The organism is Streptomyces sp. WMMB303, from assembly GCF_029351045.1.
In the GTDB taxonomy this organism is placed as follows: domain Bacteria; phylum Actinomycetota; class Actinomycetes; order Streptomycetales; family Streptomycetaceae; genus Streptomyces.
Map to the genome: position 1 here is coordinate 5,403,358 of NZ_JARKIN010000001.1, position 57,671 is coordinate 5,461,028.

At 76.5% G+C, this 57,671-nt stretch carries 9 protein-coding genes and 1 pseudogene (2 of these 10 only partly in view); 2 read left to right on the forward strand and 8 right to left on the reverse strand.

Annotated features, from left to right (window positions below):
• The 7 genes from P2424_RS23620 to P2424_RS23655 form a co-directional block, all read right to left on the reverse strand.
• Positions 1-3,930, reverse strand: the 5' portion of a protein-coding gene (locus P2424_RS23620) for a beta-ketoacyl synthase N-terminal-like domain-containing protein (protein ID WP_276477736.1). Its footprint begins 261 nt before the window's first position; only the first 3,930 of its 4,191 coding nucleotides appear in the window; the start codon lies at positions 3,928-3,930; its stop codon lies beyond the left edge, outside the window.
• Positions 3,927-28,631, reverse strand: a complete 24,705-nt coding sequence (locus P2424_RS23625) for a non-ribosomal peptide synthetase (RefSeq protein WP_276477737.1) — start codon at positions 28,629-28,631, stop codon at positions 3,927-3,929. The genes P2424_RS23620 and P2424_RS23625 overlap by 4 nt, the downstream gene beginning before the upstream one ends.
• Positions 28,628-43,606: an SDR family NAD(P)-dependent oxidoreductase gene (locus tag P2424_RS23630; protein WP_346660113.1), complete on the reverse strand. Its 14,979-nt coding sequence runs from the start codon at positions 43,604-43,606 to the stop codon at positions 28,628-28,630. Before P2424_RS23630 ends, P2424_RS23625 begins: the two co-directional genes overlap by 4 nt.
• A complete protein-coding gene (locus tag P2424_RS23640) occupies positions 43,596-51,020 on the reverse strand; it encodes a type I polyketide synthase (protein WP_276477738.1) in 7,425 nt (2,474 codons plus the stop codon). Before P2424_RS23640 ends, P2424_RS23630 begins: the two co-directional genes overlap by 11 nt.
• Positions 51,017-52,336 (reverse strand): nitric oxide synthase oxygenase, encoded by a 1,320-nt coding sequence (locus P2424_RS23645; RefSeq protein WP_276477739.1) that lies wholly within the window; start codon positions 52,334-52,336, stop codon positions 51,017-51,019. Before P2424_RS23645 ends, P2424_RS23640 begins: the two co-directional genes overlap by 4 nt.
• Positions 52,337-52,420: 84 nt before the next feature.
• Positions 52,421-53,638: a cytochrome P450 gene (locus P2424_RS23650; RefSeq protein ID WP_276477740.1), complete on the reverse strand. Its 1,218-nt coding sequence runs from the start codon at positions 53,636-53,638 to the stop codon at positions 52,421-52,423.
• 75 nt (positions 53,639-53,713) lie between these two features.
• Positions 53,714-55,288 carry a LuxR C-terminal-related transcriptional regulator gene (locus P2424_RS23655; RefSeq protein ID WP_276477741.1) on the reverse strand — a complete coding sequence of 525 codons (1,575 nt, stop codon included), beginning with the start codon at positions 55,286-55,288 and terminating at the stop codon, positions 53,714-53,716.
• A gap of 348 nt (positions 55,289-55,636) precedes the next feature.
• Here P2424_RS23655 and P2424_RS23660 point away from each other — a divergent pair.
• Together P2424_RS23660 and P2424_RS23665 are read left to right on the forward strand one after the other, a co-directional pair.
• Positions 55,637-56,455 (forward strand): annotated as a pseudogene (locus P2424_RS23660) (metallophosphoesterase); the annotation flags it as partial.
• Between the two features lie 165 nt (positions 56,456-56,620).
• Complete coding sequence (locus P2424_RS23665; RefSeq protein WP_276479098.1) at positions 56,621-57,277, forward strand: 4'-phosphopantetheinyl transferase superfamily protein; 657 nt, start codon at positions 56,621-56,623, stop codon at positions 57,275-57,277.
• A gap of 20 nt (positions 57,278-57,297) precedes the next feature.
• Here P2424_RS23665 and P2424_RS23670 read toward each other — a convergent pair whose 3' ends face one another.
• A protein-coding gene (locus tag P2424_RS23670) for a glycosyltransferase family 2 protein (RefSeq protein WP_276477742.1) crosses the window boundary here: on the reverse strand, positions 57,298-57,671 show its final stretch. Its footprint extends 1,351 nt past the window's final position; only the last 374 of its 1,725 coding nucleotides appear in the window; its start codon lies beyond the right edge, outside the window; it ends in the stop codon at positions 57,298-57,300.

Consider the following 57,671-nt stretch of genomic DNA (forward strand, 5'->3'; position numbering starts at 1 on the left):
GTCGAGCACGAACCCGGCGTCGGCGAGCTGGTCGGCCCACTGTTCCGGGGTCGGGAGCCGGATGCCCAGCCCCGGGTCGGTCCGCTCGCTGCCGACGGCCAGGAAGTCGGCCAGCAGCAGCCTGCCGCCCTCCGGCAGCGCGGCGGCGATCCGGGCCAGGTACGCGGCCTTGTCGGCGACCAGGTGGCTGCCCTCGATGTCCAGCGCCACCTCGTGCGTGGTCGCGGGGTCGGTGTGCGCGACGGTGACCCTCGTGTCGAGGCCGTACTCCTTGGCCGTCCGGGCCGCGGCCTCGGCCTGCGCCGGGTCGGCGGTGCGGAGGTGCACGCGCAGGGCGCGGTGGCGGGCCGCGAGGCGCAGTCCGGCGGCGCCCTGTGCGCCGTGCAGGTCGAACAGTCCGCCGACCCGGTCGAGGTCTTCGCCGCGGAGCAGCACGTCGAGCAGTTCGGCCTGGTGCTCGCGCACCAGTCGGGTGTCGTCGGGGTCGGCCTCCGGGTGGAGCAGCACCCGGCTGGCGGAGAACCCGATCTCGCGGGCCGGGAACGGCGCGGCCCAGGCCGGTTCGGCGGGCCACTCGGGTATCGGCTCGGCGGGCGGTGCCGGGGCGCCGCCGGCTGTCGGGGCGACGCCGGCCGGGGTACCGGGGAGCGCGCCGGCGTCGACCGGGAAGTCCGCCGCCAGGCTCTCGGCCACCTCCGCCACACAACCGAACTCGAACAACAACGTCCGCGACGCATCCGGAAACACCTCGGCGATCCGGTGATTCACCCGCGTACGCACCACCGAATCAATCCCGAACGCATCCCACGACCGCCACGGATCCACCTCCCCCACCGCGACCCCGGCCTCTTCCCCCACCACACCCGACAACCAACCCACCACATCGCCCCCACCAGACACCGGAGCACCCACAACCCCCGACGGCACCCCAGCCGACTCCACCGCCGACTCCACCGCCACCACCCCCGCACCACCGGGGAGCGCGCCGGCGTCGACCGGGAAGTCCGCCGCGAGACTCTCGGCCACCTCCGCCACACAACCGAACTCGAACAACAACGTCCGCGACGCATCCGGAAACACCTCGGCGATCCGGTGATTCACCCGCGTACGCACCACCGAATCAATCCCGAACGCATCCCACGACCGCCACGGATCCACCTCCCCCACCGCGACCCCGGCCTCTTCCCCCACCACACCCGACAACCAACCCACCACATCGCCCCCACCAGACACCGGAGCACCCACAACCCCCGACGGCACCCCAGCCGACTCCACCGCCGACTCCACCGCCACCACCCCCGCACCACCGGGGAGCGGCTCTCCCGGAGCCGCGTCCGCGTCGAGCAGGGCGGTCCGGCAGTCGGCGGGGAAGTCCGTGGTCAGCAGGTCGGCAACCTCGTCGATGGTGGGGAACTCGAACAACAGGGTCCGGGACGCGGCCGGGAACCGCTGGGCGAGGTACTGGTTCACCCGGGTCCGGACCACCGAGTCCACGCCGAACGCGTCGAACCGCTCCCAGCGGTCGACAGCCGCCGGGTCGACACCCACCTCCTCGGCGATCACCCGGGTCAGCCACAGCGCCACGTCCTCACGCAGCCCACCGGGCCCGGCAGCGGCCGACGGCACGATGTCCGCCGGTGCGTATGCCGTCCCGGCGGGGGCGGCGGGGGGCACCGGAGCCGCAGGGGCCGCCGTCGCAGATGCCGGCGCCGCCGGGACTGACGGCTCGGCAGGAGCCACGGTCGCGGCGGGAGCGACCGGCTCAGCGGGAGCGACCGGCTCAGCGGGAGCGACCGACGCGGCTGGGGCCGGCGCCGGGGCGGTCCGGGGCTCGGCGGCCGGCCGCGGCGCGGGGCCCGGCTGCCCGGCGGGCTGCGGGCGTGCGGCGGCCGTCGCGGCGGACGGGCGGGGGGCCAGCCGGTCCCTGCCGTGCCGGGTGCGCGCGAACGGATAACCGGGAAGCGAGACCCGGCGGCCGTCGGTGGCGGGCCAGGAGACCTCGGCGCCCCGGCACCAGGCCGCGGCCAGCTCCGCCTGGGTGCCGCCGGTCGCGCGGGGCGCCCCGGTGCGGGCCCGGCCGACTGCCGTTTCGGCAGTGGGGCGGCCGGCCGCGAGCGCCCGGAGCGCCGCCACCAGTTCGGGCACCGAACCGGCCACCACGACGGCCCGCTCGTCCAGCGCCGCGCGCCCCTGCTGAAGGGTGGCCGCCACGTCGGCGAGCGTCGGCGCCGCCCACACCGGCTGCCCCTCGTCCGGCCGGGCGGCCGGGGCCAGCGAGGCGACCAGGCTGTCCACGGACGGCGACTCGTAGAGCGTGTCGACGGTCACCTGACGGCCGGTCTGCCGGGCCAGCAGATTGGCCAGTTGGGCGAGCTGATGGGGCTCGGCGCCGTGGTCCTCCAGATTCCGGTCGCCGCGCAGGCCGCCGGGGTCGATTCCCAGCAGGTCGGCGATGAGCCGACGGAGGGTGTCCTGGCCGCTCTCCGCGCCTGTCGTGCGGACCCGTTCGAGATGGTCGGCCAGTTCCGCGGCCAGTACGCCGAGCCGCTCGCGGTCGCGGGCCGAGAGCGGTACCGCCACCGGGCCCGGTGCGCGGACCCCGGCCGCCGGACGCGGTGCGGGCTGGTACTCCTCCACCACCAGGTGCGCGTTGGTGCCGCTGTGTCCCATCGAGTTGACCGCCGCGAGCCGCGGCGCGCCGGGGGTCGCGGGCCACGGCCTGCCGACGGCGTCGACGGTGATGCCCGAACCGTCCAGCTTGATCATCGGATTGAGGGTGCGGAAGGTGGGCATGCCGGGGAAGCGCTCGTTGCGCATGCTCAGCAGCACCTTCACCAGACCGATGGCGCCCGCGGCCGCGCCGGTGTGGCCGACGTTCGCCTTGGCGCTGCCGAGCACGCACCCGTCCGGGTTCGGCCGCTGCCTGCTGAACGCGCGGGCCAGCGCTCCGGCCTCCACCGGGTCGCCGAGCACGGTGCCGGTGCCGTGCGCCTCGACGTATCCGACCCGGGAGGTGTCGATGCCGTGCCGCCGGTACACCGTCTCGACCAGCTTCTCCTGGGCCGGCCCGTTCGGCGCGGTGAGTCCGTTGCTGGCGCCGTCGTGGTTGACGCCGGTGGCGCGGATGACGCCGCGGATGTCGTCGCCCGCCGCTTCGGCGTCGGCGAGCCGCTTGAGCACGAGCACCGCCACCCCCTCGGCGAAGACGGTGCCGTTGGCGGAGTTGTCGAAGGTGCGGCACTCACCGGACGGCGAGAGCACCCCCATGTCCGCGAGCAGGTTCAGCGAACTCTGGTCCAGGCCCACGTTGGCGCCGCCCGCCAGCGCGATCCCGCAGTCGCCGGCCAGCAGGCTGCGGCAGGCCATGTGGAGGGCGACCACGGACGAGGAACAGGCGGTGTTGACGACCAGCGCCGGGCCGTGCCAGTCGAGGAAGTAGGAGAGCCGGGCCGCGACCAGCGCGTCGGAGGCGCCGGTGAACGACTCGTGCAGATACCCGGCGGGCTCGGCGCCCACGAACATCCCGGTGTCGGAGCCGTAGAGCGAGAACGGGTCGATGCCCGCGTCCTCGACGGCGTGCCACGCCTCCTGCAGCAGCAGCCGCTGATGCAGGTTCATGGAATCGGCCTCCCGCGGGTCGATCCCGAAGAACTCCGGGTCGAAGCAGTCCCGGTCGGCGATCACCCCGCCCCAGCGGTAGCCCCGGGCACCCTCGCCGAGGATCTCCGCGGGCAGTTCGCCGACGCTCTTGCGCCCCGCGGCCAGATTCTCCCAGAACGTGCGGATGTCGTCGGCCCCGGGGAACCTGCCCGCCATCCCGACCACCGCGATGTCCAGTGCGGAGGTCGGGGCGGGCGGGGGCTCCGCTGCGGCGGCCGGGCCGGCGGTGAGGTAGCGATCCACGACGGATCGGAACTCGGTACTCGTCATCGCTGCCCTCCGGAGGCGTTGTCGACAAGATCGGTGAGGTGGTCGGTCAACCGGTCGATGGTGGTGTGGTCGTAGAGGAGCGCGGCGTCCAGTTCGAGGCCCAGCTCCTCGCCGAGCTCGGAGACGAAGGACATCCCGGTGATCGAGTCGACGCCGAGTTCCGCGAACGCGCGGCGGGACGACAGCTCCTCGGGCGGCACGCGCAGTGCCCGGGCGAGCCGCCGAGTGGTCAGCGACCTGATCCGGTCCCGGTCGACGCCCTCCGTGGGCGGCTCCTGATCCCGGCCCTGCCCCTCGCCTGCGGCCGCCGCCCCGAGGCCGGCGGCGGGCTCCGGCGGCGTCCGCGCAGGCAGCGGCTGGGATGCGGGGGCGGAGGGGGGGTCCGCGGACTCCCGGGCCGCGGCGGCGTCGGCGGTCTCCGTCGGCCCCGGCCCGGGTGCCGGTGCGGCCCCGCCGGGGCGCAGGCCGACGGTCTGGGTGGCGCCGCCCGAGGTCAGCAGCCGCACGGCCGCGTCGAAGCAGGCCGCGCCCTCCTCGTCGCCGAGGAAGCCGACCCCGGGGTGCTCGGCGGCCGCCTCGCCGAACGAGGAGGCCCAGGCGCCCCAGTTGAGCACCCCGACCGGGAACGGTGCCGCCACAGCGATGGCCCGCGCGAACGCGTCCGCGAACGTGATGCCCGCCGCGTACGCCGGGTGGGTTCCGGCGCCGCCGAACGCGAACGCCTGTGCCGAGGAGAAGAAGCACAGGAAGTCCAGCGGCTCGTCCACCAGCGCGCCCGCCACATGCACGGCGCCCCGGGCCTTCACCTCGTAGTGGTGGCGGAACTCGGCGTCGTCGAGCGCGGTCACCTCCCGGGCCTGCTCGGTGATGGTCGAAGCGCCCGCGAACACGACGCCGTGCAGGGCGCCCAGAGCCTCCTTGGCCTCGGCGACCGCGGCCCGCACCTGCTCGGGGCGCGTCACATCGGCGCGCAGGTACGCGGGGGCGCGGTCCCCGACGGTCGCGGCGTCGAGCGCCGCGCGGACCGCCGCGTCGTCTCCCGGCCTGCGGCCCACCCAGGCGACCCGGGCTCCGTAGTGCTCGTGCAGGTGCCGGGTGACGGCTTGGCCGACCACCCCCGCACCGCCGATCACCAGATAAGCACCGCCCGTCCGCAGCCCCGGCTCGCCACCGGGCGGTTCGACCTCGTCGAACCGCTGCCGGTAGCGCCTCCCCTCGCGCAGCAGCGTCAGTTCGCCCGCCGGGCTGGCCGGTTCGGCGATCAACGCCGCGGCCAGCGCGGGCAGATCGGTCTCCCGTGCGGAGACGTCCACGTTGCGCACCGCGTACCGGCGGCGCTGCTGGGCCAGGAAGTAGGCGAGCCCGGTCAGTCCGGCGCCGGTGGCGTTGGCCGCGCGCCCGTCGGTGCCGTGCGTGTCGTGGGTGGTGAGGTGGCAGTCGATCCGCTCACCGCCGTCCCGCTCGGCCAGGGCCCCCAGCAGCCGCAGGGCGAGCAGTTGGACGTCCGCGTCGACCCGGGCGTGCGGGTCCTCGGCACCGACGACGAGGTGTACCCGGTCCACCGGGCCCACATCGGCGAGGACGGTGCGGAAGGCAGCGGGGTCGCCGGGCGAGACCGTGCGCAGCGAACCCGTGGCGACCGTGCTCGCGCCCGTCGTCACCGACACCACGGTGGCCCCGGCGGCGCGGTGGTGGGCGCCGACGGCCTCGGCCAGGGCACCGGCCCCGGACTCGACGACCAGCACCCGGCCCCCGGCGGCCGCCGGTGAGGGGGCCGGGGAGCGCTCCTCCCAGCTCGGCACCCGCAGCATCCCCCGGGACGGCGCGGTGAGCGCGCCGGCCGCGCCGTACGCCTCAGGTCCCTGGCTCCGCTTCGGCTCGTGCGGCTGCCCTGCGGAGCCGGCTGCGGTCTTTGCCGGGACCGCCGTGTCCGCGGCGGGCCCGTCGGCGCCGGAGACCTCCGCACCTCGGCCCGCGGCGCCCTGCGCGCCGGGGCGGTCCGGCGCGGGCGCGGCGGAGTGGTCGGTGAACCAGTAGCGGTCCTGCGCGAACGGGTAGCCGGGCAGGCTGACCCGGCGGCCGCGGGCGGCGCCCGGCCGGTCCGTCCAGTCGACGGCGGCGCCCTCCACCCACCGTTCGGCGAGCGGGCGCAGCGCCCTCTCCGTACCGTGCACCCGGACCGCGTCGTCGGCGAGGAAGTCGCCGAGGGCCCGGACGAGTCCGGCCAGGTCGGGCACGGCGAACGCGGCACGCTCGGCCAGCTCCACCCGGCCGTGCTGCAGCGTGTGGGCCACGTCGGCGAGCGCGAGGTCCCCGACGCCCGCCGGCACCAGGGCCGCGGCCTCGGCGACGGTGTGCCCGGCGGTGAGCCGGGGCGGTCGGCCCGAGGGCAGCAGTTCGGCCAGCGACCGGGCGACCTGGGTGACCTCGGCGGCCGTGATGCCGTACTCGTGCCACGGCTGCCGGGGGTCGAGGTCGGCCGGGTCGGTTCCCAGCACCCGGGCGAGCCGGGCGGTGACCTCGCGGGCCGGGTCGGCGGCGCCGCCCCGCAGCCGGTCCAGCAGCCGCGCGGCGACCGCCCGCAGCGCCGGTACCGTCCGGGCGGACAGCGGCACCACCACGGGCCCCGGGGCCGCGGTGGCCGCCGCGGCCTCCCGCGGGCCGGTGTACTCCTCCAGGACCACGTGCGCGTTGGCGCCGGTCGCGCCGAACGAGCTGACCCCGGCACGGCGCGGCCCGCCGTCCGGCACCGTCCACTCCTCGGCCGCGTACTGGATGCGGAACGGGGAACTGTCCAGCTCCAGCAGCGGATTGGCCGGATCGGCGTGCAGTGTCGGTGCCAGCGTGCGGTGGTGGAGCTGCAGCACCGCCTTGGTGAGCCCGGAGATGCCCGCGGCGCCCTCCGCGTGGCCGATGTTGGACTTCACCGAACCCAGCGCACACGACTCGGGCTTCGCCGCGTCCCCGAAGGCGGTCGCCAGGGCGCGCAGTTCGATCGGGTCGCCGAGTGAGGTACCGGTGCCGTGGGCCTCCAGCACCCCGATGGTGGCCGGGTCGGTGCCCGCGTCCGCCAGCGCCTCGGTGAGCACCGCGGACTGCGCGGGCGGGCTGGGCACGCTGAACCCGCCCGCCGCGCCGCCGTGGTTGACGGCGCTGCCGCGGACGACCGCATAGATGTGATCGCCGTCGCGTTCGGCCGCCGAGAGCGGTTTGAGGACGACGGCGCCCACCCCTTCGGCGGACACGTAGCCGTCGCCCCCCTCTCCGAAGGAACGGCAGCGGCCGTCGGTCGCGTGCATGTTGACCAGCCCGTAGCCGACGTATTTGGCCGGGTGCAGGGACAGGTTCACGCCGCCGGCCACCGCCACCGCGCACTCGCCGTCCCGCAGGCTGCGCACGGCCATGTGCACGGCCGTCAGCGAGGAGGAGCACAGGGTGTCCACGGCGACGCTGGGGCCGTGGAAGTCGCAGAAGAACGACACCCGGTTCGCGATCTGGCCCTGGCTCAGCCCCAGCGGCACCGGGTCGCCGCCGCGTGCGGCGTGCTCGACGCCCAGCAGCGGATAGTCCTTGTGCATCACTCCGGCGAACACTCCGCCGCGACGGCGGCCGCCGGGACCGGTCGGCGGGCACAGCGACTGCGGGGTGTGCCCGGCGTCCTCGATCGCCGCCCAGCAGGTCTGCAGGAACAGCCGCTCCTGCGGGTCCAGTACGGCGGCCTCGGCGGCGGAGATACGGAACAGCGCCGCGTCGAAGGCGTCCACGTCCTCCAGGAAGCCGCCCCAGGTGGAGAGCGGGCGGCCGGAGGCGCTGCGCAGGTGGGCGAACTCGCGGTGGTCCCAGCGGTCGCCCGGCACCTCGACGACGCTGTCCACCCCGCCGAGCAGGTTGGTCCAGAACCCGTCGAGGTCGGCCGCGCCCGGGTAGCGCCCGGCCATGCCGATCACGGCCACCGGCTCGGCCCGGCCCGGCCCGGCCGCGTCGGACCCTGCGACGGGCGCTTCGGACTGCCGCGGAACGGCGACCGCCCGGCCCGGCTCGGGCGCGGGGCCCACCGGTGTGCCGGTCGACTCCACGCGGCGCCGGTCCAGGGCGGGCCGCGGCAGCGGGGTGCGGCTGCCCCGGTCCCCGGCCCAGGCGGCCATGACCACGTGCGCGTTGGTGCCGCCGTCGCCGAAGCTGTTGAGCGCCGCGACCCGCGGCCCCGGCCACGGCGCCTGCTCGCGGTCGAAGCGGAACGGCGAGGCGTCGAGGTCGAAGTGCTCCGGCGGCTGCTGGCCGCTCAGGTACGGCACCCGCCGCCCGCGCTCCAGCATCAGGGCGACCTTGATGAATCCGGCGATGCCCTCGGCGCACTGGGGGTGGCCGATGTTGGGCTTGACCGAGCCCAGCGCGCACTCGGCCGCTGATCCGGAGCGGTACACCTGCCGGACGGCCTTGAGTTCGATCAGGTCGGTCACCGGCGAGCCCGAGGCGTTGGCCTCCAGGTAGCCGATCTCCTCGGGGCGGTGGCCGCTGGCGGCCAGGGCGCGGGAGAGGACCTGCTCCTGGGTCGCGAGGTTCGGGGTGGCAGGACCGGCGGTGCGGCCGTCGTTGTTGACGGCGATGCCCTTGACGACGGCCATGATCCGGTCGCCGTCCGCACGGGCCGCGGCCAGTGGCTTCACCACCACGACGCCCGCGCCCTCGGCGGGGACGAACCCTCCGGCGCGCCGGTCGAAGGCGTGGAACTCCGGTTCGGCGGTGAGCAGCCCGCGCTGCTCGAACACCTGGTGCGCGGCGGCGCCTTCGATGAGCGTGACGCCGCCGACCACCGCCGCCTCGGCCTCCCCGGCGCGCAGCGCCTGCGCGGCCAGGTTGAGCGCCACCAGCGCCGACGAGCACGCGGTGTCCACCACGACGCTGGGTCCGCGCAGGTCGAAGTGGCGGGAGAGGTTGGCCGCCAGGTAGTTCTGCCCCAGCACCACCGGGTTCCGGCTGGCCAGCACCCGGTCCCGGGCGGGCAGCCGCGCGGTGCGGCCGCCGATGTAGACGCCGATCTCCCGGCCCCTGAGCTCCTCGGTGCGGTATCCGGCCGCGCACCAGGCGAACAGCGTCTCCTCCAGGAGCAGCAGGGACTGCGGGTCCATGGCCGCCGCGTCCGCGTCACCGATGCGGAAGTATCCGGGGTCCAGTTCACGGTCGGCGTCGGCCAGCAGTCCCGCGTGGAAGCCGCCGCCCTCACCGGGCCAGCGGTCCTCGGGCACCCGCGCGATGGCCGAGCGGCCCTCGGCCAGCAGCCGCCAGTACGCCTCCGGGTCGGAGGCGCCGGGGAACCGGCAGGACAGCCCGATCACGGCCAGGTCGCCGTCGCGTATGCCGTTCTCCGCGGCCGGGTGGCCGGGGGCTTCCGAGCGTTCCGCGGGACGGGGGGTTCCGCTCCCCGGCGTCCCGGCCGGCGTCCCGCCGTCCGGGACGGGGCCCGGGGCCGCGCCGCCCGGCTCGGGGGCGGGGGCCTCATTCGGGGCGGTCGCCTCGGGCCCGGCCGGGCCGAACGCGGTGCGTGCGGTCTCGGGGTGGTGTTCGGTCAGCCAGGCGGCGAACTCGGCCGCGGTGGGGTGCTCGATCAGCACGGAGGGGTCCAGTTCGACGCCGAGCCGTGTGGAGGCGGTGCGGGTGAGCTCGACCAGCGTGATCGAGTCCGTGCCGTAGTCGTGGACGGGCGTATCGGGGTCGAGTCGGTCGCGGTCGAACTCCAGCTGCTCGGCGATCAGATCGAGCAGCCATCCGGCGGCGGCCGACCGGTCGGGGCCGCCCGGCTGCCCGGCCTCCTCGGTGCGGGCGGTCGCAGCCGCCCGGGGTGGTGCGGCCGCTGCCGGCGCCGCGGACGGTGCCGGCGCCCCGGCGGCGCCGGAGACGGTGCCGGTCTCCTTCCCGGGCACCGTGCCCAGTTGGTCGACCGGGCGGTCGTCGGCGGGGACCACGGGCAGTACGACGGGTCCGGTACTGCCGGATACCACCAGGTCGAGCACCCGCAGACCGTCCTGCGCGGGCAACGGTGCCAGTCCGGCGGCCCGGTAGGCGGGCCCGGTGCCCGCCGCGCCCATGCCGATCCCGTCCCAACTGGGCCACTGCACGCTGACCACCGGCACCGCCGCGCCCTTCCGGGCGAGGTCGTCGAGGTGGGTGTTGGCCATGGCGTAGTCGCTCTGGCCCACGGCCAGCGCGGGCAGCGCGGAGGCCACCGAGGAGAACAGCACGACGAATCGCACCGGCTGCCCGGCGACCGCGCCCAGCACCGCCTCGGCGCCCTCGGCCTTGGGCGCGAGCACCCGGCGGACGCTCGCCGGGGTCTTGCGGGCGAAGGAGAGGGTGTCCTCGTCCACCGTGCCGGCCGCGTGCAGCACACCGCCCACCGGGCCGCTCTCGCGCAGCAGTTCGGCCAGCGCCGCCTCGGCGCCGGGTTCGCCCAGCGCCACGGCGGCGGTCCGGACCCGGGCACCGGTCGCGGCGAGGTCGAGCAGCCCGCGCAGCTTGCTGCCGAGCGCGTCGTCCTGCCGGGCCCGCTCGGCCCACCGGGCCCGCTCCGGGAGTTCCTCGCGGCCCACCAGCAGCAGGTCGCGCACCCCCCAGGCGGTCACCGCGTGCCGGGCCGCGGCCAGGCCCACGCCCCGGGTGCCGCCGGTCACCAGCAGCACCTCGTCCGGGCCGAAGACCGGCGGCGCCGGGGTGCCGGGCGGAGCGTGCTCGCGCAGCACCGGCGCCTGCCGGTCGCCGCCGCGGTACCGCACCCGGCCCGGCCCCTCGGCGGCCGGCAGTTCGGCCAGTACGCGGGCGGCGGCTGCCCCTTCCGGTTCGGCCGGGTCGAGTTCGAGGTGGGTGGCGCGCAGCCGGCGCAGCTCGTGCCCGAGCATGCCGTACAGCCCGGCCACCCGGGAGGCGTGCGGACCGGCCCTGCCGGGGCCGCGGGTGACGCCGAGCACGCGGCGCGCACCGGCGCAGGCGCGCTGCAACCACGGCAGCCAGGTCTCCAGATGGTCGCCGGGGTCGCCCTCCGGGGAGCATCCGGTCAGGTCGACGACGGTGTCCGCCGCGGCCTGGGCCCCGGCGAGCCCCGTCACGTCCTGCCCGGTCACGTCCTGCCCGGTCACGTCCAGCGCGGTCACGTCCAGCGCGGTCACGTCCAGCGCGGTGGCGCCGGGCAGTTCCCGCAGCAGGTGGTCGGCCAGCGCCGCGGTGCCGGGAGTGGTCAGTACGGCGATCCGGCCCGGGTCGGCGGCGGCCGGGCCGGGCGCCGGTACGGGTGCGGGCTGCCAGTCCTGGGTCAGCAGCCGCACCGGGGACTCCTCGGCTGCTCCCGCCGTCGCCACGACGACCTCGGCGAACGCCTCGTCACGCGCCGTGGGCCGGGCGATGCCGCCGAATCCGTGCTCGTGCAGCAACCGCTGCCAGCCGTCCGCGGTCAGCAGCGGCGCGCCGGGGATGCGCAGCTCCTCGTCGTGGTGGAGCCACCATCCGTCGAGCAGTCCGAAGGTCAGGGTGAGCAGCGCGGACTTGCGGGTCACCTCGTTGATCACCAGCAGTCCGCCGGGCCGCAGCGCCCCGGCCAGGTTGGCGGTGACGGTGCGCAGATCGCCCGTGGCGTGCAGCACGTTCGAGGCGAGGACGACGTCGAACCTGCCGCCCGCCAGTTTCTCCCCGGCTCCCGGCTCCTCCACGTTCCAGCGGCCGTAGCGCAGATAGTCACGGCCGGGGCCGAACCGGTCCTCGGCCTTGCTCAGGAACGCCGGTGACAGGTCGGTGAACCAGTACTCCTCCGGTCCGCCGACCGCGTCCAGTTCGGGGAGCACGACGGCGGTGGTTCCGCCGGTGCCGGCGCCGATCTCGGCCACCCGCACCGGGCCGGCGCTGTCCCGGACGAACGCGGCGACGGTCTCGGCGACGGTACGGTTCAGTCCGTCGGCGATGGCGTTGCCCTGGTAGGCGGCCGTCATCCGGTCCAGCGAACCGCCGGGGAAGAGGATCTCGGTGACCGGCCGGACTCCGGTGAGGACGGCGGGCAGTTCGGCGACGCAGTCCTCGACGAGCGCGAGCTGCGCCTGCCAGTATGGGTCGGCTGCCAGTCGGGACCGCAGCCGCGCCCACTCCGGGTCGGCCGCCGGGTCGGCGGCGCGGCGGCCGGCGTCGCGCAGGGCGACCGGGTCGGCGTCGTCGGTGAATCCGGCGGCCGCCAGCAGCCGCAGCGCCTCCTCCAGCCACCGGTGGTACTTCTCGAGGACCGCGTACCGGGAGGCGAGCCCGGCCCGGGGCTCGGGCCCGTCCGCGAACAGGCCGAGTTCCCGCAGCCGCACCAGTACTTCGCGGGCCACCCACCGGTCGGCGTCGTCGGGCGTCAGCCCGGCCGCCCAGTCGGGGGCCGCGGTAGCGGACGCCGCCGGTACGGCGGGCGCGTCGGCGGCGGGCGGGCGGGGAGCCGCCCCGTCGAACACGTGCGGGTAGCGGGGCGCGAGGTGTGCCGCGAGGGCGCGGACGGTCGTGTACTCGAACAGCAAGGTCGGCGGCTGGCTCTCGCCGACGAGCTCCCCGACGGCGGCGACGAGTTCGAGGACCTGCGCCGACTCGATGCCGAGATCGAAGTATCCGGACCGGACGTCGAGGGACTCGGGTTCGCGGCCGAGCCGGGCCGCGAACACCCCGCGCAGCAGCGCCTCGTCGGCGCTCGCCGACGCGGGCGCGTCCGGCGCGGCGGGGGGCGCGGGGCGCCGGTCCGCACGGTCGACCAGCTTGCTGGACAGCCCGCTGATCTCGGCCACCTGGCGGCCGAGCGCGTCGTAGAGCTGCACGTCGAGGGTGACCAGCTCCGGTCCGCGGCGCACGGCGGCGGTGTCGATCCGGGCGAAGCAGCGCGCGGGCAGCGGTCCGCCGGCGCGGAACGCGGCCACGTGCACCGGCAGATAGGGGCCGGGCCCGTCGGTCATCAGCAGGCCCGGTGCCACGGCGCTCGCCAGCAGCAGCGCCGGGTCGAAGTCGGGTACCCGGCCCCGCCCCGCCACGCGGGGCGCGACGAGTTCGGCGACCAGGGCGTCCGGGCACTCCCAGATCTCGCCCTCGGCGCGCGCGGCACCGGTGTAGACCTGGCCCGCTTCCTCGTCGGCGGCGTAGACCTCGGCCAGCGGCAGCCGCCGGGTGGCCGCCGCCCGCGCCGCCGGCACGTCGAGCGTCCCGGTGAGCGCCGCCGTCTCCACGGCCACCTCCGCGGTGGCGTAGCCGCCGGTCCCGTCGGCGACGGTGACGCTCCAGCGGCGGCCGTCTCCCCCGGGTACGCCCTCGACGGTCAGCCGCACCGGACGGTCGTCGGTGACCTCCAGCGGGCGGAGCGCCGTCAGGTCGGACATCCGCAGCGTGCCCGCCGGGTGTCCGTGTGCGGCGAACACCTCGTGGATGAGGTCCACGTACCCGAGCGCGGGCATCAGCGCCCGGCCGTCGACGCGGTGCCCGGCGATGCAGGGCGTATCCGTGGTCAGCACCGTCTCGCCGCGCAGTACCCCACCGGACCGGCCGTGCTCCTCGGCGGGCACCTGCGCGGACCCGCCGGGGGCGGGCCCGGCCGCGGGCGGCGCCGAGGCCGTCGGCCCGGACGCGGTGTCCGTCGTCCCGGGCTCGGCGGATGCGGCCTCCGCGGGGCCGGTGGTACGGCGCGGACCCGCCAGGTCCTCGGCGGCCTCCGGCAGCCAGCAGCGGTCCCGCTCGAACGGGTAGCCCGGCAGCGGGACCGGGGCGGGCGGGCGGGCGCCCCAGGCGGCCCGCCAGTCCACCGCGGCGCCGTGCACCCAGGCGGCGGGGTCGGCCTCGGCCGTGCGCTTGCGGTCCGCCACGCCCGTGGCCAGCGGGTGCGAGCCGTCGAGGTGGCCGCGCAGCGCCCGCACCAGCGCGGCGGTGCCGGTGAACTCGGCGGTGAGCCGGTGCGGCAGGTGCTCCCGGCCGACCTGCAGCGTGTACGCCAGCGCCGCCGGGTCGGTGCCGCGGCCGGCCCCGTCCAGGAAGTCGGCCAGCCTGCGCACGGACTCGGCCAGCCGCTCCGCGCTCCGCGCCGAGAGCACCGCCCGGTACGGCGGGCGCTGCACGGGTGCGGGACGTTCGGCGGGCACGTACTCCTGGAGGACGACGTGGGCGTTGCTGCCGCCCGCGCCGAACGCGCTGACGCCGGCGAGCCGGGGCAGGTCCCGGCCGTCCGGTCCGGTGCGCGCGGGCCAGTCGGCCTGCTCGCGCTGCACCCGGAACGGGGTGCCCGCGAAGTCGATGTCGGGGTTCGGCGGGTCGGAGTGCAGCGAGGGCACCAGGGTGCGGTGCCGGAGCTGGAGCAGCACCTTGGTCACCGCGGCGATCCCGGCGGCCGACTCGGCGTGCCCGATGTTGGACTTGACCGAGCCGATCGGGACGGTACGCGCCGCGGCCGCGGCGTCGTCCGCGAAGGCCCGGGACAGCCCGTTGATCTCGATGGGGTCGCCGAGCGAGGTACCGGTGCCGTGCGCCTCCAGGTAGTCGAGCTCGGAGGGCCGCACCCCGGCCCGGGCCAGCGCCTCGGAGACGAGCGTGCCCTGCGCCCGCGGGTTGGGCACGCTGTAGCCCTTGCTCGCGCCGCCGTGGTTGACGGCCGAGCCGCGGACGACGGCCAGGATCCGGTCCCCGTCGGCCTCCGCGGCGGACAGCCGCTTGAGCAGCACGGCCCCGGCCCCGTCGGCCGGGACGAAGCCGTCGCCGCCGTCGCCGAAGCTGCGGCAGGCGCCGGAGGGCGCGAGGAAGCCGCTGCGGGACAGCTGGAGGTACTTCACCGGGTGGCTGGTGATGTTGACCCCGCCCGCGATGGCGATGTCGCAGTCCCCGGTGCGGATGGCCTGGCAGCCGAGGTGGATGGAGGCGAGCGACGACGAGCACATGGTGTCCACCGCGATGCTCGGCCCGTCGAGTCCGTAGAAGTAGGAGACCCGGTTGGCCACCGCGGCGTACGAGGAGGAGGTGGCGGCTCCCCCGCGGTGCAGCGCCGCGTCCACGCCGTAGAGCTGGTAGTGGCCGTACATCATGCCGACGAACACGCCGGTGCGCACGGCCGCCAGGTCGGCCCGGGTGCGGCCGGCGTCCTCCAGCAGATGCCAGACGGTCTCCAGGAAGATCCGCTCCTGCGGGTCGAGATGCCGGGCCTCGACCGGGGACATCCGGAAGAACATCGGGTCGAACTTGTCGATGTCACGGAGGAATCCGCCGGTGCGGGTCGCGGTGCGGCCCGGCGTTCCGGGCTCGGGGTCGTACCAGCGATCGTGGTCCCAGCGGTCGGCGGGCACGTTCTCGACGCAGTCGCGGCCCGCGCGCAGGTTCTCCCAGAACTCCCACAGGTCATCGGCCTGCGGGTAGCGCCCGGCCACTCCGATGATCGCGATGTCCTCGTCCGCACGCGCGCCGGTGTCCTCCGTGGCCGCGGGTGCGGCTGCGGCTGCGGCTGCGGCGTGATCCGCCGTGCCGATGGGCGCGTTCGCAACCGCCGTGGCCGCGGGGGGCTCGGACGTCGCCGTGGCCGCGGGGGCCGGTGCCGCCCGGTCGTCGCCGAGGGCAGCGGCCAGCGCGCCGGCGTGCTCCGCGGCGAAGTGGTCGGCCAGTTCGCCCAGGGTGACGTACTCGAAGAACAGCGTCTTGGACAGCGGCCCGAAGTGCTTCTCCAGAGCGGTGGTGGCGCTCATCACGATCAGCGAGTCGACACCGTAGCTGTCGAAGTCCTCCTCCGGATCGATGTCGTCCGCGGGCATCCGGAGCTGCTCGGCCAGCAGACCGGCGAGGAACGCGCGGGCCCGCGCCCGCAGCCCGTCGGATCCGGCCGCGGACTGCGCGGCCCCGCCGGTTTCTCCGTCCGGGGAGACGGCACGGCCCGCGGAGGCGGCTGCGTCCGCGGGTACCGCCGCGTCCGCCCGCTCCGTCCCGGGGCGCGGCGCCGCGGTGCCGCCGAGAGCGGCGGCGATCCGGTCGGCGTCGCCGGGGGCCAGCAGGACCGAGGGCGCCGCACCGGCCAGGGCCCGCTCCAGGGCCGCCATCGCGGGACCGGTGCGCACGGGGCGCATGCCGAACAGGTCGGCCATGGCGGTGACGACGGCGGGCTCGGCCGCCACTCCGCCGTCGGTCCACAGCGGCCACTGCACCGACAGGCTCGCTCCGGACCGTTCACCGGCCGCCGCGCGTTCGGCGCGGCGGGCCGCGAGCCGGTCCAGATAGCCGCTGGCGGTGGCATGGTCGGCCTGGCCGACGTTGCCGAACGCGGCGGCCGTCGAGGAGTAGGCCAGGAAGTAGCGCAGCGGGTCGTGCCGGGTGGCCTGGTCCAGCCAGGCGGCGCCCAGCACTTTGGGCCGCAGCACGGCGTCGGCCTCGGCGCGGCTCTTCCGCAGCAGGAAGGAGTCGTGCAGGGCGCCGGCCAGATGGGCGACGCCCACCAGTTCGCCCGCCTCCCGGGCCTGCGCGACCGCACCGCGGACGCCGTCGCGGGTGGCGAGGTCGGCGCGGACGAACCGGACGTCGGCGCCGGTGCCGCGCAGCCGGTCGAGCACGGCGGGCTCGGGCGCGGTACGGCCGGCCAGCAGCACGGTGGCCGCCGGGTCCCGTTCGACCAGCCGGGCGGCGAAGGCCAGTCCGAGGGCCCCGGTGCCGCCGGTGACCAGGTGGACGCCCGGACCGCCGGTGAGCGCCCCGGGGCCCGCCGGGAGTTCGACGGGCTCCCAGCCGCGGACCAGCCGTGCCCCGGGCTCCACCAGGACCTCGGCGGGCCCGGCCTGGGTCAGCTCGGCGCTCAGCACGGCCGCGGGGTCCAGACCCGCGTGGCCGATGACGCGCATCGCCAGGTCCGGATGCTCCCAGCCCAGCGAGCGGGCGAAGCCGGCCATGGCGCCGTGGAGTTCGGGGTGGTCGGCGTCGCTGTCGTACAGGTACAGCCAGCGGGCGCTCCCCCGGCGCGCCGCGACCCAGGCGGCCGCCGTCTCCCGGGCCAGGTGGAAGCCGTCGTCCAGTGCGTCCTCCAGGTCCGCGCGGCCGGGCGGTGTCTGCACCAGGGTGAGCGGCGCGGGCGCGTGGGCCAGCCGTGCGACCAGCGCGGCGACGGATTCGCCCGGGCGGCGGGTGACCACCTCGGCCGGGGCCGCGGCGGCGGCGAGCCCGACGGGGGCCTCGCCGAGGAAGACCACGGTGCCCGGGGCCGGCACGGACTCCTCGACGGCGGGCGTCCAGACGGGGACGAAGGCGTGCGGCGCCTCGGCACCGGCGTCGGAGGTCCGGCCGCCGCCGGAGCCCCGGCCGGCGCCCGGGGTGCGGGCGCGCAGCGCGAAGCCGTCGACCCGGCACACCACCCGGCCGCCCTCGTCGGTCAGCGTCAGGTCGAACACCTGCACTCCGGCGGCCGAGCGCACCCGGACGGCGTGCACCAGGCAGCGGTCGGGCAGCGCGTCGAGCAGCCGTATCTCCTCCACGGAGAAGGGCAGATAGGGCACCGGGCGCCCGTCCTCGCCGCGGGCCGCCGCGGTGTCCACGATCCAGCCGACGACCTGGAGCGCGCCGTCCAGGAGCGCGGGCTCGAAGCGGTAGGCGGCGGTGTCGGTGCGCCGGGGCGCGGGCAGCTCCAGAGTGGCCAGCGCCTCGTCGGAGGAGTGCCGCACCTCCTGGACCGCGCGCAGGCTCGGCCCGTAGTCGAACCCGAGTGCCGCGACCCGGTCGTAGCACTCCTGGCGGGTGCGCACGGTGCCGCAGCGGGCCCGTACGGCGGTCACGTCCAGCCCGGCCTGCGGCGCCGCCGGGTCGCCGGAGCGCAGCACACCCCCGGCGTGCCGTACCGTGCCGCCCACCGGCACGTCCCCGTTCCCGTCGCCGTTCCCGTCGCCGTTCCGGTCGCCGTTCCCGTCCTCGGTGGAGACGACCTCGAACGGCACGTCCCCTTCGTGCGCCCCGCCGGCGTCCAGCCTCACCCGCAGCCGCAGTCCGTCCGGCCCCGGGCGCACGGGGCTGCCCCACACCAGGCCGCCGATGGTGTGCACCGGTCCCCGGCCGGAGAGTTCGCCCGCCAGCCGGGCCAGCTCCAGGTGGACGACGCCCGGCAGCACGGGCTCTCCTGCGACCTGGTGGTCGGCGAGGTAGAAGGCGTCCGGCAGCAGGTGCTTCTCGTAGGCCGGACCCTCCTCGGTGGAGACGTCCGTGTCCAGCAGGGTCGGGTGCAGCGGCGCGGGCTGCGCCGCCGGGCGCGCCCCCGGCGCGGGTGCCGCGGCGCCCGCCCAGTGCCGGACGCGCTCGAACGGATATGTGGGCAGCGGCACGCGCCGTCCCCCTTCCGCACAGATCAGCTCGGCCGGGCCGGCTTCGACCCAGCGGCGGGCACGGTCCAACAGGGTCCCGGCGGCGGGGTCGGAGGGTGCGGCCGCAGCGGCCGGCACCGCCCGCCTGCCGCGCTTGCGGGCGCGGCCCCGTACCAGGCCCGCACACTCCTCGCCGTCGGCGAGGGCCCGCAGCGCCCCGATCAGCTCCGCGCGGTTCCCGGCCACGGCCACGGCGCGCTCGGCCATCTCCTCGCGTCCGGTCAGCAGGGTGTACGCGACGTCGAGCAGCCGCACGTCCGCGGCCTCCGGGCGCTCCAGGTACGCGGCGAGCGCGCGGGCCCGGTCGGCGAGCGCTGCCGCGGTGCGCGCCGACAGCGGGAACGCCAGTGGTCCGGCGGGGTCGGGCGCGGGCGCGTGGCGTGGGGCCGGTTCCTGGAGGACGAGGTGCGCGTTGGCGCCGCCCACACCGAACGAGCTGAGTCCGGCGATCCGCGGCCGCCCGGCCCGCCGCGGCCACGGTGTCGGTGCGTCGAGCACCCGGAACGGCCCGCCGTCCAGCTCCAGATACGGGTTGCGCTCCGTGTAGTGCAGGTTGCCGGGGAGCAGTTCGTGCCGCATGCCCAGGACGACCTTGAACAGCCCGGCCATGCCCGCCGCGGTCTCCAGGTGGCCGATGTTCGACTTGACCGAGCCGATACCGCAGTACGGCTCGGCCGGCAGCGGTGCGCCGCGCCGCCGGGCGAGCTCCGCGAACGCCGCCCGCATGCCCGACACCTCGACGGGGTCGCCCAGTTCGGTGCCCGTGCCGTGCGCCTCCAGGTAGTCCACCTCTGCGGGGTCGACACCGGCGGCGGTGTAGGCGTCCACCAGCAGGGCGCTCTGCGCCTCGGTGTTGGGGGCGGTCAGCGAGGAGCTCAGTCCGCCGTGGTTGGTCGCGATGCCCCTGAGCACGGCGTGCACGACATCTGCGCGACGCTCGGCCTCGGCGCGGTCGCGCAGCACGACCACGCCGACACCCTCGCCGCGCACATAGCCGTCGGCGCCGCTGTCGAAGGTCTTGCAGCGGCCGTCCTCGCTGAGCATCCGGCCGTCGGCCATCGCGGGGTACACCTCGGGCGACAGCAGCAGGTTCACCCCGCCCGCGACGGCCAGGTCGCAGGCGCCGGTCCGCAGCGCGGCGGCGGCCTGCGCGAGGGCGGTCAGCGACGAGGAGCACGCCGTGTCGACGGCCACGCTGGGGCCGCGGAAGTCGAAGAAGTAGGAGACCCGGTTGGGCACCAGGGACTGGGCCACGCCGGTCCCCGCGTGTCCTTCGAGGTGCCGTCCGCCGTCCCGCTGGAGCTGCGCGTACTCAACGCCGGAGACGCCGATGAACACGCCGACCCGGGTGCCGGCGAGATCGGAGGGCCGCAGTCCGGCGTCCTCCAGCGCGGTCCACACCGCCTCCAGCACCAGCCGCTGCTGCGGGTCCATGAGTTCGGCCTCGCGCGGTGAGATGCCGAAGAACGCCGCGTCGAACCGGTCGACGTCGTCGAGGTATCCGCCCCAGCGGGCGGCCCGGCCGGTCCGCTCGCCGTGTGCGCGGCCCAGCGCGCGCCAGTCCCACCGCTCGGCGGGGGTCTCGCTGATCAGGTCGTCCCCGGCGGCCAGGTGCCGCCAGAACGCGTCCAGGTCGGGCGAGCCGGGCAGCCGCCCGGCCATGCCGATCACCGCGGTCTCCACCGCCGGGGGCGTGTCCGGCGCCGAGGCCTCGGAGGGCTCCGCCGGGTGCCGCGCGGGCTGTTCGGGCCCGGCCGCGGCGAAGACCTCGGGGTGGGTCTCCAGCAGGTGCGCGGCGGCGGCCCGCGGGGTCGGGTGGGTGAAGAACGCGGGCGGCGCCAGCTCCACCCCCCAGGTGCGCCGGATGCGGACGCTCAGCTCGGTCAGCCGCACCGAGTCCACGCCGAGCGCACCGAACCGGTCGGTGACCTCCACCTCGTCGGCGGGGACGCCGAGCAGTTCGGCGACGAGGTCCGCGAGCTGCCCGGCGAGCGTCTCGACGGCCGCGGCCGGGGCGCCGTCGTCCACCGGGGCGGGGGACGACGGGGCGGGGGGCGACGGGGCGGACGGTGCCGCGGGGTCCTGCCGCGCCCTGGAAGGCCGGGGCAGCGCGGCCAGTCGGCCGCGGTCGAGCTTGTCGTTGGCGGTTCTGGGCAGCTCGGCCAGTTCGATGAGGTCGTCGGGGACCATGTAGTCCGGCAGCCGGAGGCCCAGGTCGGCGCGTTCGGGGCGCGGCCCGCCGGTCGCCGGGGTGTAGAAGCAGCGCAGTACCGCGGCCCCCGCCCCGGTCCGGGCCAGGACGACGGCCGCGTCGGCCACCCCCGGCAGCTCCCGCGCCGCCTGCTCGATCTCGCCGGGCTCGACGCGGTGGCCGCGGATCTTGAGCTGGGCGTCGATCCGCCCGAGGTACTCCAGCGCCCCGTCGGCGGTGCGCCGCACCAGGTCGCCGGTGCGGTAGAGCAGCGGCGCGGTCTCCGGGTCGACCGGGTTGGCCACGAACCGCTCGGCGGTCAGCTCCGGCCGGCCCAGGTAGCCGGCTGCCAGCCCGTCGCCGCCGATGTGCAGTTCGGCGGGGACTCCGGCGGGCACCGCACGCCCCGCGCCGTCCAGCAGCTGGAGGACCGTGTTGGCGACGGGCCGGCCCAGGGTGATCGGTTCGCCGTCCCGGACCCGGGCCACCGAGGACCAGATGGTGGTCTCGGTGGGGCCGTAGAGGTTCCACACCTCGGCGGTGCGGGCCAGCAGTGCGCGGGCCGTCTCCCGGTCGAGCGCCTCGCCGCCGCAGAACGCGCGCAGTCCGGGGCTGCCGTTCCACCCCGCGGCCACCAGCATCCGCCAGGTCGCCGGGGTCGCCTGCATGACCGTCGCACCGCCGGCTTCCAGCGTCCGGCGGAGGGCCAGGCCGTCCCGGGCGACAGCCGACGGCGCGATCTCCACGCTGCTGCCGGTGACCAGCGGCAGGAAGAGTTCCAGGGCCGCGATGTCGAAGGAGACGGTGGTGACGGCCAGGATCCGGTCGCGGTCGGTGAAGCCGGGCTCGTGCCGCATCGACCACAGCAGGTTGACCAGCGCCCGGTGCCCGACCCGCACTCCCTTGGGGCGCCCGGTGGAGCCGGAGGTGTAGATGACGTACGCGTCGTCGTCGGGGCCGGGGCCCGCGTCGGGCGCCGCCGCGGCGGACGGGTCGTGCGGGTCGTGCGGGTCGTGCGGGTGGGAGTCGAGCCGCAGCACGGGCGCGTCGATGCCGTCGGCCGCCTCGCTCGTTCCCCGCTGGGCGACGACCAGCCGGACGGCCGCGTCGTCGGTCATGTGCCGCAGCCGCTCGGCCGGGTAGCCGGGGTCCAGCGGGACGTAGGCGGCACCGGAGGCCAGTACTCCGAGCAGCGCGGCCACCAGGTCGGGGCCCCGGTCCAGGAGGACGGCGACGGTGTCGCCGCGCCGCACCCCGCGGGCGCGCAGCCGGGCCGCCAGTACCGACGCGCGGGTGTGCAGTTCGCGGTAGCCGACCTCTTCCCCCTGGCCGACCACGGCGGTCCGGTCGGGGTGCAGTTCGGCCTGCTCGGCGACCAGGTCGACCACCGTGCGTCCGTGCGGATAGTCGCGCCGGGCAGCGCGCTGTTCGGCGGCGGCCAGCTCCCGTTCCGCGGCGGTGCGCGGATCCAGGTCCGCGAGCCGGCGGCCGGGATCGGCCAGGCACCCGGCCAGCAGGGTGCGGAACCGCTCGGCGAAGCCGTCCACCGTGGCCCGGTCGAAGAGCTGCGGGTCGTACTTGAGCGTGAGTTTGCAGCCGTCGGCCGACTGCACCACGTCCGCGGTCAGTTCGAACTCGCCCTCCTGGTGGACGCCGTCCACCAGCCCGCGCACCAGGGCGGGTCCGGAGCGCTCGGCGAGCCAGTTCTGGAAGTAGAACGCGGTGCTGACCAGCGGCCCGCCGTGGTCCTCGGCGATCCGGATGAACGGATGGTCACCGTGCTCGACTGCGTCCAGCGCCTCGGCCCGCACCTGGCGCAGCAGGGTGCCGAAGGTGTCCTGCGGGCCGGGCTCCACGGTGACCGGGACGAGGTTGACGAAGTAGCCGACGGTACCCGCGAACCGCCCCTCGGGCCGCCCGGCGACCGGGGTGCCGACGGTGATCCGGCGCTGTTCGACGTGCCGGTCGAGCAGGGCGATCCAGGCGGTGAACAGCACCGCGAACAGCGACACTCCCGCCTCGGCCGAGTACCGCTCGGCAGCCGCGATCAGCTCCGCGTCCAACTGGTGCTCGGTGGAGGCCCCGTCCAGGGAAGGGGCCTCCGTACGCGGCCGGTCGGTCGGCAGCCGCAGCAGCTCGGCTCCCGCCGTCCGCTCGCGCCAGAACTCCCGCAGCCGGTCACCGCGCGGTCCGGCCAGCATGCCGCGCTGCCAGTCCGCGAAATCGGCGTAGTCGGCCGCCGGTTGCGGCTGCGGGACGGGGCGGCCGTCGCGCAGGGCCAGATAGGCGTCCGTGAGCTCGTCGAGCAGGACGGCTATGGAAGTTCCGTCGAACACCGCGTGGTGCAGGGTGAGCAGCAGCGCGTGCCGCCCGTCGGGGACGGTGTGCACCTCGGCCCGCAGCAGCGGCCCCTCGCTCAGATCGAACGGCTCCCGCACCCGGGCGCGCAGCCGCCGGGCCGGCGCGTCCGCCTCGGCGGCCGGTACCCGCTCGTGGCTGAAGGCGAACTCGGCCTCCGGGCGCACGACCTGCACCGGGGTGCCGTCCTCGTCCGCGAGCACGGTGCGCAGCGCGGGGTGCCGCGCCACCAGGATCTCCAGCGCCTCGCGCAGTGCCGCCAGGTCGGTGTCGGCGTCCAGCCACACCGCCACGGGCAGGTTGTAGGCCGCGTTGCCGGGCGCGGTCTGCTCGATCACCCACAGCGCCCGCTGTCCCTCGGACACGGCGCGCCGCTCCTCGCCGCCGCGGGGCGCGGCGGCGGGAGCGGGTGCGGAGCCGGGTGCGGCCGGCGGTTCCTGGTCCGGTGCCGGTGCGGATGCCGCGGACGAGGCCGGTACGGGGACTGGTGCCGGTGCCGGCTCCGGAACCGCCGTCGGCTCCGGGGTCGCGGCGCCGGACGACTCGGCGGAGGCGCCGCAGGGCGGGGCTCCGGCGGGCAGGACGCCCGCCTCGGACAGGTGCGCCGCCAGGCGGCGCAGGGTGGTGTGCTCCAGGATGTCGACCAGCCGCACCTCGGCGCCGTAGGTCTCGGCGATCCCGGTGACGACCTGCATCCCGGTGAGGGAGTCGAAGCCGTATTCGGCGAGCGGACGGTCCGCGTCGATGTGCTCGTCCAGCTTGAGCCGGCCCTCCACCAGAGCCCGCAGGCCGGCGGGCACCTCGTCGGTGCGGGCGGCCGCGGGGTTCCGCCTGGGCCGGGCCGGTGCCGATCGGGAGATCTGCCCGGTACCCGCCTCGGCGACCAGCACGGTCTGCCCGAGGTCCGGGCTGCCGGAGGCGGCGGCCACTTCGGCGAATCCGGCCTCGCGCAGCAGCCGGGTCCAGGTGGCGGGCTCGGCCAGCGGCGAGTCGGGGATCCGCACCCCGCTGTCGCGGAACGACCACCAGCCGTCCAGCACACCGCCCGCGACGGTGACCGAACCGCGGGGCTCGGTCAGTTCGTTGAGCACGAGCCACCCGCCGGGGCGCAGCAGCGAGCGCACCGAGCGGAGCGTCTCGGCCAGGTCGGGCGTGGCGTGTAGGACGTTGGTCGCCACGACCACGTCGTGGCCGCCCGGGGCGAAGCCCTGCTCTGCGGCGTCGGCGCGCAGGTCCAGCAGGCGGAAGCGCAGGTGCGGACGGTGCGCGCCGAACCGGGTGCGGCCGTGCTCCAGGAACCGCGGTGAGACGTCGGTGTAGACGTAGTCGACCCGGGCGGCCTCGGCGTCCAGCGCGGGCAGCACCCGCTCGGTGGTCGCGCCGGTCCCGGCGCCCAGTTCGACGACGGACACCTTCTCGCCCGGCGCCAGGTGCGGCATCCGGGCGCGCAGCCGCTCGGCGACCGCGTCCCGCACCAGGTCGTTGTAGTGGTCGGTGAGCGGGTTGCCCTGGTAGAAGCCGACGGCCAGGTCGAGCGAGGCGTCGGGGAAGAGGATCTCGGTCGCGTTGGCCCGGCCGCGCAGCACCTCGGGGTAGGCGGCGAGGAACCGCTGGACCGGCAGGATCGTGGAGGCGACCTCGGGGTGCTCGGCGCGCAGCCGGTCGAGCGCGGCGTCGATCCCGGCGCTGTCCCAGGCGTCCGCCGTGGCGCCGAAGGCGGGCAGCGCCCGCACCGAGGAGCCGTCCGCGGCCAGATAGCCGGCCCGCACCAGCAGGGTGAGCAGCGCGTCGGTCTGCCGGGCGTGCGCGGGCACGATGCCGAGCCGCTCCGCCAGCTCGGCGCGATCGACCGGCTCGTCGGTGCCGAACGCGCCCATCCGGCGCAGCGCGACGACCAGACCGCGGGCGACGAGGGGTTCCAGCGCGGCGTAGGCGGCGCGCACCCGGTCGACACCGGCGCGGTTCCGTGGTGCGGCATCGAGCAGCCCTCGGACGGCCGCGAGTCCGCCGTCCCCGGCCACCGGGGCGGCCGGGGTGCCGGTGCCGGACCGCGCTCCGGTGGCGGCCGGACGCGGGATTCCGCCCGGGGCTTCCGCCCGGTCCGCGAGGCCCGCGGCCGCCGCCGGGCCGGCGCCGTCCGCGGCGTACCCGCTGCCCGCCGGGCCCGCCGTCCCCGCGGAGTGCACCGCGTCCGCGGTCTCCGCGGTGTCCGCCAGCGCGGCCAGCGCCGCCGGTTCCGCGCGGATCACCATGACCTGCGGCTCGGAGCCGGCCAGTACGCCGGCGAGTTCCGCGAGACCCTCGTCCGGGGCGAGTTCGCCGATGCCCAGCGCACGGAAGATCGCGGGCAGTCCGGCCCGGGCCCCGGAGCCGACCGCGCCCCAGTAACCCCAGTTGACGACCCGCACCGGGTAGCCGCGGGTGGCGTCCAGGTACCGGCCCAGCGCGTCCTGGCAGGCCGAGGCCGCGGTGTAGCCGCTGTTGCCGGAGCTGGAGCCGAACGAGCCGGTGGAGGAGAACAGTACGAGGAAGTCAGGGTCGGCGGCGGCGGCCGCCGCGTCGAGGGCGAGGGTGCCGTCGGCCTTGGCGGCGAGCGCGGAGCGGAACTCCGCGCGGGTGAGTTCGGCCATCGGCCGGTCGTCGAAGGTCATCGCGAGGTGGAACACCCCGTGCACGGCGCCGAACCGCTCCCTGGCCCGGTCGAACGCGGCGGCCACCGCCGCGGGGTCGCAGACGTCGGCGCGCCACTGCACCACCTCGCCGCCGTGCCGCCGGGCCCGCTCCCGCTCCGCGTGGTGCGCGGGGCCGGGTTCGGTGCGGCCGAGCACGACGACGGTGGCCCGGAAGCGCTCGGTGAGGTGCCGGGTGAGCAGGGTGCCGATGCCGCCGGTCCCCCCGGCGAGCACGTACACGCCGCCCTCCCGGTAGGGCGGCGCGGCGGTGCCGGAGGCCGGGACCAGGGTGCGTGTGTACCGGTGTCCGGCGCGTACCGCGACGGCCCGGCCCTTGGGATGCGGGGGCTCCGCCAGGACCGCGGCGGCCCGCTCGGCGACCGGATCGAGGCGGCCGACGTCCACGCACACCACCCGGGTGTCCGGGAACTCGGCGGAGGCGACCTGGGCCAGCCCGTGCAGCGCCGCTCCCATCGGGTTGTCGGCGGGGCCGCCGTCGACGGCGTGCACGTCCGAGGTGACCACCCGCAGCTCGCGCGCCCGCACCCGGGTCAGTACGTCGAACAGCGAGGCCGCGCCCTGCTCCAGGTCGGCGGCCCCGGGCGGTTCGGCGCCGCCGCGCACCCCACCGAGATGGATCACGGTCCCGGCCCGGTCCGGCAGCCGGTCGAGCGCCGGGCCGAGCGGGTCCGACTGGTCGAGCCAGAGGAGCCTCACGTCCCCGGCCGCCACCGCGAGGGCCGCGGCGAGGTCCCGCGCCGCCTCGGTGGCCAGCACCAGGACGGGCCCCTCGGGCGGCGCGGCGGCGGGCACCGGGCCCGCGGGCTGCCAGCGCGGCACGAACCGGCCGAGCTGGTCGCGCTGTTCCGCGGTGGGCCCGTCGGCAGCGGACGGCTCGGCTGCGGCCGCCGGGCCGGTTGCGGGGCGCCCCGACGCCGGGGGGAGGGCGGGTATCCAGCAGCGCTTGCGGGCGAACGGGTAGGTGGGCAGCGCGATCCGGCGGGGTGCCCGGCATCCCTCCGCGGGGCCGGGCAGCCGACTCCAGTCCACGGTCGCGCCGCGGGCCCACCGCGCGCCCAGCGCGGCCAGGTCGGCGTCCCGCAGCGCCCGTTCCAGCTCGGCGTCGTCCCCGGCGCCCGGTCCGGCGGCTGCGTCCTCCGCACCGCGCGGGGCTGCGGCCCGGTCGCCGGACCAGTGCGGGCAGGCGGGCTCCCGGCCCTCGGCGGCCGCGCGCAGCGCCCGGTACAGCGCTCCGGTGTCGGCGACCAGGAGGGCCAGCCGGACATCCATCGGGGTGCGGCCGACCCGCAGGGTGTGGGCGAGGTCGGCGAGGTCGGCGCCGGTGCGCGGCAGTTCGTCCGCGTGCCGCGCGGCCTGCGCGGCCAGCGCGGCGACGGTGCCGTCCGCGGGTGGCGCGGCGGGCAGCGGCAGCCGGTCGGCCAGCAGGCGGCGCAGCCGCGGCCATTCGGCCGCGGTCAGCCCCAGGTCGCGCAGTTCGGCGCCGGGGTCGATGTCCTCGGAGGCGACACCGAGCACCTCGGCCACCGCGGCCGCGCAGGTGCGTTCGGCCGCGCCGTTGACGGGGTGCGGCTCGCCGTCGTCGAGGAAGTCGGCGAGCCGGCCCGCGTGCTGCCGCAGCTGCTCGCCGGTACGCGCGGAGACCACCACGAGCTGCGGGGCACGGTCCGGGCGTTCGGCGGTCGGCGCACCGGCTGCGGCGGTCGGCTCCGGCACGTATTCGGCCACGACGAGGTGCGCGTTGGCGCCGCCCCCGCCGAAGGAGCTGATCCCGGCCACCCGGGGCCGGGCGACGCCGTCGACGACCGGGGAGGGCCACGGCTGCGCCTCGCGGGGGATGTGGAAGGGGGTGCCCCGCAGGTCGATCTCCGGGTTGAGCGGTTCGGCGTGCGGCGACGGTGCCAGGGTGCGGTGCCGGAACTGCAGCAGCACCTTGGTGAGCGCGGCGATGCCCGCGGCCGACTCCAGGTGGCCGATGGTGGACTTGACCGAGCCGAGTGCGCAGCTTCCCGCGGGCAGCCCGCCGAAGACCTCGCGCAGTCCGGCGACCTCCAGCGGGTCGCCGAGCGGAGTGCCGGTGCCGTGCGCCTCCAGGCAGCCGACCTCGGCCGGGTCCACCCCGGCCCGGCGCAGTGCCTCGGCGATCACCGCGGCCTGGCTGCCGGGGTCGGGGACGGTGTAACCGCTGGTGCGGCCCCCGGCGTTGAGCGCGCTGCCGCGGATCACGCCGAGCACCCGGTCGCCGTCGGCGACCGCGGCGGCCAGCGGTTTGAGCAGCACGGCGCCGACGCCCTCCCCGTCGACGAAGCCGTCCGCACCGGCCCCGAAGGCGCGGTTGTGCCGTCCGGGGGAGATCATCCGCCGGTCGGAGAGGTGCCACAGGTGGGAGGGGTGCAGGATCAGGTTGACGCCGCCCGCGAGGGCGAGCGCCGATTCGCCGCTGCGCAGGCTCTGCACGGCGAGATGGAGTGCGGTCAGTGACGAGGAGCAGGCGGTGTCCACGGTCATGCTGGGGCCGTGCAGGTCGAGTGTGTAGGACACCCGGTTGGCCACCGACCAGTGGTTGGAGCGTGCGTGGGTGAACACGCCCCGGGCCTCCGCCTCGCCCCCGATCCACTCGTAGTCGTTGTTCATCACCCCGGCGAACACACCGACCGGGCCGCCGTCCCCCAGGGACCGCGGTGGGTAGCCGGCGTCCTCGGCGGCGGCCCAGGCGGTCTCCAGGAACAGCCGCTCCTGGGGGTCCATCTCCTCCGCGTCGCTCGGCGAGATCTGGAACAGCAGCGGGTCGAAGGCGTCGACGTCGTCGAGGAATCCCGCCCACTTGCTGTAGCTGCGGCCGGGCCCGCCCGCCGGGTCGTAGTGGTCGGCCGCGGACCACCGGTCGGCGGGGACCTCGCGTACGCAGTCCCGTCCGGCGCGCAGGTTGCGCCAGAACCGGCCGGGGTCGTCGGCCAGCGGGTAGCGGCCCGCGACGCCGATGATCGCGATCTCGGGCGCGGGCGCGGCGGCGAGGCCGAGGTCGGCGAGGATCCGCGCGAGCAGTTCGCGGCGGTCGGCCGGGGCCTGTCCGGTGACGGGGCGGCCGGGCTCGGACGGCGCTGTCATGCGGTATCGCCCTTCTCGTCGGTCGTGGTGGCGAGAGCGCCCAGGAGCGTGAGCATCCGGTCGACCTCGGCGTCGGAGAGTCGGTCAACGGCGGCCCGCAGCGGGCCCGCCGGTGCGGGGGCCGGTGCGGGTTCGGCGGTGTGCGCGGCCGGGGGCGGTACGGCGGCTGCTTCGGCCGGTGCGGGCCGCGGCACTGCCGGGGCCGGCGCTGCGGCCGCCGGGCCGGCCGCGCGGGAGTGCAGGTGGTCCGCGAGCCGCCGGATCGTCGTCCGCTCGAACAGCAGCGTCGCGGGCAGCGATCCGTGGTCGGCCTCCAGCGCCTTGGTGAGTTCCAGGGCCACCAGGGAGTCGACTCCCAGGTCGGCGAAGGCCGCGTCGGGTGCGAGCCGGTCGGGCGGCAGTTCCAGTACGCGGGCGAAGACCGCGGTCACCTGCCGCTCGGTCGCCTCCCGTGAGGTGCCGGCCGGTGCGGCGGACGTCTCGGCGTGGCCCGGTCCGGCGTGTTCCGCCGCTCCGGCCTGCTGCCGCGGCCCGGCCTGCTCCGGTGCTCCGGTGTGTCCCGGTGCTCCGGTGTGCTGCGCGGATCCGGTCGGCGGGGCCGGGCGGGTGCGCAGCCCGTCGGCGCGGCCGACGAGCAGGCGCTGGTCGGCGGGTTCGTCGGGCAGCGCCAGTTCGGCGGCGGGCGCGAACCCGGCCGCGCCCAGCGCGTCCAGCCAGCGGGGCGCGCTGAGCACGGGCGCGGCGGGCAGCCGCAGCGCGGTGTCCTCGGGCAGCCACCAGCCGCTGGTCAGACCGAAGACGAGGGTCAGATAGGCGGCGGGCCGGACACCCTCGTCGACCACGAGCAGACCGCCGGGCGCCAGCAGGTCCTTGACGTGCTCGAGGGTCGTCCCGATCCGCCGCGTCGCGTGCAGCACATTGGCGGCCAGCACGATGTCGTAGCCCGCCTCGTCGCCGAACCCCTGCTCGGCGGGCGGGCGTTCGATGTCGAGGACGCGGAACGCGGTGCCCTCGTGGTCGCCGAACGCGCGACGGCCGTGGCGGACGAAGGCGGACGACAGGTCGGTGAAGGTGTAGTGCACCCGGTCGCCGAACGGTGCCAGCGCGGCCAGTGCGGCCCGCGTGGTGGCGCCGGTGCCCGCGCCGACCTCCAGGACGCGGACGGGACCTGCCGCCCGGTCCCGGGGCGCGGTGCGGACCGCTTCGGCCAGCAGCAGGCCCAGCAACTCGTTGTACTGCTCCATGACGGGGTCCGCCTGGTAGAAGCGGGAGACCAGGTCGGAGGACCCGTCGGGGAAGAGCACGTCGACCCCGTCGCGGCGGCCGGTGAGCACGTCGGGCAGCGCCCGCAGGCAGCGCACCAGCAGTTCGGCGGCGGGCCGCGCGCCGGGGTGGTCGGCCACCAGCGCGGCGGCGGCCCGGTCGGGGTCGGCGCAGGCCGCGGCGACTTCCTCGGTCTGCGCCTGCGCGGTGCCCTCGAACAGGCCGCCGGTCAGTCGGGCGAGGCCCGCCGCGGTCAGCATCTCCAGGGCTGCGTCGAACAGCGCGCGGTGCCCGGGTACCACGCCCAGCCGGCCGGCGAGCGTGTGCCGGTCCTCCGGGTGCCCGGGGTCGAGGCGGGCGCCGAGGTCCCGCAGCGCACCGGCCAGCAGGCGGGCCGCCAGCGTGTCGAGTGCCCGGTCGGCGCGCAGATGCGCCGCGGCCCGCCCGGCCCGGGCCGGGTCGGAGGCCACCTGGGGCACGGGCAGCGGGGCCGCCTCGGCGTGCCCGATCTGCCGCACGCCAGGGCCGGGCTCGGCCCCGATCCCCGCCAGTACCCGCTGCTCGGCCTTGCTGGCCACCACCTGCGGCAGTGAACCGCCCGCGATCAGCTCCAGCGCCCGCATGCCCTCCGCGGCACCGATCGGGGTGACGCCGGAGGCCGACAGCCGCTCCAGGGCGCGCTGCCGGTCCCGGTCGCCGCCGTCGTGCCAGAAACCCCAGTTGACCACCCGCACCGGGAAGCGCGCGGTGCGGCCGAAGGCCAGCGCGTACGCGTCCTGGTAGCCGCTGCCGGCCGCGTATCCGGCCTGGCCCTGGTTCCCGCCGAAGGAGATGCCCGAGGAGTGGAAGAGCGCCAGGTCCAGCGGCTCGTCGGCGATCGCGTCGCACAGCACCCGGGTGCCCTCGGTCTTGACGCGCAGCGCGGCACCGAAGCGCTCCGCGTCCAGCTCCCCGAAGGGGGTGGTGACCAGCACCATGGCGGCGTCGAGCACCCCGTGCAGGGCACCGAACCGCCGCTTGGCCTCGGCCACGGCGGCGGCCGTCTGCGCGGGGTCGGTGAGGTCGGCGCTCAGGTACACCGCTTCGCCGCCGGCCTGTGCGATCCGCTCCAACTGCGCCCGCCTGCGGTCGTCGAGCGGACCGCGGCCGACCAGCACGAGGCGGGCCGCGTAGCGGCCGGCCAGGTGCAGGGCGGTGTCGAAGCCGACGGTGCCGAGCCCGCCCACCAGCAGATACACCCCGCGGTCGCGGAACGCGGGCCGTTCGGGCGCGGTCAGCCGGGCCCTGCGCAGCCTGCGCGTCCAGCGGACCCCGTCCCGCAACAGCACCTGGCGCGCACGCGGCGCGCACGGTTCGGCGACGATCGCCGCCGCCACCCGGTCCGGTGCGGCCACCGCCTCGGTGCCGCGCACGTCCAGCAGCGCGGTCCCCAGCTCGCCGAACTCGCTGTCCACGGTCATCGCCAGCCCGGCCAGGCCCGCGGCGCCGGGCCGGGCCACGTCCCGTTCGCCCAGCGGGCAGACGTCCCCGGTGATCACCTTCAGCCGCAGCGGCCCCGCCAGCAGGCCACGGTCGTGCAGGTGGGCGAGCAGCTCGTAGAGCGCCAGCACCGACTCGTCCCGCCGGTCGTCGGGGCCGGTCACCGGGCCGAGGAAGTAGACCAGTCCCCGGTGCGCGTCCGGCAGTCCGCAGAATTCCGCGGCCGACTCGCCCGGTGCGCGGCGCAGCACCTGGGCGCCCGGGTGCGCGGCGGCGATCCGGTCGGCGAGCGCGGTGTCGGCCGCCCCGGCGACGATCAGCACCGGCTGCTCGTCCGCCGGGCCCTGCTCCGCCGGGTGCCGCGCCGCCGGATCCTGCGGCACCGGGGGCGCCACCGTCCAGGACGGCACGTGCAGGAAGTCGGGTCCGGCCGCGGCGCGGGTACGCAGCACCAGCCCGGTGACGGTCAGGCAGACGGTGCCCTCGTCGTCGAACACGGTGACGTCGCACCTCCCGTCGCGCACCGCTCCGTGCACGTGGCAGGAGTGCGGCAGCGGCCGGTGGACGGTCACCCGGTCGGCGGCGAACGGCATCGGCGGCGCGTCCTCGGTGGCCACCACCGCGGCCAGTACGTGCAGCGCCGCGTCCAGGAGCCCGGGGTGCACGGCGTACCCGGGTGGGGCCGGCGCCTCGGCGCGCAGGTGGGCCAGGACTTCGCCGTCGCCCGTACGGACGGACTCGGCGAGCCGGAAGAACGGCCCGTAGCGCAGCCCGTCCCGGCGCAGCCGCGCGTACAGCCCCGCCGGGTCCACCGCGGTGGCGCACCGGGCGGTGAGCGCCGCGCGGTCGACCCGGGCCGGCTCGGGGGAGGGCTCGGTGCGCAGTACGCCGCGGGAGCGGACGCCGTCCCCTTCGCGCAGTTCGTAGGCGATCCCGTCGTCCGCGGGCCCGGTCGACAGCTCCAGCCGCGCGGCCCGGTCGCCGACCACCACGGGCGCCTGCCAGCGCACCGCGGTCACCGCGAACGCGGTCCGGCCCGGCGCGAGGGCGTGTGCGGCCAGGGCGAGATGCGCGGCGCCGGGCAGTACCCGCTCCCCCGCCACCTCGTGCTCGGCGACGACCGGTTCGGTGGGCGGTACCACGAGCGGCGGCACCTCCGCGGCGGCGCGGGGTGCGGCGGCGCGGGGCGCAGTCGTGGTCAGCCAGTGGCGCTCGGGCTCGAAGGGGTAGGTCGGCAGCGACACGGTGCGCGGCGGCACCGGACCGGTGGGCAGCACCGACCAGTCCAGGTCGGCGCCGGAGGCCCACAGCCGCGCCAGCCGCTCGCTGTGCCCCTCGCGCAGCAGCCCCCGGACGAACTCCGCACCGGCCTCGGTGCCGGCCAGCACGTCCCCGAGGGCGTGCGGCGCGTCCGCGTCACCGGTGAAGACACCCTCCGGCCGCTCTCCCGCGGCGAACGCGCGCAGCAGCGCCGCGGCCCGTTCGGTGTCCCGGGCGGTGAGCGCCAGCCGGTGGCGCATCGCGGTCCGGCCGGCGGTCAGGGTGTGGGCCACGTCCGCGAGCGGAGGCGGGTCGCCGGCGGACAGCGCGGCTGCCAGCCGCCCGGCGTACACGCGCAGCCGGTCCTCGGTGAGCGCGGAGAGCACCAGCACCTCGGGGTGGTCGCGCGGCGTGGGCGGCACCCGCTCGTCGCGGTACTCCTCGACGACCAGGTGCGCGTTGGTGCCGCCCGCGCCGAAGGAGCTGATCCCCGCGCGCCGCGGCCGGTCCGGTGCGGTCCGCGGCCAGGCGGCCGGCTCCTGCTGCACGGCGAACACCGACCTGGTGAAGTCGATGTTCGGGTTGGTGGTGGCCGAGTGCAGCGAGGGCGCCAGGGCCCGGTGCCGCAGTTGCAGTACCACCTTGGTGAGCGCCGCGATACCCGCCGCGCCCTCCAGGTGGCCGACGTTGGACTTGACCGAGCCGAGGGCGCGGCTGCCGACGGCCAGGCCGCGCCCGGCGACGGCGCGCTCCAGCGCCGCGTGCTCGATCGGGTCGCCGAGCGCGGTGCCGGTGCCGTGCGCCTCGATGTAGCCGGCGTCGGCCGGGTCGAGTCCCGCCGCGTGCCAGGCCCGCTCGATCAGTGCCTGCTGGGCGGCCGGGTTGGGCACGGTGTAGCCGTTGGTGCGGCCGCCGTGGTTGACCGCGTCGCCCCGGATCACCGCGTGGATGCGGTCCCCGTCGGCGCGCGCCGCCGCGAGCGGCTTGAGCAGCACGGCGCCCACACCCTCGCCGGGCACGTATCCGGTGCCGCCCGTGCCGAAGGAGCGACACCGTCCGTCGGCGGCGAGCATGTTCATCCTGCTGAGGTTCACGTACTTCAGGGGGTGTGCCAGTACGTTGACCCCGCCCGCGAGCGCGTAGGCGCACTCGCCGCGGCGCAGGCTCTCCGCCGCCAGGTGCACGGCGACCAGCGAGGAGGAGCAGGCCGTGTCGACGGTCAGGCTGGGGCCGCGGAAGTCGCCGAAGTAGGAGACCTGGTTGGCGACGGAGGCACGGTTGGCGGGCACGGAGACGGGGTTGCCGCGGAAAAACTCCTCGGCGGCGAGCGTGGCGTAGTCGCCCCACATCACCCCGGCGAACACGCCCACGTCCAGGCCGGAGTCGGCGTGGTGGGCCGCGGGCAGCCGGCTCGGCGGGTATCCGGCGTCCTCCAGCGCCGCCCAGGCGGTCTCCAGGAACAGCCGCTCCTGCGGGTCCATCGCGCGGGCCTGCGGCGGGGACATCCGGAAGAACCGCGAGTCGAAGGTGTCGACGGCGGACAGGAAGCCGCCCCAGCGGCCGGTGATCGAGTCCGGCGCGCGGCCTTCGGGGTCGTGGTGGGCCCAGGCGTCCCAGCGGTCGCCGGGGATCTCGGTGATCTCGTCGGTACCCGCCCGCAGCCGGGACCAGAACGCGTCGAGGTCGTCGGCCCCGGGGTAGCGCCCGCTGATCCCGATGATCGCGATGTCGTCCGCTTCGGCGGCACGCGCGGACGAGTGCGGCGGCGCGGGCGCGGCGGCTGCCGTGGGGACCGGGGCGGGGGCCGGGGTGCCGGGCGCGGCCGGGTCCGGTGCCGCCTGCTCCGGGACCGGTGCCGGGCTCGGGTCAGGCAGCAGTCGCCGCAGCTCCGCGGAGTGGTGTGATGTCAGGTGGTCGGCGAGTGCGCCGAGGGTGCGGTGCTCGAAGAACAGCGTCTGCGGCAGGTCCGGCAGCGAGTCGGCCAGGGCCGCGTTCAACTCCATGATCATCACGGAGTCGATGCCGAACCGGTCCAGGGTCTCGGTCTCGGTGATCCGCTCCGCCGGCACCTTCAGGACGGTCGACAGTCGGGTGCGCAGCATCTCGACCGCGACAGCGCGCAGTTCGCCGGGAGCGGCGGCACGCCGGGCGTCCCGCGCGGGCCCGGCGTCCGCCGGCGCGTCGGGCCGCGGAGTGGCGGTGCCGGGGGCGCTCAGGGTACGGGCGATCCGGTCCTGGTCGCCCACGGCGGGTATCAGCCACGGCTCGTCGGCGGCCAGCGCCTGCTCCAGCGCCGCCCAGCCGGTGTCCGGGGCGAACGGGGCGAAGCCCAGCGCCCGGTAGGCCGCCCACTGCGCCTCGTCCAGCCGCTCGTCGAGTCCGCCGACCGTCCACAGCGGCCAGGCCAGCGTGAGCGCGCCGGCCCGGCGCAGGGCGCAGGCGTCCGCGAACCGGTTGGCGGTGCCGTATCCGGCGCCGCCGAAGTCGCCCAGCAGCGAGGCCAGCGAGGAGAAGACGACGAACAGCGTGGACGGCCGGTCCGCGGTCGCGGCGGCGAGATGTGCGGTCCCCTCGGCCTTGGCCGCCATGCCGGCGGCGAAGCGGCCCGGGTCCACCTCGGTGGGCGGCGTGTCGTCGGAGACCCCGGCGAGGTGGAAGACCCCGTCCAGGGAGCCGAACCGCGCCGTGGCCTCGGCCACCGCGCGCCGCGCTCCCGCCGGTTCGCCCACGTCGGCGGAGACCAGCGCCGCCGCACCGCCCAGTTCGGCCACCCGGCGGGCCAGTTCGGGGTGCCGCTCGGCACCGCGCGAGACCAGCACCAGCCGGGCGGCGTACCGCCGGGCGAGTTCCCCGGCCAGCCAGCGGCCGAGCGCCCCGGTGGCGCCGGTGATCAGATAGCTGCCGCCGGCCCGCAGCGGTGCGGGCCGGACGGCGGGCAGTCCGGCCAGCCGCTCCACGGACCGCACGAACCGGCCGTCCGTCCGGCGGAGCAGCTCCGCACCGTGCGGAGCGCCGAACTCCTCGGCGGCCGCCCGAACGGCGTCGACTCCCGGGCCGACCCGCAGGGTGGCCAGTCGGAAGGTGGGGAAATGCCGACCGCTGGACCGGGCGAACCCGGCGACGGCCTCCTGCTCGGGCGGGCCGTCCTCCGGCGCCACGGCCAGACAGCGCACCCGCCGGCCGGCACCGGACCGGGCCAGTCCGAGAGCGGCGAGCGCGCCGTGCCCGGGGCCGGAGCCGTCCTCCAGCCCCCATGCCAGCAGCACGTCCAGCGCGCCCTCGGCGCGCTGCACGGCCGCCGCCAGGTCCGCGGGTTCGGCAACCCGCTCCACCCGCGGCCACGGCCCGTCGACGGTGCGGCCGGGGTCGGCGGCGCACAGCAGCAGGGTCGGTGCGGGATCCACCGGTGCCGCCGGTTCCGCGGGCCGCCACACGGGCCGGTACCAGGCGGTCGCCGGCCGCGGACGGTCGGCCGTCTCCGGCGGGCCGCTCACCGGAGGAGCCGATGCCGTGCGGTCCGGTTCGGACGCCGGCGCCGGCGCCGGCCGGTTCAGCGTGCGCAGGGCGAAGTCCGCCACGCGCAGCACCTCGTGGCCGTCCGCGTCGGTGACCGTCACGTCGTACCGCAACTGCGACGGGTCCGTACCCGGCCGCACGACCGCGTGCGCCCAGCAGACCTCCGGCAGCGGGCCGCGGAAGCGCACGGCGCCGGTGCTGAACGGGACGGCGGGCTCGCCCTCGGGCGGACCGCCGGCCCAGTGGCACACCCGCAGCGCCCCGTCGAGCCGGGCCGGGTCCAGCAGCCCCCCGGCACCGGACGCGCCGCCCGCCGGTGCCGCGAGTCGCAGCAGCGCCTCGTGCGGCCCGCTGCGCACCTCCTCGACCACGTCGAACGCGGGCCCGTAGCCGAACCCGGCGGCGCGGTACCAGGCGTGCACCTCGGCGCCGGTACGCCGCTCGGCGCAGCGGTCGCGGACCGCCGCGAGGTCGAGCGGTGCGGGGGCGGGCTCGGGCGGGCCGAAGTCGACGGTGCCGCGTACGTGCACGCCGCCGTCCTCGCCGACGACGTCGAAAGCCGTCCGCTCCTCGGCCCCGGCCCCAGAGCCGGCTCCGGCTCCGAGGACCACCCGGATCCGTCGCTCGCCGTCCTCCGCGGTGATCGGGCTGCCCCAGGTGATCGAGGACAACCCGCGCACCGGTCCGCGGCCGCGTGCCTCGGCAGCGGCGCGCACCAGTTCCAGGCAGGCGCTGCCGGGCAGCAGCCGTACACCGCGGATGAGGTGGTCGCGCAGCAGCGGGTCGCCGGCTCGTACGACGTGCTCGGTGCCGCGCGCTTCGTCCGGCTCCTCGGCGTGCTGCGGCAGGTCGACCCAGTAGCGCTCCTCGGCGAACGGGTACTGCGGCAGCGGCACCCGGCGTCCGCCGGGGCGCCGTGCGGGCAGTTCGGCTCCCCCGACCCAGGCGCGGGCCTGCGCGGACAGCTCGGCGGCGGAGTCCGGGCCGGTTCCCGGGTCCTGCCCGGGTGCCGCGGCCGGGGCGGCACCGGTGCGCGGGGTCCCGATGCGCGGGGCGCGGCCGGTCAGCAGCCCGTCCGCACCGTCGCGGCCCGCGGCGAACGCCTCCAGCGCGCGGACCAGTTCGGCGCCGCTGCCGGTGACGACGGCGAGCCGGTGCTCCATCGGCTCCCGGCCGACCCGCAGGGTGTGGGCGATGTCCGCCAGTTCGGTGCGGGCGGTGCGCAGGAACGCGGCCAGCCGGGCGGCGTAGACGCGCAGCCGGTCCTCCTCGCGGGCCGAGAGCACGAACAGCTGGGGTTCCCGGTGCTGCCGCTCGGCCGGCTCCGCGGCTGTGGGTACCGGGTCCGCCTCCTCGACGACGAGATGGCAGTTGACGCCGCCCGCGCCGAAGCTGCTGAGCCCGGCCCGGCGCGGCCCGTCCTGCGTCGCGGGCCACGCGGCGGCCGTGCGCTGTACCGCGAACGGGGTGCGCGCGAGGTCGATGTCCGGGTTGGGGGGATCGGCGTGCAGCGAGGGCACCAGCCTGCGGTGCCGCAGTTGGAGCAGCACCTTGGTCAGGCCCGCGATCCCGGCGGCGGACTCCAGGTGCCCGATACCCGACTTGACCGACCCGACGGCGATGTTCTCCGCTCCCGCGTACCCCTTGGCCAGGCCGGAGATCTCGATCGGGTCGCCGAGCCCGGTACCGGTGCCGTGGGCCTCCACATAGGAGACGGCGGCGGGGTCGATGCCCGCGGACTCCAGCGCCGCGGCCACGACCCGGTGCTGGGCCTCCGGGCTGGGCACGGTGTAGCCGTTGGTGCGGCCGCCGTGTGCCGCGGCATGCCCGGTGATCACTCCGTGCACGTGGTCCCCGTCGGCCAGGGCCCGGTCCAGCGGCTTGAGCAGCACGGCTCCGACACCCTCGCCGGGCACATAGCCGTCGCCGCCCGCCCCGAAGGCGCGGCACCTGCCGTCGGTGGACAGGAACCTGCCCTGGCTGAGGAAGACGTACTTGTACGGGTGCGGCGACAGGTTGACCCCGCCGGCCAGCGCGAGTTCCGACTCTCCGGAGCGCAGCGAGGCGCAGGCCAGGTGGAGCGCGGTCAGCGACGAGGAGCACATCGTGTCGACGCCGACGCTGGGACCGCGCAGGTCGAGCGTGTACGACACCCGGTTGGCGACGCCCGCGTGCGAGGAGCCGGGTACGGGCTTGCCCGCGCGCATCGCGTCGACGCCGTAGAGCTGGTAGTGGCCGTGCATCACTCCGGCGAAGACCCCGACCGGTCGGCGGGCCAGGTCGGCCGCCCGGTATCCGGCCTCCTCCACGGCGTGCCAGGCGGTCTGCAGGAACAGCCGCTCCTGCGGGTCCATCAGCGCGGCCTCGCGCGGGGAGATGTCGAAGAACAGCGGGTCGAACCGGTCGGCGCCGTCGAGGAAGGCGCCCCACCGCGAGTAGCTGGCTCCGGGGGTGCCGCGCTCGGGGTGGAAGTCGCGGTCCGGGTCCCAACGCCGGGCGGGGATCTCGGTGACGGCGTCGCGGCCGGCCACCAGGTTGTCCCAGAAGGCGTCCAGGTCCTCGGCGTCCGGATAGCGTCCGCTGAGCCCGATGACCGCGACGGGGAAGGTCCCGGCCCGCGCGGGGCGCGGTGCGGTCGTCGCCGGGGGCCGGTGTCCGCCGTCCGGCGCGGACGGCGCGGACGACGCCATCGGTTCGGCGGCGGCGAGCGGTTCGGGGGCGGCTGCGGACGGTTCGGACGGCTCCGGACGGAGGCGGGTGAGCGCCTCCGGGTACTCGACGGCCAGGTGGTCGGCGAGTTCGGCGAGGGTGGGGTGCGCGTAGAAGAGTGTCTTGTCGAACCCGGTGGCCAGCCTGATCTCCAACTCGGCGGAGAGCTGGGTGACCATCAGCGAGTCCAGGCCGTAGCGTTCGAGCGGCACGCTGTCCTCGACCTGGTCGGGCGCCAGCCTGGTCTGCTCGGCGACCAGGGCGCGCAGCAGCAGCCGAGCCGACTCCGCCGGGTCCCGGTCCGCTTCGGTCCGCCCGGTGTCCTCGTGTCCCGCGGCGGACACGCCGGCAGGCCCCGCGGAGTGCGCGAGCCCCGCGGAGCCGCCGCCCGGTCCGTGCGGCCCGGTCGCGGGCGACGGCTCGACCCGGACGGCGTCCAGCGCGGTGCGGGTGGCCGCCGGATCGCCCGGTACGACCAGCAGCGCGCCCGGAGCGGCGCCGAGCGCGGCGGCGAAGGCCGCCGCCGCCTCCCGGCCGGACAGGTCGCCGAGGCCGTAGCGCGCCCGCAGGTGCGCGGCGGACCGCTCCCCCTGCCGCATCCCGGCGTCCCGCCAGCGCGGCCAGGCCAGCGCCACGGTGCGGCCGGGTGCGCCGGTCGCGGCACGCCGCTCGGCCACCGCGTCCAGCACCGCGTTGGCGTAGGCGTAGCCGGCCTGGCCGGGGTTGCCGACGACCCCGGCGACCGAGGTGAACAGCGCGAAGAATTCCAGCGGTTCGTCCAGCGTCGCCACGTTCAGGGCCTCGGCGCCGTAGAGCTTGGGGGCCAGCACGGCGTCGAGGTCCGCGTCGGTGGTGTCGGCCAGCAGCGCGTCGCGCAGCACCCCGGCGGCGTGCACCACGCCGGTGATCCCGCCGTGCTCCGCCCGCACCTGCGCGACCAGGTCCGCCACCCGGGCCCGGTCGGTGACGTCGACGGCCCGGTAGGTGACCGACAGGGCGCTGTCCGCCAGCGCGTCGAGCGCCGCGCGGGCCTCCGCGCGTGGCTGGGCCGAGCGGCCCGTCAGCACCAGGTGGACGCGGGCCCGTTCGGCGAGGCTCGCGGCGATGCGCAGTCCGACACCGCCGGCGCCGCCGGTGATCAGGTACACCCCGCCGTCCCGCGGCGCCCACGGGATGCCGTCCGCCGCGGCCTGCCGGTGGCGGCGCACCTGCCGCACTCCGTCCCGGTGGCGCACCACCGGGTCGCTCGCGGCGAACTCCGCGGGCAGCACCTCGTCCGGCCCCTCGACCAGGCTGATCCGCAGCCTGGGGTCCTCGGCGGCGACGGTGCGGGCGAGCCCGTCGAGGCCGAGCGCGGACGGGGCGCCGTCGTGCGCCACCACGATCCGGATCGGGCCGGGGGGCGCGGTGGCGAGCAGGGCGCGGCACAGGCGCAGCAGCGAGCGGACGCCGCGGTCCAGGTCGCCGTCCCGGACGGTGTCCGGGTCCGCGCCCCGCGCCCAGGTGTGCAGGATCCGGTCGGGGGTGAGGCCGTCCTCGGCGAGGTCGGCCAGCAGCCGGGTGCAGTGCTCCGCGCGGCCGGGTGCGATCTCGTAGCGCAGCCGGTGCACCCGCCGGAAGGCGGTGCCTTCGGTGACCGTGACCACCTGGGTGCCCAGCGGCCGGGGGGCCGCGGTGTCGGCGGCGTCCGGGGTGTCGGCGGCGGACCCGCCGAAGAGCAGGCAGGTGCCGGTCAGTCGGCCGGGCCGGGGTACCGTCGGGCCGGTCTCCCAGTGCCGGGCGACCAGGGCGGCGCCGCGGCCGGGAGCGGTGCGGAGCGCGACGCCGGCCAGCCGGGCCACGGCCGAACCGTGCCGGTCGAGCACCTGGATGTCGGCCCGGACCAGCCCCTGGTCGGCCGTGGTGCGCAGAGCCACGGTGCGGGCGGCGGCGACGGGGGCCTCGATCACGAGGGTGTCCACGGCGACGGGCAGCAGCAGGGTGCCCGGCTCGGCGGTGTGCAGGACGGACACGGCCGCGGCCTGGATCGCCAGGTCCAGCACAGCCGCCTCGCGGTCGAACCGGGAGGCTCCCGCCGGGGGCGCGAGGTCGGCGACCGCGGTGCCGTCCCCGACGGTGACCGTGCGCAGGCCGCGCAGCCCGGGGCCGTACTCCAGCCCGCCCGCGCCCAGCAGCGCGTAGCAGCGGTCGTGGTCGAGGACGGTCCCGCCGTCGGCGTGTGCCGGTTCCGCCGGTGCGGGGGCGGGCCCGGTGAGGGCGCTGCCCGCGCTGCAGGTGACGCCGTCGGCGCCGAGCGCGAACCGGCCGCCGTCGGCCGTCCGCGCGCTCACCGTCAGCGTCCGCGGCCCCGGCACCTCGCACGGGTGGTCGAAACTGACCCGGCGCAGCCCGGTGACGTCCGGGTCGAGTGCCCGCAGGGCGGCGAGGCCCAGCAGACTGCCCGCGGCGGCCGACAGCGTCGGCACCCCCCGGACCACGTGGTCGGCGAGGAACGGCTCGGTACCGGTGACGGCGATCTCGCGGGTCTGCGCGGCGACCGTGCCCGGCTCTCCGGCCTCCCGGCGCCGCGCGGGCCCGGCGGCGCCCTCGGTCTCGAGCCGGAAGTGCGCGGTCTCGAACGGGTAGGTGGGCAGGACGACGCCGCGTCCGGGGCGCCGGGCGAAGACGGCCGTCCAGTCCGGGGCGGCTCCGGCCTCCCAGGCGCGGCACAGCGACTCGAGCGGCGGCTCACCGGCCAGCGCGACCGCGTCCGGCGGCAGTTCGGCCAGCGGCCGCACGGGGAACGAGGCACCGGTGAGTCCGTCGGCGGCGGCGGGCTCGTCCCACACCCGGCGCGCCGTCGCCAGATCGCACCCGCCGGCGGCGGCGAGGGCGAGGCCGGCCGAGGCGGCACACGCGTATCCGGCCTCGGGCAGCAGGCCCCAGCTCAGCCGCAGCCGGGCCAGGGTGTGCAGCAGCGTGAAGGCGGCGGGCGCGTCCGCACCGCACTCGGCGGCGAACGCCTCGGCGGCGGGCTCGGACGCCAGCAGCGCGGCCAGCCGCGCCTCCGGCTCCGGGACGCGGGCGTCGAAGGCGAACACCACCGGCGCCGCGGTGCCCGGTTCCTGCGGTGCGGACAGCTGCCGCAGCAGGTCGTCGCGGTCCGCGGCCAGGACGGCGCGCCGGTGGCGGTGCGCGGCCCGGCCGCAGGCCAGGGTGCGGGCCGTGTCCGCCAGGCCGGTCTCCGGGTGGCTGCGCAGGTGCGCGACGAGGTCCGCGGCCGTGCGCCGCAGCGCGGTGGGGGTCGCGGCGGACAGCACGATCGGCACCGGCCCGGTGGTCCCCGCCGGCGCGTCGGGGCACCCCTCCCCGGGCCCGTCCTGTTGCTCGTCGGCCTGTTCCAGGAGCAGATGGGCGTTGGTGCCGCTGATGCCGAAGGCCGAGACCGCGGCCCGGCGGGGTCCGCCGGTCTCCGGCCACGGCCGCGCCTCGGTCAGCAGCCGCACCGGGCCGTCCGCCCACTCCACCTCCGGTGTGGGCCGGTCGACGTGCAGGGTGCGCGGCAGCACTCCGTGCCGCAGCGCCATCACCGTCTTGATCACGCCGCCGACGCCCGCCGCCGCCTGGGCGTGGCCGATGTTGGACTTCAGGGAGCCCAGCCACAGCGGCCGGTCGGCTGGGCGGTCCGCGTATCCGGCGCGCAGCGCCTCGACTTCGATCGGGTCGCCGAGGGTGGTGCCGGTGCCGTGCCCCTCGACCAGCTCGACGTCGCCGGGGTCCAGTCGTGCGTCGGCGAGCGCGTCGGCGATCAGGCGCTGCTGCGCGGGTCCGCTCGGTGCGGTGAGCCCGTTGCTGGCACCGTCGGAGTTCACGGCGCCGCCGCGCACCACGGCCAGCACCGGATGGCCGTTGCGCCGGGCGTCGGAGAGCCGCTCCAGCAGCAGCAGTCCGGCGCCCTCGGCCCAGCCGGTGCCGTCGGCCGCCGCGGCGTAGGACTTGCACCGCCCGTCCCGGGACAGGCCGCGCTGCTGGGCGAACTCGACGAACACGCCCGGCGAGGTCAGCACCGTGGCGCCGCCGGCCAGGGCCAGGTCGCACTCGCCCAGCCGCAGCGCGCGCACCGCCTGGTGCACCGCGACCAGCGACGAGGAGCAGGCCGTGTCCACGGTGACGGCCTGGCCGTGCAGCCCGTAGCGGAACGCCAGCCGTCCGGAGGCGATGCTGAGCGAGGTGCCGGTGAGCAGGTATCCGGCGGCGTCGCCGGCCGCGTCGCTCAGCCGCGGCCCGTACTCGCCGCCCATGGCGCCGATGAACACCGCCGTGGCGCTGGAGCGCAGCGAGTCCGGGTCGACGGCCGCGCGTTCCAGGACCTCCCACGAGACTTCCAGCAGCAGCCGCTGCTGCGGGTCCATGGCCGCCGCCTCACGGGGGCTGATGCCGAAGAACACCGGATCGAACCGGTAGGGGTCGTCGAGGAAGCCGCCCGCCGACGCGTAGGTCCGGCCCGGCACTCCGGGCTCCGGGTCGACCAGTGCGTCCAGGTCCCAACCGCGGTCGCCGGGCAGCGGGCCGACGGCGTCGCTCTCCTCGGTCACCAGCCGCCACAAATCCTCCGGACCGCGCACCCCGCCGGGGTAGCGGCAGCCCATGGAGACGATCGCGACGGGCTCGTGGGCCGCCTCGGTGACCGCGTGCAGCCGCTGCCTGGTCTGCTGGAGCTTGGCCGTCGCCCGGCGCAGGTAGGCGACGAGTTCCTGCTCATCGGCCATCGGGGCTCCTTCCGGGGGAGACCGCGCCGTCGAGGGCGCCGGAGTCGTCGAGGGCAGCGGTTTCGCCGGGTCCGGCGTCCGGGTCGGCGTCGATCAGTGCGAAGAGTTCGTCGACGTCGGCGTCGGTCAGGATGTGCGCGATCTCCTCGGCACCGGTGCGCGACGGCCCGTCCGCTGCGGCGGGCACGGGGTCGGGTGCCGGGCCGGGAGCGGCGGTGCCGTCCGGTGTGCCCGCGGCGCGCCGCGCGTCCTCCGCCGGGGGCGCCAACCGGTCGAGCAGCCAGGCGGCGAGCTGCCCGGGGGTGGGGTGGCTGAAGACGACGGTGGCGGGCAACCGCAGCCCGGTCGCCGCGGCGAGCCGGTTGCGCACCTCGACGGCGATCAGGGAGTCGCAGCCGAGCGCCTTGAACGAGGTGTCGGCGTCGACGGTGTGCGAGGCGCCGTGCCCGAGCGCCGCCGCGGTGTGCGCGCCGACGAGGGCCACCATCCGGGAGCGCCGCTGCGCCGCGGGCAGGGCGGTCAGCTCCTCGGTCACCGAGTGGACCGGTTCCTGGCGCGCGGCCGGGCGCGGCCGCGCCGGTGCGATGCCGCGCAGCATGCCGGACGTGCCCGAGCCGTGCAGCCGGGCGGCCACCACCAGCGGAGCCGTCTCCCGCAGCGCGGCGCCGAACAGCCGCAGTCCGGCGTCGGTCTCCAGCTCCCCGATGCCCGCGGCCGCCAGCCGGCGCACGGCGGTGTCGTCCAACTGGCCGGTCATGCCGCTGCGCCGGGACCACAGTCCCCAGGCGATCGACGTCGCGGGCAGCCCGGCCGCGTGCCGGGTCCTGGCCAGCGCGTCGAGCGCGCCGTTGGCCGCCGCGTAGTTGGCCTGCCCGGCGGTGCCCAGCAGGCCCGCGACCGAGGAGAACAGCACGAACGCGGTGACCGAGGAGAGGTGTGCCGTCAGCTCGTGCAGCGCCTGCGCGGCCGCCGCCTTGGGCCGCATCACGCGGTGGAGCGCCTCGGTGTCCATGGCGGACACCAGACCGTCCTCCAGCACACCCGCGGCGTGCACCACCGTGGTGAGCGGGTACCCGTCCGGGACGGTCTCCAGGACCCGGGCCAGCGCTTCGCGGTCCGCCGCGTCGCAGGCCACCGCCTCGGCGTCGGCGCCCAGCGCGGCCAGTTCGTCGACGAGTCCGTCCGCTCCGGGTGCGTGCGGGCCGCGCCTGCTGAGCAGCAGGAGCCGGCGCACGCCGTGCGCGGTGACCAGTTCGCGGGCGACGAGTGCGCCGAGCCCGCCGGTCCCGCCGGTGATCAGCGCGGTGCCGCCGAGCGAAGGGGTCGGGGCCGACTGCCGGGTCCCGGTGCTGCGGCGCAGCACAGGAGACTCGGTGCTGCGGCGCAGCACCGGGGTCTCGAACCGGCCGTCCCGGTCGCGCAGTTGCGCCTCACCGGTGGCCAGCGCGGCGGCGACCCGTGCCGGGTCGGGCGCGGCTTCGGGGGTGTCCAGCAGCAGGAAGCGGCCCGGGTTCTCGGTCTGCGCCGACCGCATCAGTCCCCACACGGCGGCGTGGCCGGGGTCGGACAGCCCGCCGTCGCCGCCGGTGGTCACCACCGCGAGCCGGGACGCCGCGAACCGCTCCTCCCCCGCCCAGGCGCGCACCCGCTCCAGCACCCGGGCGGCCGCGGCCGCGGGGTCCTCCCCGGCCGGGCAGCTCAGGACGGCCACGGCGGGCGCCGCGGCGGGCAGTTCGGTGCCCAGGACGACGGGGTCCTCCTCCCCCGCGCCGGCGGCGGGGGCGGGGTCCGGCTCGGCGACCGGCATCCAGTCCGGCGCGTACAGACCGACGTCCGCGGTGAGCAGTCCCGGGGAGACCGGGCGCAGCGCGAGGTGGTCGACGGTGAGTACCGGGGCCCCGTCCTCGTCCCAGGCGGACAACGCCACCGCGCCGTCCTCGCCCACGGCCGCGAGCCGTACCCGCAGGGTGGTCGCGGCGGTCGTGGACAGCCGAACCCCGGTCCAGGAGAAGGGCAGCCGGCAGGTTCCCGCGTCGCCGTCGCGCAGCCAGATCCCGTGCAGCGCCGCGTCCAGCAGCGCCGGGTGCACGCCGAACCCGCGCGGTGCGGCCTGCGGGCTCTCCGGCAGGGAGACCTCCAGCCACAGGTCCCCGTCCCGGGACCAGGCCGAGCGCAGGCCGCGGAAGACCGGTCCGTAGTCCAGCCCGAGCGACCGCAGCCGCGTGTAGTGCCCGGCCACCGGCACCGGGGTCGCCTCCGGTGGCGGCCACGCGGCGAGCGGGGCCGCCGCGTCCGGGGTGTCCGGGGTGTCCGGTCCGGCGACCGCGGTGGCGTGCCGGACCCACTGCGCGCCCTCGGCGTCGGCGCGGGTGTGCACGGTGACCGGGCGGCGGCCCTCCCCGTCGGGCTCCGCCACCACCAGTTGGGTGGTCAGCGCACCCTCGGCGGGCAGCACCACCGGCTGGTCCAGGACCAGTTCGGTGACCACCGGGCAGCCGGCCCGGCGGGCGGCGCACAGCACCAGTTCCAGGCAGGCCGTACCGGGCAGCACCACGGTGTCGAGCACCGCGTGGTCGGCCAGCCAGGGTGTTTCCTCGACCGAGAGGGTGCCGGTCAGCACGAGGGTGCCGCTGTCGGCGAGTTCGACGGCGGCCCCCAGCAGGGGGTGCGCCGCGGACTCCAGTCCCGCCGCCGACAGGTCGCCGGCGCCCGCCGGGACCGGGAGCCAGTGCGACTCCCGCTGGAAGGGGTAGGTCGGCAGCGGGACCGCGGTGCCCCGCACGGTCTCGGACCAGTACACCGGCAGTCCGTGCGCGTCCGCCTTGGCCAGTGACCGCAGGAACCGCTCCGGCCCGCCCTCGTCGCGGGTCAGCGTCTCCACGAGGACGACGTCCGCGGCTGCTTCGTCGGCGCACTCGGCGATCCCGGAGAGCGCCACCGGGTGCGGGCTGACTTCGACGAAGGCGCGGTGCCCGGCGTCGAGGAGGGCGCCGACGGCCTCGTCGAAGCGGACCGTCTCGCGCAGGTTGCGGTACCAGTAGCCGGAGTCGAGTGCGGCGTCCCGCACGAAGGCGGCGTCCACGGTGGACATCATCGGGATGCGGGGGGCGGTGGGGCGTACGTCGGCCAGGTCGGTGCGCAGCCGCTCCTCCAGCTCGGCCACCTGCGCGGAGTGCGACGCGTAGTCGACCGCGACGAGCTTCGCGCGGACACCGTCGGCGACGCAGCGCTCCACGACCTCGGCGACCGCTTCGGGCTCCCCCGAGACGGTGGTGGCACCGGGGCCGTTGCGCACGGCGACCGACACCCGCTCGCCCCAGGGCGACAGCAGTGCACGCACCCGGTCGGTCGGCAGCGCCACGGAGGCCATGGCGCCCCGCCCGGCCAGTGCCACCAGGGCCTGCGAGCGGCGGGCGACGATCAGCGCGGCGTCCTCCAGACTCAGCGCCCCGGCGGTGCACGCGGCGGCGATCTCGCCCTGGCTGTTGCCGACCACGGCGGCCGGTTCCACACCGTGCGCGCGCCACAGTTCGGCGAGCGCGACCATGGTGGCGAACAGCACGGGCTGCACCACGTCGACCCGGTCCGCTCCGGGCTGCCCCGGTTCGCCGCGCAGTACTCCGGTCAGGCTCCAGTCCACGTGCGGGGACAGGGCCTGCTCGCAGCGGTCGATCGAGGTGGCGAAGGGCGGCGCCGCGTCGAGGAGTTCGCGCCCCATGCCGGCCCACTGCGCGCCCTGGCCGCCGAAGACGAGGACGGGACGGTGGTCCTCGGTGGCGCTGCCCAGCACGACGGAGGGGTCGGCGGTGCCCTCGGCGACGGCGGTCAGACCGCGCAGCAGCGCGTCCCGGCCGGTGCCGGTGACCGCGGCACGCTGCCGGAAGCGGGTGCGGGTGGTCAGCAGCGAGTGGGCGACATCGGCCGGTTGCCGGTCCGCGCGCGCGGCCAGTTCGGTGTGCAGCCGGGCGGCCTGGTCACGCAGCGCCTGCTCGGTGCGGCCGGAGAGCACGAGCGCCACCGGGCCGCCGGGCCCCGGCTGCTGCGGGGCGGCCGCGAGCGGCTCGGCGCGGGGCGGCTGTTCGAGGACGACGTGCGCGTTGGTGCCGCTGATGCCGAAGGATGAGATTCCGGCCCGCCGCGGCCGGCCGGCCGACGGCCAGGGCACGGCCCGGGTGAGCAGTTGAAGGCCGCCGGACGCCCAGTCGATGTGCGGCGAGGGTTCCTCGGCGTGCAGGGTGGCGGGGAGTTCGCCGTGCCCGAGCGCCAGCACCATCTTGATCAGCCCGGCCAGTCCGGCGGCGGCCTGGGTGTGTCCGATGTTGGACTTGACCGAGCCGAGCAGCAGCGGCCGGTCGGCGGGCCGGCCGGTTCCGTAGGCGGCCAGCAGCGCGCTCGCCTCGACGGGGTCGCCGAGCGCGGTACCGGTGCCGTGCGCCTCGACGGCGTCCACCTCGTGCGCGAGCACCCCCGCGTCGGCGAGCGCCTCGGCGATCACCTGCCGCTGGGCCAGTCCGCTGGGTGCGGTGAGTCCGTTGCTGGCGCCGTCGGAGTTCAGCGCCGTACCGCGTACCACCGCCAGCACCGGGTGGCCGTTGCGGCGGGCTTCGGAGAGCCGCTCCAGCACCACGGCGCCCGCGCCCTCGGCCCAGCCGGTACCGTCCGCCGAGGCGCCGAACGCCCGGCAGCGGCCGTCGGCCGACAGCCCACCCTGCCGGGCGAACTCGGTGAACATGCCCGGCAGCGGCATCACGGTGACCCCGCCCGCGAGGGCGAGGGTGGACTCCCCGGTGCGCAGCGATCGGCAGGCCAGGTGCACCGCGGCGAGGGACGAGGAGCAGGCGGTGTCGACGGTGAGGGCCGGGCCGGAGAGGCCGAGCACGTAGGCGAGCCGGCCCGACAGCACGCTCGGGGTGCCGCCGGTGAGCAGGAATCCGCCCGCCGCGTCGGCCTGTTCGTGCAGCCGGGCGCCGTAGTCCTGGGCCGTGGCGCCCGCGAAGACCGCGGTGCGGGTGGCGCGCAGCGTCCCGGGGACGATGCCGGCGCGCTCGACGGCCTCCCAGGCCACTTCGAGGAACAGTCGCTGCTGCGGGTCCATCGCGGCCGCTTCCCGGGGGGAGATGCCGAAGAACTCCGCGTCGAAGCGGTCGATGCCGGTGAGGAATCCGCCGGGGCGCAGGCCGCTGACGTCCATCCGCTGCCAGCCGCGTTCGGCGGGCGGCGGGGTGATCGCGTCGACGCGGTCGGCCAGCAGCCGCCACAGGTCCTCGGGGTTCTCCACTCCGCCGGGGAACCGGCAGCCCATGCCGACGACGACCACCGGGTCGGCCGCTTCCTCGGACGCGGCCGGTGCGGCCGGTGCGGCCGGCTGCCCGCTCGTCGCCGGGGCGGCCGCGGCCGGCTCCTGGTCCGGCGTGCTCGCCAGGTGCTCGGCCAGCGCGGCGGGCGTGGGGTGGTCGTAGAGGAGGGCGACCGGCAGGTCGGCGCCGATCCGCTCCTCGAGTAGATCGCGCAGCTCCAGGCCCATCATCGAGTCGAAGCCCTGGTCCCGGAAGGGGAGGTCGGGTGCGACCGCCGCGCCCAGCACTCCGGCGGCCAGCTCCAGTACCGCGGCCAGCGGCGGCTCCTGGGCGCCGGGGGCGGCATCGGCGGCTCGCGCCGGCGCGGGCCGTGCCGCCGGGGCGTCCTCGGCTTCGGCCGATGCGGCCGGCGCGGTGGGCCAGTGGCGGCGGCGCTGGAAGGGATAGCCCGGCAGCGGCACCCGGACCGGTGCGTACTGTTCGAACACCGCATGCCAGTCGGTCTGTTCACCCGCCAGGAACCGGTCGGTGCGCTCCTGGACGGGCGAGGCGGCGGCGGGGGTGTGACCTGTGACGGTGGCGCAGGACGGGTCGGCGGCGTCGGCCAGTTCGTCCAGCCCCGCCAGCAGGGTCGCCCGGTCGTGGGCGAGGACGACCGCGCGGCAGGGGTGCGCGGTGCGGGCTGTGGCGAGCGTGCAGGCCACGTCCACCCGGCGCAGCCCGGGCCGGGCCGCCAGGTGTGCGCGCAGTGCGCGGGCCGCCGCGGCGAGCGCCCCGGGTGTCCGTGCGGACAGCGGGAAGGGCAGCGGCTCCGTGGCGTCGGCGGTGGGCACGGGTACGTCCTCGTCGTGCGCGGCGAGGACGACATGGCAGTTGGTGCCGCCCATACCGAACGCGCTGACGCCCGCCACCAGCGGGGCTTCCGGACGGGGCCAGCCCGAGGTCGCGGTCTGCACCCGCAGGCCGTGCGGCGGAAGCCGGTCGGCGGGCGCGGTGAAGTGCAGGCTGGCCGGCAGCTCCCGGTGGTGGAGCGCCAGGGCCGTCTTGACCAGTCCGGCGATCCCGGCGGCGCCCTCCAGGTGGCCGATGTTCGTCTTCACCGAGCCCACTGCCAACGGTCCGCCGGGGCGGTCGGCGAAGACCTCGCCGAGCGCGTCCGCCTCGGCCGCGTCGCCGGCCGGTGTCCCGGTGCCGTGCAGTTCCACGTACTGCACATCCGCGGGGTCCGTCCCGGCGGCCCGGTGCGCGGACCTGATGAGTTCGCTCTGGGCCCGCGGGTCGGGTGCGGCCATCTCCTCACCCGCGCCGTCGTGGTTGACCGCGGCGGCGCGGATCACGCAGTACACCCGGTCGCCGTCGGCGACCGCGGCGGCGAGCGGCTTGAGCACGACGAGCGCGCCGCCCTCGCCGCGGACGAACCCGTCGGCGTCCCGGTCGAAGACCCGGCAGCGGCCGCGTGGGGAGAGCACTCCCAGGCGGGCGGCGGCCAGTTGGGTGTCCGGCACCAGGGCCAGGTTCACCCCGCCGGCCACTGCCAGTTCGCACTCCCCGGCGCGCAGGCTCGCGCACGCCAGTTGGACCGAGACCAGCGAGGAGGACTGCCCGGTGTCCACGAGCAGGCTGGGGCCGCGCACCCCCAGGTGGTGCGAGATCCGGTTGGCGATCACGCCGCGTTGCAGTCCGGTCGTGGCGTGGTGGGACAGCGCCGCCGAGCCGTGCCGGGAGGCCAGCAGCGCGTAGTCGTCGGACAGCGAGCCGACGAACACGCCGACCGGCCGGTGGCGCAGTGCGCCGGGTACGACACCGGCGTCCTCCATCGCCTCCCAGGCCAGCTCCAGCGCCAGGCGCTGCTGCGGATCCATGGCCGCCGCCTCGCGGTCGGCGATCCCGAAGAAGTCCGCGTCGAACTCGTCGACGGAGTCCAGGAAGCCGCCCTCGTCCGGCAGTCCGGGCCCGGCCGGTACGGGCGCGGTGCGGCGGCGCTCCGACGGGCGGGCCACGCTGTCGGTCCCGGCGACCAGGTTGTCCCAGAACTGCGCCGGCCCGTCGGCTCCGGGCACACGACACCCCACCCCGACGACCGCGATCCGGTCGACGGGTGCGTTCTCCCGCGTCATCCGGTGATCCCCCCTGGGTGCGGCGGGCCGTCCGCCGCCCGCCGGTCCGCGCCGGGTGGCGGCCCCGGGTGCGGTCCGGGCGTCGGCCGCGGGCCGTCGCCGTGGCCACCGGGTGGCGGGGCCTGCTCCTGGGTGACGGGGCAGGCCCGGTGCAGGTAGTTGGGGCGCAGATCGCCCTCGTCGTAGTAGCGGTGGAAGACGAGGGTCGCCGAGCCGGAGAGCGGCGGCACGATCCACGACCAGTCCGCCGGGCAGCTGCGGCCCGCCTCCTCCTCGCGCTCGACGTGGGTGAGGAAGCGCTTGGCCTCGGTGTGGTGGTCGGTGATCTTGACGCCGGCCCGGGCGAAGGAGTGCAGGACGGCGACGTTCAGCTCGACCATCGCCCGGTCCCGCCACAGTGAGGTGTCGGAACTGGTGTCCAGCGCCATCTTCGCCGCGACGACGGGCAGCATGTCGTAGCGGTCGGTGTCCCCGAAGTTGCGGGCGCCGATCTCGGTGCCCATGTACCAGCCGTTGAACGGGGCGGCCGGGTAGCGGATGCCGCCGATCTCCAGGTCCATCGCGGAGATCACGGGCACCGCGTGCCAGCGCAGCCCCAGTGCGGCGAACCAGGGGTACCGCGGGTGGGACAGCTCGACCTCCAGCACGGCTTCCGGCGGGAGTTCGAACACCTCGATCCCGTCCCGCGGGGTCTCGACGACCAGCGGAAGCACGTCGAAGCGGGTGCCGGGACCGCCGGGCCAGCCGTGCCGCAGCGCCAGTTCCGTCAGGCCGGTGTTCATCGGGTCGCCGAGGACCGTACCGTCCGGCTGCCGGTATCCGGCGTACCGGATGAGCTGCTCGTTGTGGAAGCGCGGTCCGGGGGTGTCGGGCCCGTCCGGGGCGAACACGGTGATGGTGGGCCGGATCCGGCCGCCGCCGCCCGCCTCCGTCAGATGCTTGACCGACTCGGCCGCGATGTCCGCCGCGTCCCGGGTGGCGCGCCGGTCGCGCACCCGCAGACTGCGCCAGTAGAGCCTGCCGATGCACCGGTTGCTGTTGCGCCAGGCCACCCGCGCCCCGAAGGCGAGTTCTGCCCGGGTGTGGGTGTAGGTGCCGGTGGCGTCCACCTCCGCGCGGATGTCGGCCATCCGCCGGGCGGCCGAACCGTCGTCCTGCCCCTCGCCCTCACTGTGGAAGAGGCCGACGAACCGCTCCGCTTCGTCCAGCAGCCGGGCCGTGTCCCGGCCGGGCGAGGCGGCCGGCGCCTCCGCCGCGAGCGGGGCGGCGCCGGTGGAGCGTTCGACGGCACGCCGAAAGAGACTTTCACTGAGCAAGGCTTCCCCGTTCCCATGCCCCCGCTGTTCCCCGTCAGTGCGCCGCTCCCCGGGCCCTCGCCCGCGGCCGGCGGAGCGGCTCGCTCAGTGCAGCCGGATCGGCAGTGTGCTCAGGCCGCGGACCAGCAGGCTGTTGCGCCACTGGAGGGTCTCCGGCTCCCGGGCCAGGCCCAGGTCCGGGAAGCGGGCCAGCAGCCTGCTCAGCGCCACCTCGATCTCCACCCGGGAGAGCGGTGCGCCGAGGCAGTAGTGGATGCCGTGCCCGAAGGCGAGGCTGCCGCCCAGCGGCCGGGTGAAGTCCAGTCGGGCCGGCTCCGGGAACTTCTCACCGTCGCGATTGGCGGCGATCAGCGAGACCAGGACGAACTGACCCTTGGGGATGGTGGTACCGGCGACGGTCACGTCGGTGGCGGTGGAGCGCAGGGTGGCCACGTTGACCGGGCCGTCGAACCGCAGCAGTTCGTCCACCGCGTTGGGCATCAGCGACGGGTCCGCCTTGAGTTCGGCCAACTTGTCCGGGTTCTTCAGCAGCGCGAGCACGGCGTTGCCGACCATGCTGGCGGTGGTCTCGTATCCGGCGACGAACATCAGCGCGCAGGTCGAGACCAGTTCGCGGTCGCTGAGCCGGTCGCCGTCCTCGCGGGCGTTGATCAGCGCGGTGATCAGGTCGTCGGCCGGGTCGGCCCGCTTCGCCTCGATGACGTCGACCAGGTACTGGTCGACCCCGCGCACCGCCTCGTTCATCCGGGCCGGATCGTTGGTGGTGAAGATCGTCTCGGTCCAGGTGCGGAAGGCGTCCTCGTCGGCCGGCGGGATCCCCAGCAGCCGGCAGGTCACGGCCATCGACATCGGGAAGGAGAGGGAGCGCAGCAGGTCGACCTCGCCCGCGGCGGAGATCGTGTCCAGCAGGCCGTCGACGATCTGCTGGATCTCGGGACGCAGTGCCTCGACCCGGCGGCGGGTGAAGGCCTTGGCGGCCAGTTCGCGCAGCCGCGTGTGGTCCGGCGGATCGGCGAAGAGCATGTGCTTGGTGAGGATGTCGGTGTATCCCTCGTGCGCCGACACACCGGTGCTCTGCTGCGCGAAGATGTCCGGGACACCGGAGAAGTCCTTGGTGAACCGGGCGTCGGAGAGGGCCTCCTTGGCCTCCTCGTAGCGGGTGATCACCCAGACGTCGATACCGTCGGGGGTCCGCATCGCGTGGACGGGTCCTTCCACCCGGAGGCGGTCGTAGACCGCGTACGGATCCTGGAAGAACGACATGTCGAGGACTTCGCGGCCGGGCCCGGTCAAGGTCGTCATACGCTTCCACCTCTCCTGTCCCTCAAGGGCGTCTCGAACCTATGGGCCGGTGAGCGAACCTGCCAATAACGAGAATCAGTTACCCCCGCCCGCGGGCATGGCCGTCCGGTCGGCTGCCGCCGTCGACTCCGCGAGCGTGACCACCCGGGCGACCGCCACCCGCGAACCCACCCGCAGCTTGCGCAGGATCCGGCCGACGTGGACCTGGACGGTGTTCAGCTTGATGTCGAGCGCGCTGGCGATCTGCTGGTTCGAGCTGCCGCGTGCGATCAGCCGGGCCACCTGCAGTTCGCGCGGGGAAAGGCACTCGATCACCCCCGTCCCCCGGCCCGCGTCGCCGACGGGGGCCGACCGTCCGGCCGCCCGCAGCAGCCGGACGTTGTCCGCCGCGACCGGTGCGGCGGAGGACCGGTAGAGCTCCTCCGACCGGGCCAGGGCCGTCTGGGAAGCGCGGCGGCGGCCCTTTCGGCCGTGCGCCGCCCCGGCCATCAGGTACGCGGCGGCCAGCCCCAGCCGGGCCCGGTCGCGCTCGAAGGCCACGCACGCGGCGTCGGCCGCTCGCTGTGCGCTGTCCGGGTCGGAGCCGAGCACCGCCTCGGCGTGGGCGAGTTGGGCGTAGCCGTGGGCGCGGTTCATGCCGCAGGCCAGCGCACTGCTCATGGCCAGCCGGCTCCACTCGCGGGCTTCGCCGTGCTGGTCGAGTGAGGAGTCCGCCGAGGCCAGCACCGCGTAGACGCGGGCCCGGCCGACGACCGGGACCAGCGGCAGCCGCTTGCCGCCCACCGCCTCGAGCACCGTGTCCCGGCCGTCCCGCAGCGACCCGGTGCGCAGCATCGTCATCCCGATCAGCGCCAGCGCCGCGTTCTCGAACGGGCCGCGGAACGGGGTGACGGTCCGCGCCTGCTCGGCCAGCTCCCGGGCGCGCTCGTTGTCGCCCGCCTCCAGGGCGATCTCGCTGAGCGCGATCAGCGCCGTCTCGACCAGGTCCGGGTGGCCGCGGGTCTCCGCGGTCCGCAGGGCGTGCAGGGTGTGCTGCTCGGCCTCGCCGAGCCTGCCGAGTTCACGCAGCGTGGCACCGTGCAGGACGCGGAGCAGGAGCGCGTGCCGCCACTCCCCCAGCGCCTCGGCGATCCGCATGCCGCGGCGCTGGTGCGCCTCGGCCTCGGTGAGCCGCTGGAGCTGGCTCTCCACCCAGGACAGGTCGGTGAGTAACGGCAGCAGCCGGCCGACGGTGGCGTCGTCGGCGCGGTCCAGGTGGGCCGCCACCCGGTCGGCGTGCACCCGGGCCGTGTACAGTCCGCCGGTCCAGCAGCCGGCCAGCGCGAGCGACATGCCCGCCTCGGCGAGGGCACCGCGGTCACCGAAGGCGGCCGCGCGCTCGAATGCCTGTGCGGCGTAGTACTCCTGCCGCAGATGGTCGCTCTTCTGCAGATAGCACCGGCTCGCCTCCAGCAGGAGTGCCAGCGCGCCCGGATCGCAGGTACCGATCCTGGCCAGCTCCCCGTTGATCTCGGCGAGCCGGTGGTCCGGGCCGGCGAGCTGCTCGTGCAGCACCGCGTCGAAGTCGGGGCCGTTGCGGTCGGGGACGTCGTGGTCGGGGACGTCGTGGTCGGGGACAGGGACTTCCTCCCGGCGGAAGGATCGCGCCACGGAGAAGGGTATGTACGCCTCCATAAGGGCATCTTCGACCAGTTCGCGATGGACATGCACCGACGGGCCGGGAGTGTATCCCTGATCACATACCTCTCGGTACGGGAACTCCAAACCCTGTATAGACCAAGCAAGTTGACCGGAGCCGTCCGCCGGGAGGCGGTGGCTTGCGGCCGAGCACCGGCCCGGCCCGCAGCCCCCCGGCACCGGCCCCCGGAGCACCTCCGGCAGCCGTTGACACGCCGGGTGGGTGCTTGTTTCCATGCGGCAGCGAGCACCGCCCGCCGATCGTCGACCGGCGCAGGCCAGGGCGCCCAGTCGCCCCTCGCGGACGGGGGTGAACCACACATGGCCGGAAGGCTGCTGGCGGTCAGCGACCTGCACATCGCCTTCCGCGAGAACCGCACCCTGCTGGAGTCCCTCCGCCCCGGGAGCGACGACGACTGGCTGATCGTCGCCGGGGACGTCGCGGAACGGTTCGCGGATGTCGAACAGGCCCTGCGGCTGCTGAGCGCACGATTCGCCAAAGTGCTCTGGGCCCCCGGCAACCACGAGTTGTGGACCCATCCCGCAGATCCGGTGACCCTGCGCGGCGACCGCCGCTACCGGCGGCTGGTGGAGATGTGCCGCGGCCTCGGTGTCGCCACACCCGAGGACCCCTACCCGGTGTGGCACGGCGCGGGTGGACCGGTCACCGTGGCGCCGCTGTTCCTCCTCTACGACTACACCTTCCGCGCCCCGGGAACGGCGACCAAGGAGGAGTCGCTGCGCCGCGCGCACGAGGCCGGCGTGGTGTGCACGGACGAGTACCTGCTGCATCCCGACCCCTATCCGACCCCGGACGCCTGGTGCCGGGCCCGCGCGGAGTGGACCCGACGGCGACTCGAAGCCCTCGCACCCGGGGAGCGGACGGTACTGGTCAACCACTGGCCGCTGGTCCGGGAACCCACCAGGATCCTGCGCCATCCGGAGTTCGCCCAGTGGTGCGGCACCGAACTGACCGCGGACTGGCACCGCCGCTTCCGGGCGGCGGCCGTCGTCTACGGCCATCTGCACATCCCCCGTGTCACCTGGCACGACGGAGTCAGATTCGAGGAAGTCTCGGTGGGCTACCCGCGCGAATGGCAGCCCCGTGACCCGCGGGAGCCGCTGCGCCCGGTGCTGCCCGCCGCCGTCCCGCCGCCACCGTCGCCCGCCGCCGTCCCGGCGACCGCTCCGGCCGGGGAGAGCACCTTGCTGCGTGCGCTGCTGCCCGCCTCGGTGGCCACCGCCGAGGCGTTCGACGACCTTCCCGGAGCACCCGCCGACCATCTGCATCCGCGGGAGGCGCAGGTGGTCGACCACGCGGTGCCGCGCAGGCAGCGCGAGTTCGCCACCGTGCGGCACTGCGCCCGGCGGGCCGCGGGCAGCATCGGCGTAGTGCCCGTCCCCCTGCTGCCCGACCGGCGCGGCGCCCCGCAGTGGCCGGAGGGCGTGGTGGGCGCCATGACCCACTGCGAGGGCTACCGGGCCGCCGCCGTGGCCCGCAGCAGGGAAGTCATCGGCGTCGGGATCGACGCCGAACCCAACGAGCCCTGCCCGGCCGGCGTCCTGGACCTCATCTCGCTGGAGCGCGAACGGGAGTGGGTGGCCGCGCACACCCGCGCCGCGCCCGGAGTCCGCTGGGACAGGCTGCTGTTCAGCGCCAAGGAGTCGGTGTTCAAGGTGTGGTATCCCCTCACCCGCCGCGAACTGGACTTCGAGGAGGCGCACATCGAGATCGACCCGGACGACGGGACCTTCACGGCCCGGCTCCTGGTCCCCGGGCCGACGGTCGGCGGCAGGCGCCTGGACGGGTTCACCGGGCGCTGGCTGTGCCGCGACAACCTGCTGATCACCGCGATCACCCTGCCGGCCACCGCGCCCGGACAGGGCGGGCCGGCCCCGGCACCCGCCGCGGCCGACCGCGGCCGGGACACCGAGGGCGTGCCCCGGATCACCGTCCCCTGACGGCCCGTCCGCGGTCGCGGTCAGCGCGCCGCCGCGCCGCGGCCGGCAGGGTCCTCTACCCGGGGAACCGCCGGTTCCCCGCCCGGCCCGGCCGGCTCCGGCACCTCGATCGCGTAGCCGCGCAGCGGCTGGGAGGTGCGCCAACCGCCGCAGCCCAGTTGGAAGCGCAGATCCCAGGTGCCGGGGGCCAGCGCCCGACCGTGGTCGGCCGTGGCCGGATCGACGGTGAACTCCGAATCCCACCGCAGGGTGCACAACTCCCGGCGGTCACGCCCCGCGCCGCGCAGCCGGGCGGCCGCCCGCGCCGCCGCTCCGGCGAGCGCTCCGGGCGCCTTCGCCGCCACCGCCGCCGACACCCGCGCCATCGCCCGCGACAGCCGGGCGGCCCATTCCG

Bases quoted from the DNA above. Each gene is read 5' to 3' on its own strand.
- P2424_RS23625 (WP_276477737.1), bottom strand. From the start codon at position 28,631: ATGACAGCGCCGTCCGAGCCCGGCCGCCCCGTCACCGGACAGGCCCCG.
- P2424_RS23630 (WP_346660113.1), bottom strand. From the start codon at position 43,606: ATGGCCGATGAGCAGGAACTCGTCGCCTACCTGCGCCGGGCGACGGCC.
- P2424_RS23640 (WP_276477738.1), bottom strand. From the start codon at position 51,020: ATGACGCGGGAGAACGCACCCGTCGACCGGATCGCGGTCGTCGGGGTG.
- P2424_RS23650 (WP_276477740.1), bottom strand. From the start codon at position 53,638: ATGACGACCTTGACCGGGCCCGGCCGCGAAGTCCTCGACATGTCGTTC.